At 66.2% G+C, this 54523-nt stretch carries 60 protein-coding genes and 1 tRNA gene (1 of these 61 only partly in view); 24 read left to right on the forward strand and 37 right to left on the reverse strand.

What is annotated here, in order from left to right:
- Window positions 1–191 carry the 3' end of a hypothetical protein gene (locus tag ASE13_RS02900; protein WP_056611177.1) on the forward strand. The gene continues 211 nt to the left of window position 1, outside the view, so 191 of the gene's 402 nt are visible here — the last part of the coding sequence; its start codon lies off the left edge, out of view; its stop codon occupies window positions 189–191.
- Here the strand turns inward: ASE13_RS02900 and ASE13_RS02905 are convergent.
- The 14 genes from ASE13_RS02905 to ASE13_RS02970 all read right to left on the reverse strand — a co-directional run bounded on the left by ASE13_RS02905 (window position 185) and on the right by ASE13_RS02970 (window position 10059).
- A complete protein-coding gene (locus tag ASE13_RS02905; protein ID WP_056611181.1) occupies window positions 185–541 on the reverse strand; it encodes a hypothetical protein in 357 nt (118 codons plus the stop codon). The genes ASE13_RS02900 and ASE13_RS02905 overlap by 7 nt on opposite strands.
- A 38-nt stretch (window positions 542–579) precedes the next feature.
- Window positions 580–1914, reverse strand: a complete 1335-nt coding sequence (locus tag ASE13_RS02910) for a phage tail tip lysozyme (RefSeq protein WP_056611184.1) — start codon at window positions 1912–1914, stop codon at window positions 580–582.
- A gap of 75 nt (window positions 1915–1989) precedes the next feature.
- A complete protein-coding gene (locus ASE13_RS02915; RefSeq protein WP_156404704.1) occupies window positions 1990–2844 on the reverse strand; it encodes a hypothetical protein in 855 nt (284 codons plus the stop codon).
- A 64-nt stretch (window positions 2845–2908) separates the two neighbouring features.
- Window positions 2909–3418 (reverse strand): hypothetical protein, encoded by a 510-nt coding sequence (locus ASE13_RS02920; RefSeq protein ID WP_156404705.1) that lies wholly within the window; start codon window positions 3416–3418, stop codon window positions 2909–2911.
- Between the two features lie 40 nt (window positions 3419–3458).
- Window positions 3459–3686, reverse strand: coding sequence for a hypothetical protein (locus ASE13_RS02925; protein WP_056611191.1), 228 nt, complete (start codon window positions 3684–3686; stop codon window positions 3459–3461).
- A gap of 63 nt (window positions 3687–3749) precedes the next feature.
- Window positions 3750–4673, reverse strand: coding sequence for a DUF6683 family protein (locus tag ASE13_RS02930; protein ID WP_056611194.1), 924 nt, complete (start codon window positions 4671–4673; stop codon window positions 3750–3752).
- Window positions 4674–4747: 74 nt separating this feature from the next.
- Window positions 4748–5356, reverse strand: coding sequence for a hypothetical protein (locus tag ASE13_RS02935; RefSeq protein ID WP_156404706.1), 609 nt, complete (start codon window positions 5354–5356; stop codon window positions 4748–4750).
- Between the two features lie 142 nt (window positions 5357–5498).
- Window positions 5499–5837, reverse strand: coding sequence for a helix-turn-helix domain-containing protein (locus ASE13_RS02940; protein WP_029727311.1), 339 nt, complete (start codon window positions 5835–5837; stop codon window positions 5499–5501).
- A 29-nt stretch (window positions 5838–5866) separates the two neighbouring features.
- Window positions 5867–6643, reverse strand: a complete 777-nt coding sequence (sctT, locus tag ASE13_RS02945; protein ID WP_235536819.1) for a type III secretion system export apparatus subunit SctT — start codon at window positions 6641–6643, stop codon at window positions 5867–5869.
- Window positions 6640–6909, reverse strand: a complete 270-nt coding sequence (sctS, locus tag ASE13_RS02950; protein WP_056611199.1) for a type III secretion system export apparatus subunit SctS — start codon at window positions 6907–6909, stop codon at window positions 6640–6642. Before sctS ends, sctT begins: the two co-directional genes overlap by 4 nt.
- 9 nt (window positions 6910–6918) lie before the next feature.
- Window positions 6919–7581, reverse strand: a complete 663-nt coding sequence (gene sctR / locus ASE13_RS02955; RefSeq protein ID WP_056611202.1) for a type III secretion system export apparatus subunit SctR — start codon at window positions 7579–7581, stop codon at window positions 6919–6921.
- The gene (locus ASE13_RS02960) at window positions 7581–8573 is read right to left on the reverse strand and encodes a FliM/FliN family flagellar motor switch protein (RefSeq protein WP_056611205.1); all 993 of its coding nucleotides are present in this window, start codon (window positions 8571–8573) and stop codon (window positions 7581–7583) included. Before ASE13_RS02960 ends, sctR begins: the two co-directional genes overlap by 1 nt.
- On the reverse strand, window positions 8570–8899 hold the full coding sequence (gene fliO / locus ASE13_RS02965; protein WP_056611207.1) for a flagellar biosynthetic protein FliO: 330 nt from the start codon (window positions 8897–8899) through the stop codon (window positions 8570–8572). Before fliO ends, ASE13_RS02960 begins: the two co-directional genes overlap by 4 nt.
- Entirely contained in the window at window positions 8899–10059 is a 1161-nt protein-coding gene (locus ASE13_RS02970) for a flagellar biosynthesis protein FlhB (RefSeq protein ID WP_056611210.1), read from the reverse strand. The genes fliO and ASE13_RS02970 overlap by 1 nt, the downstream gene beginning before the upstream one ends.
- Before the next feature lie 487 nt (window positions 10060–10546).
- Between ASE13_RS02970 and ASE13_RS02975 the strand changes: the two genes are divergently transcribed.
- Genes ASE13_RS02975 through ASE13_RS03030 form a run of 12 tightly spaced genes read left to right on the forward strand, consistent with a single transcriptional unit; the run spans window position 10547 to window position 21275 of the window.
- A complete protein-coding gene (locus ASE13_RS02975; protein ID WP_056611213.1) occupies window positions 10547–11245 on the forward strand; it encodes a lytic transglycosylase domain-containing protein in 699 nt (232 codons plus the stop codon).
- Window positions 11246–11249: 4 nt separating this feature from the next.
- The gene (locus ASE13_RS02980; protein WP_056611216.1) at window positions 11250–13238 is read left to right on the forward strand and encodes a flagellar biosynthesis protein FlhA; all 1989 of its coding nucleotides are present in this window, start codon (window positions 11250–11252) and stop codon (window positions 13236–13238) included.
- A 14-nt stretch (window positions 13239–13252) separates the two neighbouring features.
- Entirely contained in the window at window positions 13253–15115 is a 1863-nt protein-coding gene (gene sctC, locus ASE13_RS02985; protein WP_162254661.1) for a type III secretion system outer membrane ring subunit SctC, read from the forward strand.
- The gene (locus ASE13_RS02990) at window positions 15112–16230 is read left to right on the forward strand and encodes a hypothetical protein (protein ID WP_056611224.1); all 1119 of its coding nucleotides are present in this window, start codon (window positions 15112–15114) and stop codon (window positions 16228–16230) included. The genes sctC and ASE13_RS02990 overlap by 4 nt, the downstream gene beginning before the upstream one ends.
- Before the next feature lie 27 nt (window positions 16231–16257).
- Window positions 16258–16569 carry a hypothetical protein gene (locus ASE13_RS02995; protein ID WP_056611226.1) on the forward strand — a complete coding sequence of 104 codons (312 nt, stop codon included), beginning with the start codon at window positions 16258–16260 and terminating at the stop codon, window positions 16567–16569.
- Between the two features lie 11 nt (window positions 16570–16580).
- On the forward strand, window positions 16581–16976 hold the full coding sequence (locus tag ASE13_RS03000) for a hypothetical protein (protein WP_235536820.1): 396 nt from the start codon (window positions 16581–16583) through the stop codon (window positions 16974–16976).
- A 57-nt stretch (window positions 16977–17033) separates the two neighbouring features.
- Entirely contained in the window at window positions 17034–17762 is a 729-nt protein-coding gene (sctJ, locus tag ASE13_RS03005) for a type III secretion system inner membrane ring lipoprotein SctJ (protein ID WP_056611231.1), read from the forward strand.
- On the forward strand, window positions 17759–18277 hold the full coding sequence (locus tag ASE13_RS03010) for a hypothetical protein (RefSeq protein WP_056611235.1): 519 nt from the start codon (window positions 17759–17761) through the stop codon (window positions 18275–18277). The genes sctJ and ASE13_RS03010 overlap by 4 nt, the downstream gene beginning before the upstream one ends.
- Window positions 18274–18870, forward strand: a complete 597-nt coding sequence (locus ASE13_RS03015) for a FliH/SctL family protein (protein WP_056611238.1) — start codon at window positions 18274–18276, stop codon at window positions 18868–18870. The genes ASE13_RS03010 and ASE13_RS03015 overlap by 4 nt, the downstream gene beginning before the upstream one ends.
- Window positions 18863–20188, forward strand: a complete 1326-nt coding sequence (locus tag ASE13_RS03020) for a FliI/YscN family ATPase (RefSeq protein WP_056611241.1) — start codon at window positions 18863–18865, stop codon at window positions 20186–20188. The genes ASE13_RS03015 and ASE13_RS03020 overlap by 8 nt, the downstream gene beginning before the upstream one ends.
- The gene (locus ASE13_RS03025; RefSeq protein ID WP_056611244.1) at window positions 20188–20646 is read left to right on the forward strand and encodes a hypothetical protein; all 459 of its coding nucleotides are present in this window, start codon (window positions 20188–20190) and stop codon (window positions 20644–20646) included. Before ASE13_RS03020 ends, ASE13_RS03025 begins: the two co-directional genes overlap by 1 nt.
- Entirely contained in the window at window positions 20643–21275 is a 633-nt protein-coding gene (locus tag ASE13_RS03030; protein ID WP_056611247.1) for a hypothetical protein, read from the forward strand. Before ASE13_RS03025 ends, ASE13_RS03030 begins: the two co-directional genes overlap by 4 nt.
- 117 nt (window positions 21276–21392) lie before the next feature.
- On the opposite strand, the gene ASE13_RS03035 is transcribed toward ASE13_RS03030, so the two are convergent.
- Entirely contained in the window at window positions 21393–22277 is an 885-nt protein-coding gene (locus ASE13_RS03035; protein ID WP_156404708.1) for an ankyrin repeat domain-containing protein, read from the reverse strand.
- Between the two features lie 41 nt (window positions 22278–22318).
- Window positions 22319–23515 carry a hypothetical protein gene (locus ASE13_RS03040; RefSeq protein WP_235536821.1) on the reverse strand — a complete coding sequence of 399 codons (1197 nt, stop codon included), beginning with the start codon at window positions 23513–23515 and terminating at the stop codon, window positions 22319–22321.
- A 28-nt stretch (window positions 23516–23543) separates the two neighbouring features.
- Here ASE13_RS03040 and ASE13_RS03045 point away from each other — a divergent pair, with 28 nt between their 5' ends.
- Entirely contained in the window at window positions 23544–24497 is a 954-nt protein-coding gene (locus ASE13_RS03045) for a C2 family cysteine protease (RefSeq protein ID WP_056611257.1), read from the forward strand.
- 50 nt (window positions 24498–24547) lie between these two features.
- Complete coding sequence (locus ASE13_RS19665) at window positions 24548–24958, forward strand: hypothetical protein (RefSeq protein ID WP_156404710.1); 411 nt, start codon at window positions 24548–24550, stop codon at window positions 24956–24958.
- Between the two features lie 139 nt (window positions 24959–25097).
- On the opposite strand, the gene ASE13_RS03055 is transcribed toward ASE13_RS19665, so the two are convergent.
- The 6 genes from ASE13_RS03055 to ASE13_RS19675 all read right to left on the reverse strand — a co-directional run bounded on the left by ASE13_RS03055 (window position 25098) and on the right by ASE13_RS19675 (window position 28179).
- Window positions 25098–25172, reverse strand: a tRNA-Glu gene (locus tag ASE13_RS03055).
- A 54-nt stretch (window positions 25173–25226) separates the two neighbouring features.
- A complete protein-coding gene (gene recJ / locus ASE13_RS03060; RefSeq protein WP_056611263.1) occupies window positions 25227–26993 on the reverse strand; it encodes a single-stranded-DNA-specific exonuclease RecJ in 1767 nt (588 codons plus the stop codon).
- Window positions 26994–27048: 55 nt separating this feature from the next.
- Window positions 27049–27198, reverse strand: a complete 150-nt coding sequence (locus ASE13_RS19670; RefSeq protein WP_156404711.1) for a hypothetical protein — start codon at window positions 27196–27198, stop codon at window positions 27049–27051.
- Window positions 27199–27330: 132 nt separating this feature from the next.
- Entirely contained in the window at window positions 27331–27543 is a 213-nt protein-coding gene (locus ASE13_RS03065) for a hypothetical protein (protein WP_056611266.1), read from the reverse strand.
- Between the two features lie 73 nt (window positions 27544–27616).
- Window positions 27617–27829 (reverse strand): cold-shock protein, encoded by a 213-nt coding sequence (locus tag ASE13_RS03070; RefSeq protein ID WP_029728753.1) that lies wholly within the window; start codon window positions 27827–27829, stop codon window positions 27617–27619.
- A gap of 197 nt (window positions 27830–28026) precedes the next feature.
- Window positions 28027–28179, reverse strand: a complete 153-nt coding sequence (locus tag ASE13_RS19675; protein WP_156404712.1) for a hypothetical protein — start codon at window positions 28177–28179, stop codon at window positions 28027–28029.
- Here ASE13_RS19675 and ASE13_RS19680 point away from each other — a divergent pair.
- Window positions 28166–28357 (forward strand): hypothetical protein, encoded by a 192-nt coding sequence (locus ASE13_RS19680; RefSeq protein ID WP_156404713.1) that lies wholly within the window; start codon window positions 28166–28168, stop codon window positions 28355–28357. The two genes, ASE13_RS19675 and ASE13_RS19680, sit on opposite strands and share 14 nt — an antisense overlap.
- Window positions 28358–28659: 302 nt before the next feature.
- Here ASE13_RS19680 and ASE13_RS20400 read toward each other — a convergent pair whose 3' ends face one another.
- The 4 genes from ASE13_RS20400 to uvrA form a co-directional block, all read right to left on the reverse strand.
- Complete coding sequence (locus ASE13_RS20400) at window positions 28660–30237, reverse strand: DUF3597 domain-containing protein (RefSeq protein WP_321164327.1); 1578 nt, start codon at window positions 30235–30237, stop codon at window positions 28660–28662.
- Between the two features lie 485 nt (window positions 30238–30722).
- A complete protein-coding gene (locus tag ASE13_RS19685; RefSeq protein ID WP_156404714.1) occupies window positions 30723–31868 on the reverse strand; it encodes a hypothetical protein in 1146 nt (381 codons plus the stop codon).
- On the reverse strand, window positions 31868–33418 hold the full coding sequence (locus ASE13_RS19135) for an AAA family ATPase (protein WP_082596335.1): 1551 nt from the start codon (window positions 33416–33418) through the stop codon (window positions 31868–31870). The genes ASE13_RS19685 and ASE13_RS19135 overlap by 1 nt, the downstream gene beginning before the upstream one ends.
- A gap of 40 nt (window positions 33419–33458) precedes the next feature.
- Complete coding sequence (uvrA, locus tag ASE13_RS03080) at window positions 33459–36386, reverse strand: excinuclease ABC subunit UvrA (RefSeq protein WP_056611269.1); 2928 nt, start codon at window positions 36384–36386, stop codon at window positions 33459–33461.
- 217 nt (window positions 36387–36603) lie between these two features.
- Between uvrA and ASE13_RS03085 the strand changes: the two genes are divergently transcribed.
- The gene (locus tag ASE13_RS03085) at window positions 36604–37986 is read left to right on the forward strand and encodes a hypothetical protein (RefSeq protein WP_056611272.1); all 1383 of its coding nucleotides are present in this window, start codon (window positions 36604–36606) and stop codon (window positions 37984–37986) included.
- A 9-nt stretch (window positions 37987–37995) separates the two neighbouring features.
- Here the strand turns inward: ASE13_RS03085 and ASE13_RS03090 are convergent, their stop codons facing one another.
- From ASE13_RS03090 to ASE13_RS03120, 7 genes are all read right to left on the reverse strand, one after another.
- Window positions 37996–38454 (reverse strand): hypothetical protein, encoded by a 459-nt coding sequence (locus ASE13_RS03090; protein WP_056611276.1) that lies wholly within the window; start codon window positions 38452–38454, stop codon window positions 37996–37998.
- A 222-nt stretch (window positions 38455–38676) separates the two neighbouring features.
- Window positions 38677–39231: a DUF3617 domain-containing protein gene (locus ASE13_RS03095; protein WP_056611280.1), complete on the reverse strand. Its 555-nt coding sequence runs from the start codon at window positions 39229–39231 to the stop codon at window positions 38677–38679.
- 73 nt (window positions 39232–39304) lie between these two features.
- Window positions 39305–40006, reverse strand: a complete 702-nt coding sequence (locus ASE13_RS03100) for an NTP transferase domain-containing protein (protein WP_056611283.1) — start codon at window positions 40004–40006, stop codon at window positions 39305–39307.
- Window positions 40007–40009: 3 nt separating this feature from the next.
- Entirely contained in the window at window positions 40010–41101 is a 1092-nt protein-coding gene (locus tag ASE13_RS03105) for an inositol-3-phosphate synthase (RefSeq protein WP_056611286.1), read from the reverse strand.
- Window positions 41102–41107: 6 nt separating this feature from the next.
- Window positions 41108–41968 (reverse strand): CDP-alcohol phosphatidyltransferase family protein, encoded by an 861-nt coding sequence (locus tag ASE13_RS03110; RefSeq protein ID WP_056611290.1) that lies wholly within the window; start codon window positions 41966–41968, stop codon window positions 41108–41110.
- 191 nt (window positions 41969–42159) lie between these two features.
- Window positions 42160–42702: a PH domain-containing protein gene (locus ASE13_RS03115; protein ID WP_056611293.1), complete on the reverse strand. Its 543-nt coding sequence runs from the start codon at window positions 42700–42702 to the stop codon at window positions 42160–42162.
- A gap of 88 nt (window positions 42703–42790) precedes the next feature.
- Entirely contained in the window at window positions 42791–43228 is a 438-nt protein-coding gene (locus ASE13_RS03120; protein WP_056611295.1) for a copper chaperone PCu(A)C, read from the reverse strand.
- 190 nt (window positions 43229–43418) lie between these two features.
- Here ASE13_RS03120 and dnaK point away from each other — a divergent pair, with 190 nt between their 5' ends.
- Together dnaK and dnaJ are read left to right on the forward strand one after the other, a co-directional pair.
- The gene (dnaK, locus tag ASE13_RS03125; RefSeq protein ID WP_056611300.1) at window positions 43419–45332 is read left to right on the forward strand and encodes a molecular chaperone DnaK; all 1914 of its coding nucleotides are present in this window, start codon (window positions 43419–43421) and stop codon (window positions 45330–45332) included.
- Between the two features lie 107 nt (window positions 45333–45439).
- Window positions 45440–46558: a molecular chaperone DnaJ gene (dnaJ, locus tag ASE13_RS03130; protein ID WP_056611303.1), complete on the forward strand. Its 1119-nt coding sequence runs from the start codon at window positions 45440–45442 to the stop codon at window positions 46556–46558.
- 139 nt (window positions 46559–46697) lie between these two features.
- Here the strand turns inward: dnaJ and ASE13_RS03135 are convergent, their stop codons facing one another.
- Window positions 46698–47075 carry a hypothetical protein gene (locus ASE13_RS03135; protein WP_056611306.1) on the reverse strand — a complete coding sequence of 126 codons (378 nt, stop codon included), beginning with the start codon at window positions 47073–47075 and terminating at the stop codon, window positions 46698–46700.
- A 123-nt stretch (window positions 47076–47198) separates the two neighbouring features.
- On the opposite strand from ASE13_RS03135, the gene ASE13_RS03140 reads away from it, so the two are divergent.
- Both ASE13_RS03140 and ASE13_RS03145 read left to right on the forward strand, forming a co-directional pair.
- Window positions 47199–47981 carry a helix-turn-helix domain-containing protein gene (locus ASE13_RS03140; RefSeq protein ID WP_056611308.1) on the forward strand — a complete coding sequence of 261 codons (783 nt, stop codon included), beginning with the start codon at window positions 47199–47201 and terminating at the stop codon, window positions 47979–47981.
- Between the two features lie 201 nt (window positions 47982–48182).
- Complete coding sequence (locus ASE13_RS03145; RefSeq protein WP_056611311.1) at window positions 48183–49193, forward strand: tail fiber protein; 1011 nt, start codon at window positions 48183–48185, stop codon at window positions 49191–49193.
- Window positions 49194–49203: 10 nt separating this feature from the next.
- Here the strand turns inward: ASE13_RS03145 and ASE13_RS20120 are convergent, their stop codons facing one another.
- A complete protein-coding gene (locus tag ASE13_RS20120; protein WP_200955553.1) occupies window positions 49204–50034 on the reverse strand; it encodes a peptidoglycan-binding domain-containing protein in 831 nt (276 codons plus the stop codon).
- Window positions 50035–50098: 64 nt separating this feature from the next.
- Entirely contained in the window at window positions 50099–51409 is a 1311-nt protein-coding gene (gene purB / locus ASE13_RS03155; protein WP_056611314.1) for an adenylosuccinate lyase, read from the reverse strand.
- A gap of 314 nt (window positions 51410–51723) precedes the next feature.
- Between purB and ASE13_RS03160 the strand changes: the two genes are divergently transcribed.
- A complete protein-coding gene (locus ASE13_RS03160) occupies window positions 51724–52254 on the forward strand; it encodes a hypothetical protein (protein WP_235536822.1) in 531 nt (176 codons plus the stop codon).
- 226 nt (window positions 52255–52480) lie between these two features.
- On the opposite strand, the gene radC is transcribed toward ASE13_RS03160, so the two are convergent.
- The gene (gene radC / locus ASE13_RS03165; protein WP_056611320.1) at window positions 52481–53164 is read right to left on the reverse strand and encodes a RadC family protein; all 684 of its coding nucleotides are present in this window, start codon (window positions 53162–53164) and stop codon (window positions 52481–52483) included.
- Window positions 53165–53331: 167 nt separating this feature from the next.
- Between radC and ASE13_RS03170 the strand changes: the two genes are divergently transcribed.
- Complete coding sequence (locus ASE13_RS03170) at window positions 53332–53649, forward strand: AtpZ/AtpI family protein (protein WP_056611323.1); 318 nt, start codon at window positions 53332–53334, stop codon at window positions 53647–53649.
- Between the two features lie 39 nt (window positions 53650–53688).
- On the forward strand, window positions 53689–54471 hold the full coding sequence (locus ASE13_RS03175) for a F0F1 ATP synthase subunit A (RefSeq protein WP_056611326.1): 783 nt from the start codon (window positions 53689–53691) through the stop codon (window positions 54469–54471).
- Window positions 54472–54523 lie beyond the last annotated feature (52 nt).

Below are 54523 nucleotides of genomic sequence, written 5' to 3' on the forward strand. Positions count from 1 at the left end.
CTTTCGATTATCATGGAACGCCGCTGGCCGACGCCGCCCAACAGGGCATGGTCTCGCGCACCTACGCCGCATTGCTGCGCCACGATGCGCGCGGCTGGCAGGTCGTGGCCAAGGCAATCGGGCCGAGCGACGTCGCGTGGGAAGACTGGTCGAAGCGCTATGGCGCGCCCGCCAAACTCTTCGCTCAATAGCTCCCGTGCGCGTTCCGCGCGTACCACCAGGCGAAGCGCGTGCCGAGATCGGTGGTGCTGAACACGGTGTTGCCGCGGTTGCGCTCGAACCCCATTGCCGGTTTGCCGTTGAGCTGGCCGGACCACCAGCCGCTGTTCGCGCGGCCGACGAAGGTCACGCGGATCCCGGGGCCGGTGAAGGTCATGCGGTGGGCGCCGTTTCGGCTTGCCTGGTCGGTGAAGACGCAGGCGCGCTCGGGCCCGTCGTTGAACGAGCAGCGCACGGTTTCGCGTGACGCCGCACCCTGCGCGCCCACCGAACCGGGAAGGAGAGTCGCGGCGGCGAGCGCGATCGGGGTGATGATTCGCATGGCCCGTCGAACGCGGCGCGACGCCGACCGTTCCCGGATCAGCGCGCCATCGCGGCGGCGCGATCGCCGCGGCGTGCCGCCTCGCCTGCGGTGTCCGCAGGCCGCTCGTAGAGCCGCGTGACGATCTCCGCGGCCGAACGCGCATCGGTGGCGCCGCGCAGCGCCCGGCCCGCGCCGGCTTCGCTGTGAGTCAACTCGTACTGCACGAAGCGGAGTTGCTCGGCGAACGAGGTGCCGTGGATGTCGTGGCCGGCCCAGGCGGCGAAATCGCGCTGGCGCGGCCCTTCCCATTGCGCGAGGCCGTAGCCTGGCCCGCCGCCGATCTGGCGGATGCCGGGCTCCATGTTGCTCTCGGCGTCGAGATTGGCGACGATGCCGATCGCCTGTGCGCGGCTCCAGCCCTGGCTCTCGAAATAGCTGATCGCCTGATCGATCCGCGCCTGCTGGCCGCCCTGACCGGTGGGAACGACCGAGCCGGTGCTCTGCGTGCCCGTGGTCGCGCCGCCATCATTGCCGCCTGGCGCGCGCAGGATCACGCCGCCATGGCTCAGCGCCCAGCTGAGATTGTTGTGCGAGATCTTCTGGCTGCCGTCGGCGTTGACGTTGTTCGATCCGATCATCTGGCCGGGGCCCGAGACGATCTCGGTATGCGAGACGCCGCCGCCCTGGATGATCACCACGTCGCCCGGCTTCGCCTCGGATGCGGGGACCGGCGTCCAGCCGCGACTGCGCAAGGTGGTGTTGAGCTGGGCAACCGAATCGGTGTGGAGATTGGCCGGGAGCTTGCCCGCCTCGGTCAGCACCGCCGACACGAAGTTGGCGCAGCATACGTCCGAGGGCACGCCGGCGTTCATCGGCAGATTGTCGTTGCGGTTGACCTTGAGCGAAGAGGCGTTCTGGCCGAGATATTTCTCGGCGATCGCCGCGACGTCGCTCGATCCGCTGCCGGTGGTCCCGCCGACCGGGGATCCGCCCTCGACCGCGCCGGTGCCGCCGGTGCCGTTCGGGATGGTCAGCATCCGATCGGGGAAGATCAGGTTCGGATTGGCGATGTTGTTGGCCTGCGCCAGCGCCTGCCACGTCGTGCCGAAGCGTTCGGCGATGGCGGAGAGTGTGTCGCCGGGCTGGATCGTGTATTCGCGCGGTGCCTCGCTCGCGCCGCCGCCGGCCGGGATGTTCACATGCTGGCCGGGGCGGATCAGATCGGGATGGAGGATCTGCGGATTGGCGCGGATCAGTGCGTCGAGCGAGACGCCTTTGTCGCGCGCGATCGCGCTCAGCGTGTCGCCCGTCTTGACGAAATAGCTGCTGTCACCGCCGCTACCGGTGGAGGAATTCGTCTGAGTCTGCTGAACCGAAGAGACGCCCGTCATGGCCTTGCTCCGCCAGAACCGATTGAGTTTCAGCCTGATAGCCGAGCGAATCCGGCAGGTCGCTAATCGGAACGCTTAGAGCAGCGGAGGATCGAGCGCGACGCGGTAGCGCATCTCGGCGGAGAAGCTGCGCGCCACTGCCTTCAGGTTGGCGTCGGCATTGGGATCGCGCTGGATCGATTCGAGCGCGGCAAAGGCTGCGGCGCGATGCTGCCTGCTGCGGAACAACGGGGTCGCGAGCTCGGGCACGCGGCGCTCGCCGGCCGGCCAACTCGCCATGCAGGCGAGATCGGTGGTCAGCCGCCGCATCTCGCCTTGGCCGAACGTGACCTTCTTGAGTGATCCCGTGCGGCGATACGCCTTTGGCCAGTCACGCTCGAATGCGTCGAGCGCAGCCGCCTGGTCCGCCGCGTTTACGGAATTGGCCGACCTGCATGCTGAGGTCGTTGCCGGGGTCGCAGGACCGATCTTGCCCGCGCCCTGGGTGAGCGCGGCGACGGGACGGTGCATGCGGCCATTGGCGTAGCGGAACTGGACGAGCGGGCCGCCCGCTGCGGTGGCGGGCATGGCAACGGTGAACACGCCGCGCCGCAGCTGGGGCTTCGCGGCCGTGCTGCAGGTCCCGAAGGCTTCGGTGACCAAAGGCTCCTGGCCGGCGCGCGTCACGATCACGGCGTAGCGCGCTGGGCATTCCGCGCCGGCTTTTCCCCGGATCAGGTGCAGTTGGGCGCCTTGCACCGTGTAGCTGCCGACGACGGCCAGATGGTCGACCAGCTCGGCGCCGAACGGGCGAGAGATCACGGTCTTGCCGAGCTTGACCGCCTGCTCGCTGCCGGCGGAGACGACCACTGCCTTCTGGTCGGCGGCATGCGCCGCCCCGCCCGCCGGCAACAACAAGGGAGCGGCGAGCAGCATCAACGGCCTGGGCATCGAGGACCTCTCAAGGGCGGGAGTGTACGGCGCTAGCACGCGCGAAACCGCGTCGGGTTCCGCCTCAACTGCGGTTTTGCGCGGAGAGATCGGCGGTAGCCGCTTCGAAGCGTGCGATCACGCCGTCGAGACCGCCGGGCGCGTCGGCGTGCGAAGCGCTGTCGAGTGCCGCACGGACGCCGCCGATCTGCTGGTCGCCGCTCGCGCCGGACAGGCCGGCGATCTGGACCACTGCCTGACGCGTGAAGTCGTCGAGCGCGCGGCGCAGTTCGCCTTCCTGCGCGGGGCTGCCGCCGAAGTGCGCCGAGAGATCGCGGGTGAGGTCGCCCAAACCGTAAACGTCCCCGCGCCGGGCGAGCTCGCCCATGTCGGGCGCGAAGCCGCTGCGGTTGCCGGCGGTCTGGCTCCACGCCTGCGCGCCGCTACCGTTGCCGCGGCTGGCGGCGTCGACCCAGGCGAGGACGCGGTGGCCGATCTCCCCCATCGTCTCGATCGCCGCACCGCGGGCGTCGGTGGACGCGTTGCCGGCGGGGGAGAGGGGCGAGAGCCCGGAGATACGGTCGATGCTGGTCATGTTCCTGTTCCCATGTGCGTCCGGCCGGGCCGGCGGCATGTCACTTCCTCGCCTCCGAAAGCCGGTCGAGCGGGGAGGGCGTGTCGAGCAATCGTTCGAGCGGGCCGGCCTGGGCCAGCGGCGAGGTGCGGTTCGCATCGCGCACTACGTCGCCAGCTTCGTGCTGGCTCTCCACCGCCATGTCGTTCTTCTGCTGCGAACGCGAAGCCAGCGTCACGTCGATACCGACATTGGTCCCCGGAATTCGCGCGCCGATCTCGATCGACATAATTGCCTCCATCTTCCCTGCTCATGTGGTCTGCGGAGGTGCCGCGCGCCATAATCGCAACGACTATCCCTGCCGGTCGACATCGGGCCGCCGTCCCCGCGTCAGCCAGACGCCGCCGATCAGTCCCGCGGCTGCGGCAGCGCCGACGGCGTAAACGATCGTGTCGTTGCCGCCCTTCTCACGCGCCGCCGCCAGCTGCGGCTTGTCTTTCGGGGTACTCGCGACCTGCTTGTCCGATTCGTCTTCGACAGCGCCGACGCCGCCCGGCACGAAACCGTCATCGGTGAGCTCCATCGCGTCGAGGTTGAGCCCCGAAGCACGCGCGCCCTTGCGGACCGCTGCGGCGACCTGACGAAACAGCGCCGGATTGCCCTTGGCATGCTCCATATAGGCGCCGATCAGCGCCGCCTGGACCAAATTGGCCTCAGCCATCTCCTGTTTCACCGCGTCGCTGGCGTTGGCCATTTCGGGTACCGACTTCATCGCCCGCGCGGCCTGTTCGCGAACCGCTGCGATCTGTCGGGCGGACGGCGTATCGGTACGCTGGCGCGACGCGAGCCAGGCATTGAGCCACCACGCCGCATAGGCGTCGCCGACATTGTCGGTGCGCATCCCGAAGGCGGAGAGCTCGCGGCCCATCTTGGCGATCACGTCGGAGGAGGCGAGCTCCTTTTCGAGCATCGCCGCGCCCTTCGGATCCTTCTTGCGCGACTTGGCGACGAACTGAGCGAAATTGGCGCGTCGCCGCTCCATCGACGGCGTGTAGGTCAGTCGGACCGCCGGCGCCGGCACAACCTGTCGCGCATGACCGCGCCGGTTGTTCGATACGCTTTCCCCGGCCGCATCCATCACGCTGTCTTCCATCGCGTAGATGCCCATTCCGGTCATATCCATCGCGCTGAATTCTTGTGCCGCGGCCGGGGCGGCGAGCCCGGTGAGCAGCAGGACAAGCGCGGCGAGGCGGCTTTGGCGGTTCCGGAATCGCATCGACAATCTCCCAAAACAGATACTCACCCCGGGGCTCGGAACCCCGGGGTGAGAGAGTGTGATGAGTGCGCGGATTACTGCTTGCGCGCACCCTGCGAAAGCGCTTCGCCCAGCGTCTTGATCACGGTGTTGGCCGAGCTGAAGAACTGGCTGAACTCCTGCGACTTGGCGCCGAACTTGAGGTTCTGCGACGACTTGTTCTCGCCTTCGCCGAGGGTCTTGCTCATGTCGTCCATTTCCTTGGCGAGCTTGTCCGAAGTGCGGCCGAGCGCTTCGGCGATCGCCATCAGCCAGCTCTTGCCGCCGCCGCTCGCACGGGCTTCCTTGGCTTCGCGGCTCTCGGCGAGGCTGGTCGACATCTTATCCATGATGTCGCCGAGTTCGCGTTCCGCCGAGGCGGCCTCGAACGGGCTGGCCCCCGTGCGATCTGCGATGCCCGAGACCACTTCGCCGATATTGCGCGTCGCGCCGCGGGTGTCGCCCATCGAGGCGCAGAAGGCGCCCTGCGCGAGGTCGATCGTCGACTGGGGCAGGCCCAGCTTTTCGCCGAGCTGCTGGATGACCTGCTGGCCGACGGCCGACATCAGCGTGCGCGCTGCCATCGCCGCCCAGCCGCCCGGGCCCATCGCCAGCATCGCCAGGTTGGTCGGGTTCACAACGCTGCTCATAATGCCACCAAACATCGCATTACTCCTTCACGAGGGCGGCGTGGCCGCCGGATGGTCAGGTGCCGATGCTCCTGATCGACCATCACCTTTCAGCATTTTTCCTCGGGCGTTGCTCTCCGCGAAACGACTAGGGACGGCTAGTCGATCCGATTAGGGTTCAGTCCGAAGGGTAGAAAAGCAGGCCCGCCAGCGCCGCCAGTTCGCGCATTCCGTCGAGCTCGAGCTTGCGTGCGACGTTCGACAAGTGAACGCGCACGGTATTCTCTGCCATCAGCAGCAGCGTGGCGATGTCGCCGTTCGAGCGGCCCCAGCCGAGGAAGCGGATGCAGGTGATCTCGGTGGGAGTGAGCCGCAACAAAGCTTCGCGGTGGCGCTTCGGCACGCGCGCCGCCTCGATCATGTGCTCGCCCAGCGCGACGCGTTCGGGCGCGCCGGGCATCGCATCGGCCTTGCGCAGCAATTCGGCGATCGCGGCTAGGCGCTCGTCCTCGGTCATCGGGGCGGGGGCGGGGGCGGGGGCGGCGTTCAATGGACCAGCCCGCGCAGGATGTTGAGGATCAGGTCCGGGCGGCTGAGGATGTCGCGGGTGATCGCCTCGATGAACGAGCCGATCAGCAGCAGGATGATCGCAGTGGCGGCGAATGCCTTGATCGACATCGACAAAGTGAAGACGTTGAGCTGTTGGGCGAAGCGGTTGATCAGTCCCAGTCCGACATCGATCAGGAACAGGACGGTCAGGACCGGCGCCGCGAACAGGGTGGCGAGGACCATCAGCCGGCCGAACTCGGCTTCGAACAGTCCCAGTCCGCGCGCGTCGAGCGTCGGCATCGGCGCTGCGACCGGCCACAATGCATAGCTCTCCATCAGCACATGGACGAGCAGCGACAGGCCGCCCGAGAAGATGAAGACGATCCCGGCGAGCCGGCCGAGGAACGCGCCGTTGAGTGAGGTCTGGTGGCCCGAGAGCGGATCGACGATCTGCGCCATGGTCGCGCCGACCTTGGTGTCGATGATCTGTCCGGCGGCCTCCAGCGCCCAGAGCACCGAGCCGAAGAAGAAGCCGATGACCAGGCCGACGAACACTTCCTTGGCGAACATCGCGCCCCATTGGCCCGGGCCCATCATCGACACGTCGAGCGTCGGCTGGAGCGTCAGCGAAACGATGCCCAGCGAGACGAGGATCGAATTGCGCACCATCGCCGGGATCAGATCGGGCGAGAAGATCGGCATCAGCATGAAGGCGACCGCGATCCGCGCGGTCGCCACGCCGAGCAGGAGCATCGGATCGCTCCAGCCGGTCACCGCCGGATCATCGCCGGGAATTCGCTGAAGATGCGGTCGCTATAGCGATAGAGCGACGCGCCGATCAGCGACGCGGTCACGAACAGGGTCAGCACGATCGCGAAGAACTTGGCGGTATATTGCAGCGTCTGTTCCTGGATCTGCGTCGCCGCCTGGATGATCGCAACGAGCAGCCCCGCGACCGAGGCGACGATGATCGGCGGCGCCGACAGGATCAGCACGAGCCACAGCGCGTCGTTGGTGAGGCTGATGAAGTCGCCGTTCATGGGGCTTCCTCAGGCATAGGACAGCACCAGCCCGTGGCTGAGCTTCACCCAGCCGTCGACCAGCACGAACAGCAAGAGCTTGAACGGCAGGGATATCGTGGTGGGCGAGAGCATCATCATCCCCATCGCGAGCAGGATGTTCGAGATTACGAGATCGATGACGAGGAAGGGCAGGAAGATCAGGAAGCCGATCTGGAACGCCAGGCTCAGCTCTTTCACCACGAAGGCAGGGATGACGATGATCAGGTCGCGATCGGTCATCTCCTTCGCGTGCTCGGGATTGCCGACGCGCTGTGCGGTGCGCAGGAAGAAGGTGCGTTCGTTGGGGTCGCTGTGCTTGATCAGGAACTCGCGCAGCGGCTCCTTGCCGGCGTCGATCGCAGTCGAGATCGATGCGGTGGACTGCATCACGCTGCCCTGGACCTGCCGCGCGGCAATGGCGTCCTGCATCTGCTGGCCGACCGGATACATGACGTAGAGCGTCAGGATCAGCGCGAGGCCATTGAGGACGATGTTGGGCGGCACCTGCTGGAGGCCCAGCGCGTTGCGGAGCAGGCTCAGCGTGACGACGATCTTGGTGAAGGACGTCACCATCACCGCGAAGAAGGGCGCCAGCGCCAGCGCGACGACGACGACGAGCGCCGAGCCGGGCGTGAAGCTCGAGAGTTCCATCACGCTTCCCCGTCGGCAGTGACTCCGGTGATCAGTACGCCGAAGCCTTCACCGACCGCGACCAGTTCGCCCTCGGCGACGCATTGTTCGCCCGCGATCACGCGCACCGGCAGCGTTCCGCCATTGGCAGGTAAGGGGAGCACGCTGCCCTTGCCGAGCGTCGCCAGCTCGGCGGCGGTCATGCCCGAGCCGATGATCTCGATCGTGGTCGGGATCCGGACATCGGCCCAGCCGGTTTCGCCGTCCGCCGGAGCAAGCGTGGACGCCTCCTGCGATCCGTCCATTGCGGCATCATCCTGCAAAACCAGCACCCCGTTATTGAAAGCAATGCGTGCGCGTGGCGCATCGTTGCGGCCCGGCAATGACAACTTCGCGACCGGTGCACCGGTTCCGAGCAGCAGCAGATCGCCGGGTGCGATCGCCGCCACGCGCGCGGCGGGGACGGCGGGACCGTCGAACCGCGCAGTCCAGCGCAGCCTGAGCCCGCCGATCGCCGTGGCGGCGAGCTCGATCTCGGCGAGCGGTTCGACCGCCATCTCGGGCGGGACCGCGAGCAGCAGGCGATGCTGGATGGCGCCGCTGCCGGTCGTCGCGTCGAGCCGCAGCAAGACCGGATCGCCGGCATAGCTCTTGTGCAGCCCCGCGGGCTGGAGTTCGCAGCCGAGCACCAGCTCCAGCGCACCGACCAGCGGCTCGATGCGCCCGAGAGTCGCGGCGGCGGCGGCGGCATCGACGCTGCCTTGCGCGCCCGAAACACGAGCGAGCGCGCCGTCGACCAGCAAGGGCGCGATCTGGACGAGATGCTCGCCGCTGCGGAACTGGATCCATGCGATCGCCGCGCGCCGGTCGCGCTCGGTGGCGATGCGGGCACCGGTCTGGAGTTCGTCGATGAGCCGGCGGTTGAGCGCGCCGATCAGCGTGGTTTGCAACTGCGCGCGATTCTGGTCGATCGCGCGCAGATTATTGCGGAGCGGTTCGGGCTGCGCGTTCACTGGATCGTCTCCGACGCGGGCGACGGCACAGCTTCGGCGCCCTTCGTCGCGCCCCAGTTGCGCAACAGCGAGATCGATCCCGACGTGACTCCGACCAGCATCAGTTCGCCCTCGGCCTCGACCAGCACCAGCCGTTCGCGCTGGCCGACGGGAAGCGCGCGGACGAAGCGGATCTGGCGCTCGGCCGTGCCGTCGCGGCCGCCGAGCCCGCGGTCCTGCCAGCGCCGGAGCGCGCGCAGGCTGACCCATGCCAGCCCGAGCACCACCGCAAGCGCGATGATCGTGCCGAGAAGTCCGGAAAGCGCAGCGCCGATCGTCGAATCCATCAATGCGACCCCATCGGTTCGTGTTTTGTCAGTTCGGGTTCGGTGAGATCGGGGGCGGGCTGGCCCTCGCGGACGCGCTTCGCCCACAGGATGATCTGGGCAATCGCGTCGAACATGTCGCGCGGGATGAGATCGTCCGGCGCGCCGTCCTCATAGAGTTTCCGCGCGACCTGGACGTGGCGGATGATCGGGATGCCGGCTTCCTCCGCAGCGGCGCGCATCGCCGCGGCGAGCGGGCCTTCGCCCTTGGCGGTCATCATCGGGACCGGGCAGGTCGCTTCGTCATAGGCAAGCGCGATGGCGATGTGGGTCGGATTGACGACGAGGACATTGGCGTCGCGCGTCGCGCCGACGGCGTTCTGGTTGGCCCATTCCTCGTGGAGCTGGCGTCGGCTCGACTTGATCAGCGGGTTGCCTTCATTCTCCTTCGACTCCTCGCGGATGTCGCGCATGCTCATGCGGAGCTTCTTGATGTAGCTGTGCTTCTGCCATGCCATGTCGAGCACCGCGACGAGCAGGAAGACGCCGAAGGTCCAGAGGAGGGCGGTGCGCACCAGCGAGCCGGTGAAGACCAGGATCGAAGCGGCCGCGGCGCGCCCGTCGGTGTCGGCCACCGGCAGCAAGGTCGGGCCGGTGCGCTCGATGATCTCGGCGAGCGAGCCGCGCAGCACCAGCCAGACGACGAACACGATCAGCGCGGCCTTGGCGAGCGTCTTGGCCAGCTCGACGAGATTGTCGACGCTGAACATCCGTTTGAAACCCTCGACCGGGTTCATCTTGTCGAGGGTGGGCTTCATCTTCTCGGTGGTGAACACGCCGCCGGCCTGGAGGAATTCGCTCATCACGCCGGTGACTGCGGCAGGAATCAGCGCGACGGCGGTGATACCGAGCAATGCCCAGATCGCGCCCCAGCCAAGCTGCGACAAAGCGGTGTGGAAGGGCGTGTTGCCGCCGATCAGCACGAAGCCTTCGTCGAACAATGCGATGACCTGGTTTCCGGCATAGCCTGCGCCGAACAGCAGGACGAGCAGCCAGACGAACAGAGTCGCGGTCGCGGTGATGTCGCGCGACTTGGCGATGTCGCCTTTCTTGCGCGCGTCGGCCAGCCGCTTGGGCGTCGGCTTTTCGGTCTTGTCGCCGCCTTCGTTCTTCTCGGCCAATCGCGCCTCCAGCCATACTCGAGCCCCGCCCGAACGACGGACGAGAGGAGAGCGCCGGATGCGTTCGCAGACCACGCCGGAAGAGGCGCGGCAGCTATGCTTCATGGTTGGAGCGCAGGACCCTGTTGCGTGCCAAACTAACGCCTGTTTCCCAAAAGCGGGCGCGAGGGTCAACTGGTGCGCTATGTGCAGAGTCGTCACTAAAGCGAAGTAAAGTGGTAATTAAACCGCCTCGAATCACTTAGATTAGGACGGCATTCTGCCGACCGTTTCGCAGTCGATACGAACGGTGAGGACGCGATGAAGCGCCATTTGTCCGGGATGGATCGGGCAAAATCCGCGATGACTTGACGAAACCGGGGGCTGTCCGGGACCAACTGATCGGCGTAGCCTTTACTAGCCGGATCAAGGTCCGGATCGCAGGACCCAAATGCGAGCCAAACGATCGTCAGCAAAGCCCCTCATGGGCTTGCAGGGAGGATCGTGTATGCGCTTTTCAGGCTTTGCCTCGTCGCTCGGCTTCGCGTTGAAGCTCGTCGCGTTCGGGGGTGCGGCCGTGGCGGCAATTCCCGCACAAGCGGGCACTTGCGACGCTGCGGCGATCGGCACGCGATATACCGAAGCACTGCGTTTCTGCGGCCAGACGGCTGCCGAGGCTCCGCCTGCCCAGCCCGAAACGGTCGTTCTTCCGGAACGCAGTTCGGTGAGCGTGAGCATGCCGGGGTTCCAGAAGCGGCTCGCTTTGGCGACGCGCGCGGTGCGTACTCGCGGCGGCGGCGCCAACGACGCGCTGATCACCTCGGTCGCTTATCGCTATCGCATCAATCCGCATCTGCTCGCCTCGATGGTCAACGCCGAGTCCGCCGGCCGCCAGCGCGCAGTGTCGAACAAGGGGGCGCTGGGGCTGATGCAAGTGATGCCGGCCACTGCACGCGGCCTCGGCGTCCGCAACCCGAATGCGCTGCTCGACGATCCTGTGCTGGCGATGCACACCGGCGCGAAGTATCTCAAGCAGCTGCAAGGCCAGCTCGGCAACAACGTGCCTTTGGTGGTCGCCGCCTACAACGCCGGGCCCGGCGCGGTGATCAAGGCGGGCCGCAAGGTGCCGCGCTATCGCGAAACGCAGGCCTATGTGAAAAAGGTCGTGGGCCGGTATCAGGCCGCGCAGTTCGGCAGGGCGCGCTGAGACCGTGAGCGTCGAGCGGTATCTCGCCAGCAGCAACGCAGCCAAGCCGCTGCCGCTCTCGGCGCGCATCGCGGACCTGTTCCTGATCGTCGGCGTGGTGGCGATCGTGGGGCTGATGATCCTGCCGCTGCCGACACTGATGATCGACATGCTGGTGGGCGTGAACATCACCTTCGGCGTGATGCTGCTGCTGACCACCCTATACATCCGCGGGCCGCTCGACTTCTCGTCCTTCCCTTCGATCCTGCTGATCTCGACGTTGTTCCGGCTGGCGCTGTCGATCGCGACGACGCGGATGATCCTCGTCGAGGGACATGCCGGGCACATCATCCAGACCTTCGGCACGATGGTGGCGGGCGGTAACATCGTCGTCGGACTCGTCGTGTTTCTGATCATCACGATCGTCCAGTTCATCGTCATCGCCAAGGGCGCCGAGCGCGTCGCCGAAGTCGCGGCACGGTTCAGCCTTGATTCGATGCCGGGCAAGCAATTGTCGATCGACAGCGACCTTCGCTCCGGGCTGATCGACAAGGACGAGGCGCGCCGCCGCCGCCGCACGCTCGAGCTCGAGAGCAAGCTCCACGGCAGCCTCGATGGTGCGATGAAGTTCGTGAAGGGCGACGCGATCGCCTCGGTCGTCATCGTCATCGTCAACCTGATCGGCGGCCTCGCCATCGGCGTGATGCAGCAGGGCATGGAGATCGGCGCGGCGACCTCAAAATATTCGATCCTGACGATCGGCGAGGGGCTGGTCGCGCAGATCCCGGCTTTGCTCGGCGCGATGGCGGCGGGCCTGATGGTCACCCGCTCGACCGACGAGGAGACCGATTCCAACCTCGGCCAGGCGATGCACCGCCAGCTCGTCGCCAATCCGCGCGTGCTGCTCGCGGTCGGCGGGATCTGCTTCCTGATGGCGCTGATCCCCGGCTTCCCCGCCGCGGTGTTCATTGGTCTCGGCTTCCTGTCGATGTTCTCGGGTGCGGCGATGCACCCGCGCTTGAAGCCGCATATGGTTCGCCACTCGGGGCCGATGCGCAAACTGCTCACCGGCGGGCGTGAGGCGCCGCGGCCGGTGACGTTGCTCGCCGAGCCCGAGGCGCCCAAGGCCGTGGTGCCGCTGCTGCTCCAAATCTCGGGGCCGCAGCCGCCGGTCGACGAGGAGGCGGCGCTTTCCGCCGGCCTCACTGCGATGCTCGAACGGCTGCAATATCGCAGCGGCGTGCCTTTGCCGCGGCTGGCGATCCATTTTCTCGCGCCGGAAGGTCCGCGCGCGTGGCGATTGCTCGCTTTCGAGCTTTCGGTCGGTGCCGGCGAGGGAAGCGACGTCGAGACACTGGTCCGCGAAGTCGAGGCACTGATCCGCCGCAACCTGCCGCGCTTCCTCGGCGTGCAGGAGGCGGTGGGGCTGCTCAACCGCGTCGGCGACGATTATCCCGAAGTGGTCAAGGAAGCGGTGCGCGCCGTCCCTGCCGCACGCATCGCCGATGTGTTGCGCCGGCTGGCGGAGGAAGAGGTGCCGCTGCGCAACATGCGCGATGTGCTCGAAGGCCTCACCGACGCGGCCAATCAGGAACGCGAGATCGCGCGGATCGCCGATCTCACGCGCATCTCGCTCAAGCGCTATCTGCTCGACGCGGTCGCGCAGGGTGCGGGCATCCGCGCACTCGTAGTGACGCCGGAGCTCGAGACTTTGGTGCGCGAGGCCACGCGCATGGTCGACGGCGTCGAGCGGCTTGCAGTGAAACCCGAGGTGGCACGCGAATTGGTGGCGACGATCGGCCGCACCGCGGCGGAAACCGGCGCCAATGCGCTGGTCACATCTTTCGAGGTGCGGCGTTCGATCCGCAAGCTGATCGAACCCGATCTGTTCGAGCTGCCGGTGCTCGCCTTCAATGAACTCTCGCCGACCATTTCCGTCGAAATGGTCGGTCAGATCGGTCTTCCGCCAGGGGCTTTGGCGGAAGAGACGCAGGCCGCGCTGGCGGCGGAATGACAACGGAGGGCTGTTTGAAGCTTTATAAGAACCCGTCGATGCTGTTGGCCTTTGCTGCCGCTCTGCCGGTGCCGCTGGCGGCCAATGCACAGACGCCGCCGGCGCAGACTCGCAACCAGGTTTCGATCGTCGCGCGCGACCAGCCGATCGCTGCGTTCCTGCGCGATCTGTTCGGGAAGGTGGGGCGCCCGGTGGTGCCTAGCGCAAAGCTGACCGGCACGGTCAACGGCGTGTTCCAGGGGAGCGTCGAGAAGATCTATGGCGACATCGCCAAGGCCTTCAATCTGATCTCTTATTATGACGGCGCGGCGATCTATGTGTACGCGCCCACCGAGCTCGGCGTGCAGAATCTGCCGCTCGACCGCGCCTCCGCCGAACGCGTCGCGCGCCAGGCGCGGGCGCAGCGGCTGCCCGACCAGCGCAATCTGCTGCGCATCACCACCGACGGCCTCGTCGTCAGCGGAACGCCGCGCTTCATCGAGCAGGTTGCCGGAATGGCGCGGGGCGACGGGGCGCTTACCGACGGCGCGCCGGCCGCACCCGGCGGCGCTTATGGCGGCGGACGCGGCGGCTATTACGACGCGCCGCGCGGGCCGATCAGCCAGCCGATCGAGTTCCGCGTCTTCTATCTGCGCTACGCCCGCGCCGAGGATACGCTGATCACTGCCGGCGGTCGCGAGACCCGGGTGCCCGGGCTGGCTTCGATCCTCCAGAACCTCGTGCTCGATCAGAAGCCCGGCGGCAGTGCGATCGTGCCGTCGCTCGGGGCGCGCCTCGTCCGGCAGAGCCAGCCGCGGCTCAAGGGACAGGGGCTCGACGCAGTTCCGCCCGATGCGTCGCAAACGCCGATCGGCGGCGGCAATTATGCCGCGACCGAAGTGCTGGGCGGTGGCGACGGCATGGGCCTCGCCGCGCCGCTCTCGCAGGACGTCGTCCGGATCGAGCCGAGCGCCTATCTCAACGCGATCGTCGTGCGCGATGTGCCCGAGCGGATGGCGGCCTATGACTCGCTGATCCGCGCGCTCGACGTCGAGCCGCAGATCGTCGAACTCGAGGCGACGATCATCGACATCAATGTCGACAAGCTGCGCAGGCTCGGCATCAACTGGCGCTTCGGCAGCGGTGGGTTCGGCGCCCTGTTCGGCAGCGGCAATGCCGATAGCGACAACCGGTTGCAGCGGATTCCGGGCATGAGCCGGCGCGACAATGTCAGCAATATCACGCCGGTGGGGCAGGGCGGGACGATCTCGACGATCATCGGCAGCCAGCGCGAGTTCCTCGGCCGCGTGACTGCGCTCGAGAACAAGGGCGCGGCGCGGATCGTCTCGCGACCGCAGGTGATGACGTTGTCCAATGTCGAGGCGGTGTTCGACCGCACGCGCACTTTCTACGTCAAGGTTGCCGGGCGCGAGGAAGTCGACCTCTTCAACGTGACCGCCGGCACCGTGTTGCGGGTCAACCCACATGTCTTCCGCGATCACGACCAGACGCGGATCCGCATGCTGGTCAATATCGAGGACGGCAGCATCAGCCCCGATTCGGCGGTGGAAGGGATTCCGGTGGTCGACCGCGCCAGCGTCGCGACGCAGGGCATGGTGCTCGACGGCGAGAGCCTGTTGCTCGGCGGCATGACCATCGACGCCGACATCAACGACGAGACCAAGGTGCCGCTGCTCGGCGACATCCCGCTGCTGGGCGAATTGTTCAAGTTCCGCACCAAGCAGCGCGGGCATACCGAGCGGCTGTTCCTGATCACACCGCGGCTCGTGCCGCTCGCCTCGCGCGCGACTGCGATGGCGCCCGGCGCGCCGCCGCCCGCGGCCAACCAGCCGCCGGCGAAGATCCCGGTCCCGTCCAGCGGAAACCTGACGCAATGACCGACGCTTCCGTTCTTCGCGTGCTCAACGGCCGGCTCGCCGGTACCGAGAAGCAGCTGCCGGCGAGCGGAACCGTGTCGATCGGCCATCAGTTCTGGCAGGATGTCGTCATCCGCGATCCTGCGACCAAGGGCATTGCCGTCGACCTGCAGGTCGATGGCGAGGGCGGAGCGCAGATCACGGTGCTGACCGGGGAGGCGCTGCTGCTCGGCTCGCATGTGGGCGAGGGGCAGACTGCGATCCTCCCGGCTTACGTCCCCTTCTCGATCGGCGGAGTCGCGCTGGCGTGGGGCGATCCCGAAAGCGTGCGCTGGGCGGAAGCGAGCGGCATTGCGGGTAGCACGCCCGCGCCGCCGCTGCCGCCGCCTTCGGCGCAGGACGAGGCGATGGCGCTGCTGGGCAAGGCGGGCGAGCAGGTCAGCGGCTGGTTCACGCGGCGACGGGCGATGGCGGTGGGCGCGGTGGCGACGCTGGCGGCCGGCGCGGCGCTCGCGGTGCCGACGATGGACGCGCTGGGCCTGCGCGGCGATTCGGCGGCGCGTGCCGATCATGTCCTCGATTCTGCAGGCCTCGCACCGCTGACCACGGCGACTGACGCTGCGACCGGTGGCGTGATCGTCAGCGGCGTGGTTGCGAACGATGCCGAGCGGCTGAAGGCGCAGGAGGCGCTGCGCGATCACGGGATCGAGGCCGCGGTCAACGTCCAGACCAGCGCCGAACTCGCCCAGGCGGCGGCGGACGTCGCACGGATTCACGGGCTTCAGGCAACCGGCCGTCCGATCTCGCGCACCGGTGTCGAGCTGCGAATCACCCGGCTCAACGGCGATCAGCGGCTCAAGCTTGCGCAGGCGATCCGTACCGACGTCAAGCAACTGGGCCGGCTGGTTTTCCGCGACGACTTGCCGCCGCTCGACGACACGCCGATCCGGACGATCGCCGACGCGACGAAGAGGGTTTCGACCGTGGTCGCGGGCGACCCGGCGTACATCCAGACCATCGACGGCGCGCGCTATTTCTCCGGCGCGATCATGCCGAGCGGGCATCGCCTGATCACCATCCAGGGAGACACGGTGTTCTTCGAGAAGAACGGCCGGGAGACGCAATTGAAGTTCTGACCATCTGTAGCGTGAAGGAGTAGGATCATGTCGAATACGATCACCACCGGGCTTACGAACATCTCGATCTCGCCGTTGACCGGCAACCGGATGAACAAGGGCTCGGCGCCCGGCACCTGGTTCGAAGCACTGGCGGATTCTTGGGGCCAGACGCTCGACAAGCAGGCGACGCGGATCGAGGCGATGTCGAACGAAGTCGGCAATAACGGCAGCGACAATCCCTCGCAGATCACCAAGCTGACCGCCGAATCGATGCGGATGTCGTTCATGGCGAACAGTTCGTCGAGCTCGATCGACAGCGTCGGCAAGGCGCTCGAGACGATGGCCCGCAAGAACTGACGGGGGCCGCGATGTCCATCGAAGCCATTGCGGGGGCCATGGCGAGTTCCGCCTTCGCCCCCACGCCGCCCGACATCATCCAGGCGGGGCCGAATGCGTCGGTCGCTGACATCACCAGCTTCCAGGGATCGCTGTCGGCGATGGGAAATGGTGGCGTCGGCGGCGCTGACGCGCTCGGGCCGGCGATGCAGGCGATGTTCAGCCAGATCGAGCGTGTGAACGGCGAAGCCAAGAGCGTGTCCGAATATGCCAAGTCGGCACAGGCCAGCGGTTCGGAAATGACTCCGGGCGAAGTGGTCGACCTGACCATGAAGTGCCACGAGTTCATGTTCCACTGCCAGCTGACCTCGAACATCGCCAACCGCACCTCGGACGGCATCCAGCAGCTGTTCCGGCAGCAATCGTGAGGTCCGATCTGTTTCGGCCGCACGCGGAGAACTGACATGGGCATTTTTGCCCGAAAAATGCGCCCGGCTCTGATCGGGCTCTGCCTGCTGCTCGCCGCGTGCGGGCGGGCAGAGCTCTATTCGAAGCTCACCGAGACGCAGGCCAACGAGATGATCGCGGTGCTCCATAGCGCCGGGATCGAGGCGACCAAGAAGGAGGCTGGCGAAAACGGCTGGACGCTGCAGACCGAGAAGGGCGATTTCAGCCGCGCGGTCGAAGTGCTCCATTCGCAGGGCTATCCCCGCGAGGAATTCGCCTCGCTGGGGACGGTGTTCAAGCGCGAGGGGCTGGTCTCCTCGCCCACCGAGGAGAAGGCTCGGCTGGTCTATGGCATGAGCCAGGAGCTGTCGCACACCATCTCGGAGATCGACGGCGTGGTGCAGGCGCGCGTCCATCTCGTGCTGCCCGACAATCAGCCGCTCGCCGAAACGGGGCAGCCCGCATCGGCATCGGTTTTCATCAAATACCGCCCCGGCACCAACATCGACACTCAGATCGGCAAGGTGAAGGCGCTGGTCGTCAATTCGGTGCAAGGGCTGAAGTACGAAAATGTGTCGGTCGAGACGTTCCCGGCGCAACCCCTGCCGACCATCGCGCGCAAGGACGGTGGGGAAATGCTCAACGCCAATCTGATCGGTGTCGGGATCGCCGAGCTCCTGCTGCTGATCGCCGCGCTGGGCTATCCGAGCCTGCGGCGCTGGCAGCAGCGTCGTGCTGCGGTGGCGCGGCGGGAGGGCGGCGCATGAGGGCCTTCGAGCAACGCGCCACCCTCGCGGCGATCGGCAACGATCTCGTCGCGGTCGAAGGCGGGCCGGGATATCGTCGGGGGGCCTTGCTGCTGAAGCATCTGAGCGGCTGCGACGATCCGGTAGCGTGCTTCACCGATTTGCCAAACGCCCCCGATTGGCTGCGGCTGCCGGCAGCGGCGCAGCACAAGCTCGCGCTGCGGGTGGCTTTGCTGTGGATGGGCGATGCGCTGGCGGGCTCGATCGACGGCGCGTGGCTGGGCGGGCTGGCCGAAGTCGCCGGCGAGGACCTGCTCGACTGGGCGATCGAGACAATTCCTGCAATGCCGTCCGCGCCTGCGCGGCGGCTGGAGCCCGGCGAGCTCGAGATTTACGGCTTCTCGTTGCTGCGCGAGCAATTGCCGATGGCGCTGCGCGGCTATCTGCCGTGGCGCGCCGACCATCTAGCGCTGTCCTGTCCGCGCGATGCGCTCGACGCCTTCGTCACTGCCGCGGTGGAGGCGGCACGCGCATGAGCTTCCTCGTGCTGCACGCCGACCGGCTGGCGACTGCGCTCACCGACGATCCCCTGGTGCCCGCCGCCGATGTCGGCCGGGTACAGGACGCGCTTGCCTTGCTCGCCGAAGCCGGTGATTTGCGGCAGGACGCGGAAGAAGCGATCGATGTCGCGCGTGCGGCGGCGCATGCCGAGGGCTTCGCTGCGGGCCGCGAGGAGGGGCTTGCTGCGGGGGAGATTGAACGACAGGCTGAACTTGTCCGCCTCGCGATGCGCGACAGCGAGCGGCAGAAGGACATTGCGCGGCTCGCGCTCGAAGTGGTCCGGCGGATCGCCGGCGAATTGGACGACGGCGTGATGGTGGCTGGCCTCGCCGAGCGCGCGGCGGCCCAGCTCGTGCCGGACAGCGGGGCGGTGGTGCGCGTCGCCCCGGCCGCGGCGGAGGTGGTGCGCGCCCGGCTGAACGGACGCGCCGGGCTCAGCGTCGAGGCCGATCCGCTGCTCGGGGACCAGGATTGCGTGATCGAGACCGCGCTCGGCCGTACGCATGCCGGGCTCGACACGCAGCTCGCGCAGATCGAGCGGATGTGGGGCGAGGCACTCCATGGCTGACGGTCCTCTCGCCACCGTCGATCAATTGCTCGCCGGGCTCCAGCGCAGCCCGACGGTCGAGCGGCGCGGGCGGCTGGTCGAAGTGCTCGGCACGACGCTCAAGGTGACCGGAATCGCGCCGCGCGTCGGCGATTTCTGCGAAGTGATCGAGCCTTCGACCGGCCGGGTGGTGCCCGTCGAGGTGGTCGGGATCGCGGGGCAGGCGACGATCCTGACGCCGCTCGGCGATGTGCGCGGCCTTTCGGTAGATGCCGAAGTGATCGTGCGCAGCGGCGCGGATCTCGTGCCGTGGGGTGAGGAGCTGCTCGGCCGGGTGCTCGACGGTCGCGGCCGCCCGATCGACGGCAGGGGCGAGCTTCCCGCCGATCTCAAGCGCCGCCCGCTGCATGCGCCCGCGCCGCAGCCGATGGAGCGCGCGCTGATCGACGCGCCGCTGCCGACCGGGGTCCGCGCAATCGATACGCTGCTGACGCTGGGCCGTGGCCAGCGCCTCGGCGTGTTCGCGGCGGCGGGCGGCGGCAAGTCGACCTTGCTCGGCATGCTCGCGCGTTTTGCCGAGGCCGATGTGATCGTCATCGCGCTGATCGGCGAGCGCGGCCGCGAAGTGCGCGAGTTCATCGAGGATGCGCTGGGCGAGGCGGGGCTGGCGCGTTCGGTGATCGTCTGCGCGACGTCGGATCGTGCGGCGATGGAGCGGGTGCGCGCGGCGCATCACGCGACCGCAGTTGCCGAAGGCTTCCGCAGCGAAGGGCGCAGCGTGCTGTTGCTGATGGATTCGGTCACGCGCTTCGCCCGCGCGCTCCGCGAGATCGGACTGGCGGCGGGCGAGCCGCCGGTGCGCCGCGGTTTTCCGCCTTCGGTCTTCGCCGAATTGCCGCGGCTGTTCGAGCGTGCCGGCAACGACGCGACCGGATCGATCACGGGGATCTACACCGTGTTGCTCGAGGACGAGGAAGGCGACGATCCGATCGGCGAGGAAGTGCGCTCCATCCTCGACGGGCATGTGATCCTGTCGCGGAAACTCGGCGCGGCGGGGCATTATCCGGCGATCGACGTGCTCGCTAGCCTCAGCCGCCTGTTCCCCCGGCTAGCGACGCCGGCGCATCGCGAAGCGGCGACGCGGGTGCGGGCGTTGCTGGCGAAGCATGCGGAGATCGAATTCCTCGTTCAGGTCGGCGAGTATCGCGCCGGCGCCGATCCGCTTGCCGATCGCGCGATCGCGGCCAGGCCGGAGATCGATACGCTGCTGCGACAGGACACCGATCGGCCGGAAGACTTCCAGACCTCGCTGATGCTGCTGCGCGGAGTCGCCGGCTGATGCGCAGCGGTGATCAGCGGCGGCAGGCGCAGGTCCTGGTCCGGTTGCGCGAGGTACGGATGCAGAGCGCCGCGGCAGCGCTGGCCGAGGCCCGTGCAGCGACCGCCGCAGCCGAACGCGAGCGCGCCGAAGCCGACGCGGCCGCCGACGTGGCGGACGCCGCGATGGCGCAGGCGCGGGCGGATCTGACGACCGATCCGGCCGAGGCCGAGCGGCTGCTCGCGGTGGTTGACCGCAGCCAGTTCCGGCGCTCGGTGGCGCGCAGCGCGCTCAACGACGCGCGCGAGGCCGAGCGGCTTTCCGTCGAGGCCGAGGCCGAGCGACGCAAGGCGATGATCCTCGCCCGCGCCCGGCACGACCTGCTGGCCGAGCATGCCGGGCAGGCGGTGCGGCGCTGGGCCCGAAGGCAGGAAGAGCGCACTGCGCTCGACAATATGGAAGCACGGAGGCGATCATGACCCGCGTCAGCTCCCCGAACACGCAGCCGGTGCGCCAGCCGGCACAGGGGTCGGTGCCGGCCCGCGCCCAGCCCGCGCCCGCCGATATCCGGGCGATGAAAGAGGCGCTGGCCAAGGCACGATTGCCGGAAAAGGAGCAGCCGGCCGGCACCGTCCAGCATAAATCCCTGAAGGGGCTGGTGCAGCCCGAACGCCGGGGCGAGACGATCGTCCAGCAACGCGAGGCGTTCGGCGATTCGCGTGACACGGCGCTGCGTCAGGAGCGCGAGGCGCACGACCGGCAGGACGGTCTGTTCGGCTTTGCCGGCCATGCCCAGCCGCAGCCGCTGGCGATGCCGGCGGTGGCCGCCGCGCATGTCGATCCCGGCGCATTCGCGCAGATGCTCGCCGATCTCTGGACGCGCGAGAACGGCAAGGGCGCGAAGGAAGTCCTGGTGACATTCGGCGATCGGGCCTGGCCGGTCACCGGGGCTCGGCTGGTGCGCAACGCCGCGGGCACGCTCGACGTGGCGCTGCTGCTCGGCGATCGCGCGCCACCTTATGACGGCACCTTGCGCGAGCTGGAGGCGCAGTTCGAAGGCGCGGGGATCGCGCTGGGCAGCCTCTCGACCGAGGCGACTTTCGCCTGAGGCACTAACCAGCCCGTTCGCCCTGAGCCTGTCGAAGGGCGGTCCTTCTCTCGCTGACGGCCCGCAAAAGCAGGGATGGTGCTTCGACAAGCTCAGCACGAACGGGGATTTTGGGACTTAGCGCGCGACCGCGGCGTTTGATTTGATCAGCGCCAACACCGCGGGCGGCACCTGCTGCGCGCCTGCAGCCCGCGCCGCCGCCGGTGGCCAGTTGCCGCCGGCCGCCGCTTCGCGCACTTCGCGGGGTGAAGGAGCGGGCTCCGGCCAGCCGAGCTTCTTCAGCCGCGCCGCCAATCGACGCCGCGCCTCGGCCTCTTCCGCGGATTCGGTGAGCATCCGCGTCGTTGCCGCGCTGCCGAGATTGCCGCCGCCGCTGTCGATCGCCCAAGGGTCAGCACCGCGATCGAGCAGCAATTCGGCGATGCGAAAATGCTCCATGTCGAGCGCGGTATGGAGCGGGCGGTTGCCGGTCGCTTCCATCGCGTTCGGGTCGGCGCGGAAATCGAGCAGCATCCGTACCGCGCCGAGCGAGTTTAGCGTGATCGCGGTGCGGAGGGGGCCGGCCGGGTTGCCCGCCGGACCTGGACTCGCCCCCGCTTCGAGCAGGCGATGTGCAAATGTCGGGTCTTTCGCTCGTAGTGCGATGCGCAGCGGCAGCCCCTTGTCCTCGACTCCGTTGAGCGGCGCGCCGCCGCGGATGACGAGATCGACGACATCCACCCGGCATGTCGCGAGCGCGACTGAGAGCATGTCGTAATGTGTTCCCACGCGGCGACGCGCGAGCCCCGGATCGCCGCGCAGCAATTGTTCTGCACGCTCGAGATCGCCGTCGAACAACGCCTCGCCGAAGTCGCGCGCCGCGGCGCCTAGACGCTGGTCGGTCAGCGTGTCGCGGCGCGTGGGCAGTTCGGTGCCCTGCGCGAAGCAATCGGCGCGGGCGTCGCTTTCGCAGCCCATCGTCATGAGCGCGAGCGCGGGGCTGAACGGGAGGAATCTGTGCACACGCCGCACCCTCTGCCTATTGCGAGCAGTGCGTCAACCGCTCAGCGGCCGGCTTGTGCCGCGGTTCCGGCGAGCACCCAGTCCATGCTGTGGCGATCGACCGGATTGATCGAATCCCACCAATGCGCGCCTTCGGGGCGTACATTGGGCAGATCGTGCTGCGCGCCATAGGCTTCAGGCAGATCGACCACCGCCGCGCCGACGATCGCGCCACCACCACCGATCAGGCCGCCGAGCCCGGCGCCGATCGCCCGATCGCCGCCTTCCTGCAGCGTGGTCAGGATCTCGCCGGGAACGCGGTAATTGTTGATCGACGAGAGGCCGCGGCTGTTCGCCTGCGCGACGGACCGTGCTTTCTCGATCGTATTCTGGTGCAGGCCGGCGGCATTGAAAGTGTCGGCGGGACGGCCCGAGGCGATCGCCGCCTCCGCCGCGAGACCGCCGCCGAGCGAATGCCCGACCAGGGTCACGTCGGCGTCGGTGCGCGCGAGCTTCTTCCCGATTTCGAGCGCATTGGCATAATGCGTCGAATTGAAGCCTAGGCCCTGCTGGGCGTTGCTCTTCCAGTCGTCGCCGGCCTGGCTGCCGCGGAAGACGACGGTGTAGCGTTCCTGCCCGGCCTCGCCGCTGACATAGACGCGCGCGCGGAAGCTGCTTTCGCCGGGTTGCTCGAGCATCTCCGACGTGAGCCCGAGGCGCGCCAGATCTGCGTCGCTGGCGGCGCGATAGCCCGCGGGCGGATTGGGCACGTCGTTATAGACGTCCTTGGCGAGCAGTGCGTTGGTGTGGACCTGTGCGAGATCGGGCGCATCGTTCGCCGCGAGGCGCGGCTCGGAGGGAGCGGTAGCGCCGGTGACCGGGGACAGCGCCGCGAGATGCACCGGCTGGGCGTCGGAAGCGTTGCGCGCGCCGGGCGCGAACGGGACGACGGCGCCCCGATCGTTCGCGACGCGCTGCTGGAGGGAGTCGACGCCATCGGCCCGGGGGGAGGTGGATGCCGATGGCGTCGTGTGCAGGGCCGGCGTGACACTCGGCGACTGCCAATCCGAACGATAGGTCTCGGCGCCGCGCGACGCCGATGGCGGCGTCGACGGGGAGGTCGACGCGCTGGAAACGGGGGCTGCTCTGTTTACCTGCATCGCGCGCCGTCCTTCGATCGGATGTGCCGGAGATGCCGCGCGGGGGCGGCGCACGCCATAATCGATCCGATTATCGCGGCGCGCGTGCACGCGAGGCATAGCTCCGTGCAAGAATGGGAGAGTCGGCATGATCGAGGCCGCGGGCGCCGCTACAGGCGTTGCAAACCGCTTCAATCTGGATTCGCTGCTCGCGGGCAGCTCGGTCTCGATACCGGGGATGCGGATATCGATCGACGGGGCGAGCGCGGCGGGCAAGGCCGCCGAGGTCCGCTTCGACGCTGCCGATCTCTACGGCGCCAAGGGCCCGCAGGCGGCGGACATCCGCCAGGACGCGCTCGGCGACTGCTATTTCGTCGCGACGCTGGGCGCGGTGGCGCGGCAGCAGCCCGATGCGATCCGCAACATGATCAGCTTCGATGCGAAGACCGGCAATTTCACGGTCACGCTGCACGATGGCGACGGCAATCCCCAGTCGGTGCAGGTCACCCAGGCCGAGCTGGAGGACAATCTCGCGCGGCAGGGCGGCTCCACCGTCGACAATAGCGGACTCGACGGTCCGATCTGGCCGGCGGTCGCCGAGACCGCCTATGCGAAGGTCCATGACAGCAATCCGGCGGACGGCCTGACCGAGGGCTATAACGCCATCGCCAATGGCGGCTGGCCGCAGGACGCGATGCAGGCGATCACCGGCGATCGCGGCGACGAGATCCGCTATTCAGAAGGCTTCTTCGAAAGCGAGAATTCGGCGCTCGACCGGATGGCGGGGCAGGTCGACGCGGCGCTCTCCAACGGTCGCCCGGTGACATTATGGACCGTTCCCGAGAATCGCAGCCTGTGGGACAAGATCCGCGGGAATGAAGGCACGCAGGACGGCCTCGTCGACAACCATGTCTATACGGTCGAGGGCGTCCACAAGAATGCCGACGGCGAGTGGATGGTGACGGTGCGCAATCCGTGGAGCACCAACATGAACGTAGGGGAGGGGCACGATACCGCGTCCCCGACGATGGAAGTGCCGTTGCGCACGCTGGCCGATACCGGCGGGGCCGAGGCCTTCACGGTGGGGCCTGCGTCACGCTAAAGGGTTGAGCCGCCCGCGATATGCGGGCACGCTGGGCTTTGAGGAAACCGTTGCTGAAAGCGCTGCTCTTGAGTCTGTTAGCCTTTCTGGGCCTCGCTCCCGGGTTCGACATCGCGTCATTGCCCGCCCCGGCGGGCTCACGAGCGGGAGCAAGCGCGGCGGAGCGGCAGGCATTGCACGCGCTGGCCCAAGATGTGTCCGGAGGCGGCGCCATCATGGAGAGCGAGCGCCTGTTTCAGGTGGGGAAGGACGTTCCCTGGGCGGCGATCGCCAAGCGCATCGACAATCTGGCACGCCAGCGCGGCGCAAGTCCCGTAGCATTACCCGGCGCCGATCCCGGCAAGAAGCTCGCCCAGGCGTGGCGCGGGCGCGATGGGCGCGGTGTGCTGGTGGCGATGCTGGGTTCTTCGCGTACGGGCGGAGCGGTGGCGTATTTCGCGGTTCGATTCAAGGATGGTTGATCGGAGGTCGAACGTACCGAATCGCCGCAGGCGGAAGACGCGCGGCGACGAGGCTCGTCTTCGAGCGCGGTCGTCTGCAACGATATTTGATAGATATCTGATACGTGCGTACCAGATCCAGCTAACTCACTGAAAATAGTGGTGACCCCTACGGGAATCGAACCCGTGCTTCAGCCGTGAAAGGGCCGCGTCCTAACCGCTAGACGAAGGGGCCATGCCGGAGCGTGGAACGGCCGGTTAGGCAAGGATGCGGCGCGGGTCAAGCACCTCAATCGACCCAGGCCGCATCTTCTATGTGAAGTTCGGCCGCGGGCCGGGCGCTCCAATCGTCGATCCTGGCACGCCCGGCGAGCCATAATTTGCGGTGACGGGGTGCGGAGAGCAAGGCGGCGCCCAGCTCTGTCTCGGCCTGGCGGAAGGCGACCGCCTTGAGGCTGCGGCCATCATCGCCGGCGACGATGACGCGGACATGCCCACCCGTGCCGACGACATCGGCCTTGAGCACGGTGATCGGCCCGGCGACGACGCGCGGCGCGGGCCAGCCCATGCCATAAGGACCGCCGGCGTCCATCGCGTTGACCAGCTCCGGATTGACTCCGCCGGGGGCCAGCACGGCATCGAGCAGCAAAGCGCGTTCGCCCATCGCCGCGGTGACTCGCTCCGACAATCGTTCCTCGAGAAAGTCGGTAAAGGCCTCGATCCGCTCTTCGGCGATCGTGACGCCGCATGCCATGGCGTGGCCGCCACCGGCATGGAGCAGGCCCATGTCCTTGGCGGCGAGCACTGCCGCGCCGAGATCGACGCCGGAAATCGAGCGCCCCGATCCCTTGCCGATACCGTCCTCGCCCAGTGCGATGACGATTGCCGGACGACCCAGCTTCTCCTTCAACCGGCCGGCGACGATGCCGATCACGCCGGGATGCCATCCGCGGCCCGCGACGACCACCACTGCGCGATTGCCCTTCGTCAGGCAGAGATCTTCGGCGGCGGCCTGGACCTGCGATTCGATTGCGCGGCGTTCCTCGTTGAGGATGTTCAGTTCCTCGGCGATGGTGCGTGCCTCGTCGGGATCGCGTGTGGTCAGCAGGCGAACGCCCAGGTCCGAACGGCCGACGCGGCCGCCGGCATTGATTCGCGGTCCCAGTGCGAAGCCGAGATCGGTGCAACTAGGCGCGCGCGTCAGCCGCGCCGCCTCGATCAGTGCGTTCAGGCCGATGTTGCGGCGCTGCGCCATTACTTTCAGCCCTTGCGCGACGAAGGCGCGGTTCAGACCCTTCAGCGCCGCGACATCGGCGACGGTCCCGAGCGCGACGAGGTCGAGCAGGTCCAGTAGGCGGGGCTCCGGACGCTCCTTGAAATAGCTTCGCGCGCGCAGGGTGCGGATCAACGCGGCGCCGAGCACGAACGCCACTCCCACCGCCGCAAGATGCCCGTGCGCTGCGCCTTCGGTCTCGTCGAGCCGGTTCGGATTGATCACGGCATAAGCGACAGGGAGTTCGGCGGCGCATTTGTGATGATCGCAGACGATCACATCGGCACCCGCATCGCGCGCCATTGCCAGGGCCTCGAAGGCCTGTGCGCCGCAATCGACCGTTACGATCAATCGCGCGCCCTCGCCGTGCAACCGCACCAGCGCCTCGCCCGACGGGCCATAGCCCTCCATCAGCCGATCGGGAATATAAGGCCGCGCCTCGAGCCCGAGATCGCGGAGCAACAGGACGAGCAATGCCGCGGACGTGGCGCCGTCGACGTCATAGTCGCCGAAGATAGCCACTTGCTCACGTGCCTCGACTGCGTCGGCGAGGCGTTCGGCGGCCTTGTCCATGTCTCGGAAGATCGAGGGATCGGGCATGAATGCACGGATGCTGGGGGCACGGTGGTCGTCTATCGCTTCGCGGGGGCAGCCGCGCGTCAACAGTAACTGGGTCACCAGATCGTCAGGCGCGAAATTCGGGTCGCGTGCGTCCGCCGCCAGCCCGCGCCAGCGCCAGGGCTGGCCGAGGATCGAGCGATGGATGTTGAGGACCGGGGACATGCGGCCGTTCTGGTCGCCGCGATGCCGCTTGTCGAGAGCCGGTCCCCCGGCAAGCCTATTCGGGCGGCGGGCGTTTCTCCGCGGCGATGCGTTCGGCGTAGCTGCGCGCCATGCGCTGATGGGCGATACGGGCCGGCGCCGAAGTGGCGGCGGCGGCGCGGGCAGTGGCATCTGCTTGGCGGCGACTCAGATAGTCGAGGTCCATGGCAAAGCTCCTGGGTGCTGGTAAGCGGGAGCGCAGTCCTGTCTCTCAGCCATCGGCGCTTACGAAAGTGAGCGTGCCGATGGTGAGTCGCACCCTAGCATGAGCGCCGGGTTTTGCCGAGTCGGTAAGAAGCTATTCCACGCCGAGGGCGGCAACGGCGCGGGCCTGGGCGGCGCCTTCACGGACGGCGCGGCCGCGCTCGGTGCGCTCCTGGCGCTCGGCCATCTGGGTCCAGGCCTGGGCGGCGCGCAGATTGCGCTCGCGGACATTGTCGAGCGTCGCGCTGTCGGCGTCGGCCTGCGCCTTTTCGGCCTGGGCGCGATAGGTATTTACGAGATCGGCCATCGAAAGCTCCGGAAACGAGAAAAGAGAAAGCGCGGCGCCCCGGGCCCGAACGGGCGGGGCGCCGCGACGTTCCTTATTCGCCGGCCTGGAGGTTGACCGCGGCCATCTTGCCCTTCTTGTCGGGCTCGAGATCGTAGGTCACGCGCTGGTTCTGGTTGAGCGTGCGCAGGCCTGCGCGCTCGACGGCGGTGATGTGGACGAACGCGTCCGGGCCGCCATTGTCGCTGGCGATGAAGCCATAGCCCTTGTCGGCGTTGAAGAATTTGACGGTGCCCTGCTGGGTCATAACTTATTCCTTCTATTGTCGGCGCGCCCCGTACGGGCGGACCTCGTGCTGCGGAGGCGAGGAGAAGGAAAAAAGGAGCCGCAAAGCGCCAAGTGACCGTCTGATTGCGACTGTAGCAGCGGCTATATGGGCGCTTTGGCCCGAAATTACAAATCTGGTGCCCGGGGCACGGCCACAGCCACGCCCCGGAGGCTTGCTCAGCCGAGCACTTCGCGAACGGCGGCGCGGGCGACTTCGCGCGGGCACGGCTCGATCGGGAAGAGGCGACGGTGAGCGGGGATGAACGCGTCGAACGCCTTGCGCGCGCCGCGGGTAATCTGGGTGTCTTCGATATTCGTGAAAAAGTTCATTCTGGTTCCTGTTGGGGTTTTCGAAATCGTCCCGATCGCAGCGACCGGTGGGATGCCGGATGCGGAGATGCGACGCGGCCATTGGCCTGCTGCATCCCATGCTGCGGAAAAGGACGAAGGGCGCCGCGGTTCCGTCCGGATTTCCGGGGAGAACAGCCGCAATGCGGCGGGCGCCTGAGGGTAATATAGGATAGCGTGTGTGGTTTAACAAGCGCGGGGTCTGATAAAGAAGAAGACAGGGGTTCACGCGAAGGCGCGAAGGCGCGAAGAAGATTGCCGGTCGGCACGGTTCGCCGCCGCGCCAGCGGCAGGAAGACGGCGAGGGTGTTTCATGCGCCGCGCGGCGATTAGTTTTCGCTCCATTCTTTCTTCGCGTCTTAGCGCCTTCGCGTGAACCATTTCTTTTCTTCATCATCCCGCAGCGAGGAGACTGCCCCTCTCCCCGGCCCTCTCCCCTGAAGGGGAGAGGGAGAAGGGGGGTCAGTCCTTCAGGCTGGCGGGGACGTTGCCGCCGTTCTTGGCGAGCTCCTGCATCACGGCCTTGTGGAGCCAGATGTTCATTTCCGCCGACCCGTCCTTGGCGCCGGTATAGCCGAGCTCGGTGGCGAGCTCCTTGCGGTTGTCGAGGCTCGAATCGAGCCCGAGCAGCTTCATCAGGTCGACGATCGAGGTGCGCCAGTTGAGGTCCGCGGTGCCGCGCTCGGTTTCGAAGACCATCAGGACGGCCTCGACATCGACCGGAGCCGCGGGGGCGGGCTGCGGCGCGGGCTGCCCCATCTGCGGCATTGCGGAGGTCTGGGTGGGCGCCTGGGCGGCGGGAGCCTGTGCGGGGGCCGCGGCCTTGTGGCCGAAAATGGCGTCCTTGATCTTTCCGAAGATGCTCATGGGGGATCCTCCCGTATCGGCGCGGAGTTGCGCGGACGGGGGCTCAACGCACGAACCCGTAACAATATGCCCGTCCTCGGCATCGGAGGGTTCGGCGGGCGTGTCGACCGGCGTTTCGTCCGCGGGATCGACGAGGAAGCCGAAATACAGGTCGCGCTGGCGGGCCTCCACGGCCTCACGCGCGGCGAGCTCGGCCTCGTCGTCGGCGTCGTAGACGGCTTGTTCGGCCGGGCTCAGCGCGCGCGAATAATCCTCGTCGCCATAATAGCCGTGCTCCAGGCCGTCGAAATCCGCGGGCGGCGGGAAACGGGTGCGCCATTCCTCGAGGTCCTCGTCCCACCAGACGGGCTCGTCCTCGAACACCGCCGCCGGTTGACACGGTTGACACGAATCGCGGTTGTCACGCGTGTCAGGGTCGCAATTGTCACGCTTGTCAGGCGCAAGGGCGACCAGCCCGATGGCCTCGGCGCGGATCCATTGCTCGGCGGTCCAGTGCGCGCGCTCGGCGGGATCGAGATCGGCGGTGTCGAGCGGTTCGGCGATGTCGGTGTGGGTGCGCAGCCACCGGTCGGCGCGGGCGAGCGCGCGGATCGGGGCGAGATCGTCCTCGCCGGCGGGCTCGATCCGCGCGGCGAGGAACGCGCCGGCGCGCGCCGGCCCGCCATCGCGGCCGATCAGGTCGAGATATTGGGCGAAATCGGCGGCGATCAGCCGCGCGGCGGCGGCGATGCCCGGCCCCTTGGCGGCATCGGCCATGCGATCGAGCCGGTTGAGCATCGCCATGCCGTGGCGATTGTCGTGGCGGTGGCGGGTGATGATGCTGCCGTCGTCGCGGGTGACGGTGTCGCGGACGCCGTTGAAGGCGCGGTCCATCAGATCGTCGGTGAGCGCATCGCGCGCCTTGAGCACCGCCGCGTCCCAGCCGAGCGCGAAGCTCTGCCCGCGCGGTGAACTGCGCAGCGCATAGGCCGATTGCCGCGACAGCCCGACGATCGCGCAGGCCCGGATGACGTTGAGGCCCTCCGACAGCGCCTCGAGGAAGCAGCGCTGCTTGTCCGGCGTCCAGCCTTCGTGGCGGGTGGCGCCGGGGGGCGGGGAGAAGCCGTGAAAGGCGGCGTGATCGAAGGTGGAGGGATCGTAGGCGTAAGGCGGGATCTCGGTCTGGGCGTTCATGGGCGTGTCCTTCGTGCGTTCGACTCGGAGGACTCGCCAGATATGCCGGGGCGGGGTTTGTAGGAAAGTTGTTTGTTCGCTGTTTGTTCTTTTTCGGGAGGGCTGTGTCTTTTGCGCCGCATCGTCCCGTGTCGTCATCCCGGCCTTGTGCCGGGATCCACTGTGCGGCTGGGCGGGAAGCTGGAGGCGCTTGTCTGTCGATCGCGGCGCAGTGGGCCCCGGAACAAGTCCGGGGTGACGGAAGAAGAAGGTGGATTCACGCGAAGGCGCAAAGACGCGAAGAAGAAGGTGGATTCACGCGAAGGCGCAAAGACGCGAAGAAGAAGAGTGGGTTCGCGCGGAGGCGCGGAGGACGCGGAGGTGCGCCGGGTGAAGGCGTTGCGCCTTTGTTGGGCCGATCCGGTGTGGCAGGTTGAGAACAGCGCGGGTGTGGCGACGGCTCAGAGTATAGACGCGCAGCGAACTAAGTACGGTGTCCTCTGAATTCACGCCGCATGTAATGCGAGCAATTCTGCTCCGGGAACCCGCCGCCCGCCCATTCCATAAGCGATGACTTCCCCTATTACATTCTGAAACGCCCGATCCGAATCATTTTCTACGTGACTGCGAAACTGCTTTTCAAAAGCTGATTCGTCTTTTACAATGAGAGCTATAGTCTTCTCCAAAGATTTCACCGCACATTTTGCTACTACGAGAACATCGTCTTGACTCGCGTCGTTATCGGCAGCCAAGTTACATTGTCCTCCGCAGGCTTCTACATATGCAACCAAGCGTGCCCGGAAGGGCGGAGGGCAAGTGCGAATATCTCCAAATTTCACGCCTTTTTTTAAAGATATAAATCGCACTAGCGATTCTGCTAAGATGATCCCGTTTGCATGATCATATTGAAGTATTTGCTCGATTATATCGATGCGAGCAACTGCGATGGGGTCATCCGCAAGAGCACTTTTCAAAATCGATAGAGGGATGAGATTTTCTACAGCTCTAGCGCTAGTAACTATCAAGTGTATCAAGGGATCGGTTACATTAGCCATTGCGGTCACCGCGCGTGTTGCAGTCCCACCGAGGGGGCCGCCCGGGCGACGCTGGTCGCTATCGACTACGGCTAATCTAGGTGGGCATGCGCCGGCGTCACGCACCAATTCATCCGCCAAGGTATCGCCGCCTCCATTTTGAGTGCGAAACTGCAGGGGTAGTTTAGAGGAGCCAATGGCGCCCCAAATCCTCGCCATGGTTGTGTAGAAGACGCCATCCCTAGTGGCGTTCTCTACAAGCAGCTCCGACTTGAGGCAGCACTCCAAATTATCGAAGCGATCTAAACAGGTGGGGATAATGCATTCATCCAGTTCTAACTCCGGCTCATTCCGAGGGAGGCAGCACACATACTTTTTTACGGTGCGGAGCTGACCCATTAAGTCGGCGTGGCGGCCCTGAATGTAATGAGTAAGCACAGCACGCTGAATATCAGATAAGGGAATATCAGATATTATTCTGCCTATTGTGACTCTATCGGGCACAAACAGATGCCACCCTTGTGCGTGCGCGGAGATGAGATTCTGTATTGCGGAAGAGTAACTGACTAGTTCCTCCGCGCTCATATCTGAAAAATGCTCGGAAAGGGTTACTATCATTATGCGAAAGAGGTAAAAAAGCCCAAGGGCCAATTGATGAGTGATCCACTAGAGTCAAAGTGAGATCTAATTATGTTCGTAGCTTCACTCGTGCTATCCCGCTGAAAAATGTATATTGCAACCATTTCGGGCGAGATTATCTGATTGTATATCAATTCACCTAGGCGGTTAATTAGCGCTTCACTGTGGGTTTCAACAACGAAATTTGCGCGCCGAGCGGATCTTTCTGTCCGACTGTCGTTAACAGCTTGACATAAAATATCGGCGATTCGACTTTGGTAGGCCGGATGGAGGTGTAGCTCGGGTTGCTCAATGGCGATAAATGGACTTGGTGCCTCACGGTTAGAGATATTTTGCCAAGACCAAATCTGAGCCAATACCGGCAATATTTGGGAAAACCCATATCCCATATCAGCGAGATTGTGAAATTTACTCTCGGAACTCTCGCGAAGTTCGATCTGCAAGTGTCCGCCGGTTCGAGTTACTTTTAAAGCATAGCCGAGCGACTGACTCAACCATTCCGAAAAGCTCTCGCGCTGCGATTCCGGTAAAGAGTACAGGAACATGGGAAGGTTTCTTCCCTGTGCATCAATTTGGTCAACGGCAAGTTCTTGGTGGCGATAGTATCGCTCTCCGGTGGCCCTCGCTGGACCAATGTAAGCACTAGATAAAAAAGAGGCTTGCACACTCTGCCCAAATGAAGACAGTATGGACGACATTTCAGCTAATAGCGTGAGCCTTCGTATCTCTTCTAGTTCGCGTGATTTAAATGCTTCGCCCAATTCGTGAGCATATTTTTTCCACGTAGAAAGTTTGGAATATATCCCTTCAATCTTGCTATGAAATTGATCGGCAGGAGCATATTCCATTCTCCTAGCGAGATTCGCTACCGTTCCGGCGGAAATGCGACCGTGTAGATTGGCTTGGAAGATGGAAACAATTTCCCTAAATCCGGGAGCAACTGTCTTTAGTCCACCATAATAATATCCAGCTTCGCGCTGAGCCTGTCGGCCAATAAGGCTGAACTGTGGGATAACAGAAGCCGTATTGAACCTATAGCGTTCGCTCGACATTAATCGAAGGTAATCGATACCATTGATCGTAATTTCTCGAACGGCTTGTTTGGAGTCTAATTCAATATGAATTTTGTCGGAACCAACCGATAGATCAAATCCCCTGACCCGAGTTGCCTCATCTCTTTCATAAAGATCAAGGCTCAGGCGCACATCGGTTAGGTAACGGGTTTCGCTAGTAAAAGGGTGAAAAGCAGTTAGTCTCAGCTGATCAGCAACCAGTTCAATTTGTACATTCCCCGAAATCTCGAGTGTACTTTTGACATCTTTGATAGAGCCAAAATCTACAAAGTCACCGTACCATAGTATTGGAGCACTGGAGCGGGTGCGTAAACTCTGCTTAAGAAGCGGAATCATGCGCAATACGGAGCTTTTTCCGCTACTATTTTGCCCCAACAAAAGCGTGATGGGCCTAAACTCGACGACGCCAGAATCCACCAACGAGCGAAAATTGCGCAGACGGAGGCCGCTGATCATCCCGTAACTGAGCTTGGGATTGTAATAGTGTCAAGCATGATTACTCCGCCGCCACCGTCTCCCGAACCTTCCCCCGCTCTAGCAACGGCGCGAGATACCGCCCGGTGAAGCTCCGCGGCTCCTTCGCAACTGCCTCCGGAGTGCCTTCGGCGACCACTTCGCCGCCCTTGACGCCACCCTCCGGCCCCAGGTCGAGGATCCAGTCGGCGGTCTTGATGACGTCGAGATTGTGCTCGATCACCACCACGGTGTTGCCCTGCTCGACGAGGGCGTGGAGGACTTCGAGGAGTTTGCGGACGTCCTCGAAATGGAGGCCGGTGGTGGGCTCGTCGAGGATGTAGAGCGTCTGGCCGGTGGCGCGGCGGGCGAGTTCCTTGGCGAGCTTGACGCGCTGGGCCTCGCCGCCGCTGAGCGTGGTCGCCTGCTGGCCGACCTTGACGTAACCGAGGCCGACTTCGGCGAGCATCGCCATCTTGTCGCGGATCGGGGGGACGGCCTTGAAGAATTCGTGGGCGTCCTCGACGGTCATGTCGAGCACGTCGGCGATGCTGCGGCCCTTGAACTTCACTTCGAGGGTCTCGCGATTGTAGCGCTGGCCGTGGCAGACGTCGCAGGTGACGTAGACGTCGGGGAGGAAGTGCATCTCGATCTTGAGCAGGCCGTCGCCGGTGCACGCCTCGCAGCGGCCGCCTTTGACGTTGAAGCTGAAGCGGCCGGGCTTGTAGCCGCGCGCCTGCGCCTCGGGCAGGCCGGCGAACCAGTCGCGGATCTGGGTGAAGGCGCCGGTATAGGTGGCGGGGTTCGACCGGGGCGTGCGGCCGATGGGGGACTGATCGATGTCGATCACCTTGTCGAGATGCTCGAGCCCGGTGATGCGGTCGTGCTTGCCGGCGAGGATGCGGGCGCCGTTCAGCTGGCGCGCGGCGGCGGCGTAGAGCGTGTCGATCGTGAAGCTCGACTTGCCCGAGCCCGAGACGCCGGTGATGCAGGTGAACGTGCCGAGCGGGATGCTCGCGGTGACGCCGGTGAGGTTGTTCGCGGTGGCGTTGTGGACGGTGAGCTTCTTGCCCGATCCCTTGCGGCGCTTCGCGGGGAGCGGGACCTCGCGGCGGCCGGTGAGATAGTCGGCGGTGATGCTGTCCTTGCAGGCGAGCACGTCCTCGAGGCTGCCGTGCGCGACGATCTCGCCGCCATGGACGCCGGCGCCGGGGCCCATGTCGATGACGTAATCGGCGGTGCGGATCGCGTCCTCGTCATGCTCGACGACGAGCACGGTGTTGCCGAGGTCGCGCAGGCGCTTCAGCGTGACGAGCAGCATGTCGTTGTCGCGCTGGTGGAGGCCGATGCTCGGCTCGTCGAGGACGTAGAGCACGCCCGAGAGGCCGGAGCCGATCTGGCTGGCGAGGCGGATGCGCTGGGACTCGCCGCCCGAGAGCGTGCCGCTGGTGCGGTCGAGGTTGAGATAGTCGAGGCCGACATTGTTGAGGAAGCCGAGCCGCTCGTCGATTTCCTTGAGGATCGCGCGGGCGATCTCGTTCTGCTGGTCGGTGAGCTGCGCGGGGAGGGTGGCGAAGAAGGCGAGCGCGTCGACCACCGAGAGGCGGGTGACGCTGGAGATGTCGCGCATCGCGACCTTGACCGCGAGCGCCTCGGGCTTGAGGCGGGCGCCGTGGCAGGTCTCGCAGGGGTGGCTCGCCTGATATTTGGAGAGCTCCTCGCGCATCCACGCGCTTTCGGTCTGGAGCATGCGGCGGTTGAGGTTGCCGATCACGCCTTCGAAGGGCTTGCGGACGTCGTAGGACTTGCGGCCGTCGACGAAGGTGAGCGTGACGGGCTTGCCCTTGGTGCCATAGAGGATCGCGTCGCGATGCTCCTCGGGCAGGTCGCTCCACTTGGTGTCGAGGCTGAAGCCGAACTCGCGGGCGAGGGAGCCCAGGACCTGCATGTAATAAGGCGACGGCGGGTTGGACTTGGCCCAGGGGACGATCGCGCCCTTCTTGATCGTGAGATCGTGATTGGGGACGACGAGATCCTCGTCGAACACGAGCTTCTCGCCGAGGCCGTCGCAGGCGGGGCAGGCGCCCTGGGGGGCGTTGAACGAGAACAAGCGGGGCTCGATCTCGGCGATGGTGAAGCCGCTGACCGGGCAGGCGAACTTCTCGGAGAAGACGATGCGGTTGGCGGGGATGCCGGCATTCTTCATCGCGCCCGCGTCCTGCGTCTCGTTCTCGCGGCCGGGGGCGACGGCGTCGACCAGGTCGACATAGGCCAGGCCCTCGGCGAGCTTGAGCGCCTGTTCGAAGGATTCCGCCAGGCGCGTGGCGATTTCGCCGCCCACCACCAGGCGGTCGACCACCACCTCGATGTCGTGCTTGTACTTCTTGTCGAGCGCGGGGGCTTCCTCGATCAGATAGGTCTCGCCGTCGATGCGGACGCGCTGGAAGCCCGCCTTCTGCCACTCGGCAAGCTCTTTCCGGTACTCGCCCTTGCGGCCGCGGACGACGGGGGCGAGGAGGAGCAGGCGGGTGCCTTCGGGGAGCGTCAGGACGCGATCGACCATCTGGCTGACGGTCTGCGCGGCGATCGGCAGGCCGGTCTCGGGCGAATAGGGAATGCCGACGCGCGCCCAGAGCAGGCGCATGTAATCGTAGATCTCGGTGACCGTCGCGACGGTCGAGCGCGGATTGCGCGACGTGGTCTTCTGCTCGATCGAGATCGCGGGGCTGAGGCCCTCGATATGATCGACATCGGGCTTCTGCATCAGCTCGAGGAACTGGCGCGCATAAGCCGAAAGCGACTCGACATAGCGGCGCTGGCCCTCGGCATAGATGGTGTCGAAGGCGAGGCTCGACTTGCCCGAGCCGGACAGGCCGGTGATCACCGTCAGCGTATCGCGCGGGATGTCGATGTCCACGCCCTTGAGATTGTGCTCGCGTGCGCCGCGGACGGAGATGGTAGTAAGTGCCATGCCGGTGGTTCTAGCTTTGTTCTGTTCGGGATTCCAGAGGGAGAGATAGGAACGCATCGCTTTGTGCGCCAGTTTCCGATCGTTCAAAGCGTGTGCCCATTCCTCCGCGGCGCAGGACAGGATGCAGCTTCGCCGCCTTTCTCCTTGAAACCATAGTCACCTTTCGTTCAGCGATCGGGGCAGATGTTGTTCGCGAGAAGGACAGGGGAGGCAGGCCATGCAAGGGAAGCGCGCGACGCGGCTGGGCATTTTGAGCAGCGCGCTGGCGCTTTCGGCGTGCATGATGCCCTATGACGGCGGGCCGTACGAGGCGCCGCCGCCGCCCGTCTACAGCCCGGACGAGAGCCCCGACGCTTATTCCTATATCGATCGCGCGGATTCGCTGTGGGACGCGATCGGCAACGCGCCGCCCGATTATGCCTTTGCCTTCGAAGACGCCGAGCCCTGGGCTTGGGAGCTGCAGAGCGGGGATTCGATCATCGTCGAAGAGACGCCCGAGGGCATCCAGACCTATTATTTCGACCCCGAAGCGGAGGGGCCGTTCCTCGCGGTGCGGCCGGGGATGAGCTTCGGCTTTTCCGGCGAGACGGTCGCGGTGGTCTATGGCCCCGATGGTGGCGCGATGCCGCGCGCGGACGGGGCGGCGCATCTGGAGGAGGGCGTCGCGCTCTATGCGCGCGGGCGCCAGCTGCGGCGGGCGATGCTGCAGCGGCAACGGCGCGAGGTCGACAGCCAGGCGTGGATCGACACGGGCCCGCTGCTCTGGGGCAGCGTGCAGATCTGGGACGAGGGCCGCCGGCGCCATCCGGGCTGGCACCGGCACCACGAGGCATGGGAGAGCGCGCAATGGCGCCGCCGGCTCGAAGCCGAGCGGCTGCGGCGCAGCGCGCTCGCCGAACAGTTCCGGCGCTGGCGCGAAGGCGGCTTCCAGGGACCGCCGCCGGGCCATTTCCATCGGCCGGGCGCGCATGGCCCGGGTACAGGGCGGCCCGGCCGACCCGGCGAGCCGGGCACGAGACCGCCGCGCCAGCCGGGGCAATGGGGGAGGCCGGGCGGACCCGGTGCCGGGCGTCCACCGCGGCCGGATGCGGGGCAGATTGGAACGCCGCCCCGGCGCGGGTGGCGCTGGCGCGATCGGACGGCGGTGCCCGGTTCCCCGGTAGTGCGGCCCGGCGATGCGGAAACGCTTCCGCTCCCCGCTCCGGGCGCGGCGCCGACGCGTCGGCCCAATTGGGGCGGGCGCCCGCGTCCGACCGGCGGCGAGGGCGGGGCCGACAGCCCGGCACAGCGCCCGGAAGGCGCCAGTCCGCGCCCGCCGCGCCCTGATGGCGGGCGGCCCGGATGGTTCCGCCAGCGTCCGGATGCCGGGGCGGGAACGCCGGATGCGCCTTCGACACCGCGGGCGCCGCGGGGAGGTGGAATGTGGAATGGACCGCGGCCATCGCGGGACTCGAGCGCGCCACGGCCCCAGCCGCAGCGTCCCTCCAGCGAACCCCGCGCCTCTCAACCGCCGGCACCGCGCGCTGCGCCCCCACCGCGCGAGCCAAGGACTCCGATCTCGGTACAGACTGGAAAGCGGCAAGCGCCCGATCCCGAGTGAGTCCTCCGCTCAGGCCGACTTGAACGGAAGCAGTGTCTCATATTGCGCGAGCGCCGGCGCCGCGGCGATGACGCAGCGGTGGCGCAGCAGGAAGGCGTGGCGGACAATCTCGGCCTGCTGCTCGAGCCCGTATTTCTCGAAGCTCTGCCCCGGCTTGAGCGCGTAATCGTAGCGGCAGAAGGGATGGCGCTTGAGCGGCAGGAAGATACCCTTCTGATGCTGCCAGATGTGCGTCATCTCGTGGATGAAGAGGCCCTGCACGCCGATCGGCGCAGTGCTGAAATCTGGTGTGTAGATGCCGCTCTTCGGGTGGAAGTGGATCGTCCCGCGCGGCGCCATCGTGGTGTTCGCGGGCTGGAAGAAAATCCACTTGCTGTTGGCGACGCGCGCCTTCGCATAGTCGACGGCGTCGCCGAAGACCGAAGCGCACATGCGGATTTCACCTTCGGTGAGCGGGCGGACGGTCATTCCGGCAGCATGGACACCAGTAGTGCGTTTGTCACCGGAGTTTTGCCGGAAGGATGGGAAGGGTGGAGGCGGTACCTTCTTAGCCCCTCCCCTTCAGGGGAGGGGTTGGGGTGGGGCAGTGCCTCAAGCGAAAGTCTCGGTGAGACGGCCAGGCCCCACCCCCAACCCCTCCCCTGAAGGGGAGGGGCTTAAGGGTCGAAAGCTGCAGTTACGTCCTACGCGTCAGCTGTCTTCCTTGCCGGTGCATTCGCCGACGCGCTTCGATTCCATCTTCATCGACATCGTCATGTTCGTCATCGGCTGGCCCGGCGTCCCCGCGGTCTTGCTGGTCATGGCGAGCTGCAGGCTGTCGCTCGAGAAATTGCCCTTCATCGTCGCGTTCATCGTTCCGCCCGGGCCCTGCCCCTTGCAGGTCATCGCGGCGTCGATCTGTCCGTTGGCCATGCTGAAACGATCATAGACGCAGCTGTTGTTGCCGCCCGTGAGGAAATCGGCGGCGGGCTTGTTGGCTTCCTCGGGCGTGAGGCAGTTGGTGAAGCTGTGGCCTTTGGTCATCTGGGCCTTCATCTTCTCGCCCATCTCGGCGGGCATGCCGGGGAGCTGCATGTCGGTGATCGTGATGGTGCCTTCCCAGCGTCCCGGGGACATGCGCGGGGCGGCGCCGGCTGCGGCCACTTTTTCCGCGACTTGCTTGGCGGTGGCATTGGTCGCTTCGACGGAAGGACCCGAATTGCACGCGGCGAGCGCCATCGGCGCGATCAGCAGCAGGTATTTCATCGCTGTTCCCCTGTTGACGCGCAGCGGCTGCGCGTGCCGGGGGCCACCATATCGGCTCGGAGCGGCGATGCAATCAGGCGGCGCGGAGCCAGACCTCCGCCTTGTCGAGCGCCGCGGGATCGTCGACGTCGATCCAGTCGAGGTCGCTGCAGTCGACGGTCAATGCCCCGCCATAGGCGGCGAGCACCCGCATGCCTTCGGTGAGCGACGGCGCGGGGAGGCTGTTCAGCGCGGCGAACAGCGCGGGGCCGATCGCGAAGACGCCGGTGTCGAACGCGTCGTAATCTGCGAGGTGCTTGCCGATCGCGGCGATTGCCTCGCCTTCGGTGCGCACGCACGTGACGTCGTCGAGATCGACGAGGTCGCTGGTGATGCGGCGATCGATCGCGAGGCGCGCGCCGCCGCCCGCACCCGCCTGGGCGACGCGGGCGTAGAGCGCGGGCTCGACGAGATGGTCGCACATCGCGAGCACGGCGTCTTCGCCCGCGAGCGCCTGCTCGGCCGCGAGGACCGAGACGCCGTTGGGCAGGCGGTGATCGCGGGTGCGAACGGTCTCGACTGCGATCGGCCAGTGCCGCGCGGCGAGATGCGTCTCGATCCGATCGGCCTCATAGCCGAGCACCACCACCACCCGCATTAGCCCGGCCTCGGCGAGACCCGCGATCGCATGATCGATCAGCGCGCGCCCGCCGACATGGCAGAGCGGCTTGGATGGCGCCGCGGAACGAAGGCGGCTGCCTTCGCCCGCGGCGAGCAGGATGGCGGTGGTGATCATACGTCAGGCAGCGGCGATGAACGCCTCGACCGCGGTCTGGGCGAGGTCGTCGGTCATCTGCGTGCGCGGATGCTTGCAGAAATAGGCCGAAGCCGCGTCGATCGGGCCGCCCAGGCCGCGATCCTTGGCGAGCTTTGCGCAACGGATCATGTCGATCGCGACGCCGGCGCTGTTCGGCGAATCCTCGACCGAGAGACGCAGCTCGAGGTTCATCGGCACGCCGCCGAACATCGAGCCTTCCATGCGCAGGAAGCAGACCTTGTTGTCGTTCTGCCACGGCACATAGTCCGACGGGCCGATATGGACGTTCTCGTCGTCGAGCCGCTCCGCGGCGACCGACTGGACGGCTTCGGTCTTGGAGATCTTCTTCGAAGCTAGGCGGCGATGGTTCGACATGTTGAGGAAGTCGGTGTTGCCGCCGGTATTGAGCTGATAGGTGCGATCGAGCTTGACGCCGCGCTTGGCGAACAGATCGGTCAGCACACGGTGGACGATCGTCGCGCCGAGCTGCGCCTTGATGTCGTCGCCGATGATCGGGACGCCCGCCGCGGTGAAGCGATCGGCCCATTCGGGGTTGCTGGCGATGAACACCGGGATGTTGTTGACGAACGCCACGCCGGCCTCGAGCGCGCATTCGGCATAGAATTCGCTGGCTTCCTGGCTGCCGACGGGGAGGTAGTTCATCAGCACGTCGGTCTTGGTCTCGCGCAGGACGCGGATGACTTCTTCCTTGGTGGTCTCGCGGTCCTTGGCGACGACGAAGGTGCGATCGTCGTTAAAGTCGGCCATGTGCTCGGCGACGCCGTCGAGAATGCGGCCCATCTGGACCGTGGTGCCGGTCGGCTCGATGCTCTCGCAGAACACCGCGGTGCAATTGGGCTTGGCGAAGATCGCCTCGGCCACGTCCTTGCCGACCTTGCGCGCATCGACGTCCCACGCGGCCACGACATGGATGTCGCTGGGGCGGTAGCCGCCGAGGTCCCAGTGCATCAGGCCGATCGTGTCGTTGGCGCCGTCGCGATAATGCGAAAGCCCCTGGACGAGCGAGCTGGCGCAGTTGCCGATGCCTACGATCGCGATGTTGATGCTCTTCATTGGAGTTCAGGTCCTCTGGATATGTGATTGCGACGAATGTTCTGATGCCGACTCCGCGTTGCGGAGAAGGCGGGACTCGACAGTGCGGTGCCAGGTGAGGCCGACGACGAGGATCGCGGTCAGCGGGATGAGTTCGAACCAGAAAAAATAGCGCGGATTGCCGGCGAGGCAGGCGAAGAAGATCGCGTAGACGCGGACGTTCGCACTGAGCAGCGACATCAGCCGCATCGGCTTCGCGGCCCGCGCGCCATAGGCCTGGCCGAGCGCGGCCGGATCGGCCTCGCGCTGGAGCGCCGCGTCGAACAAGAAGGCGACGCGATCGACGCTGCCGGCGACCCAGTCGTAGAGCCGTACCAGCGGGTTGCGACTCGGCGCGGGCGGCGCGGAGACCAGTCCCTTGCAGCGGCGATGGAAGCGGGCGCGCTCGCCTTCGTACAGGCTCGACTGCACGGCATGGAGCACGCCGGCGGCGACCGCGAGGGCCCAGATTTCGAGCGTGCCGATCGAGGCGGCGATGAGGATGTAGATCAAGGCGAACACGCCGTGATCGCAGATGCCGTCGAGCGTGCGGCCCAGCGCGCTGGCGGTCCCGGTCGCGCGTGCGACCATGCCGTCCAGCCCATCGGCGATCAGCCAGCCGACCGAGAAGAGGAGGCCCAGAAATGCGAAGGGCCAGGCGTGCCAGCTCGCATAAGCGAGCGCGGCGAATCCGCCGAGCAGCAGCCCGATCACCGACACCGCGTTCGCAGAGATTCCGCGCGCGACGAACCAGGGAAGCAGGGCTCGCCCTGCCGGGTGAATGATCCAGAGGTTGGTCGGATCCTCGATCCGGCGATCCCGCGATCCGTCCGGGGGAGGAGATGTCATCGGCCCGTCACATACAGCGCGGGGAATACAATCATCAAGTCATTTGCGCCGAAACCGCCAGGGATTCGGAACCGTGGGAGGGAAAATGCGTTGTTCGGCGCCTCTCCCGCGCCGGTTGGCGGCGAGATTTCGCGCCTAAACCGTTAAGCCGCCAGCAATTATGACACTGCGATTCGCGGGACTGGACGCCGTTACCCGACCGGTCCTGCGATGTCGCCCAGATCCTCATGGACCATGTCGATCTCGCGGACGCCGCGGCTGCGGCGGGCGGCGTTGACGAGCGTGCGCAGTTGCTCGCGCCGGGCGCGGGCGCGCTGGACGTCGCGGATGATCAGCGGCCCATCGCGCGTCGTCTCGTCCGACGAGGTGATGCTGATCGTGCCGAGATCGGCGGTCTGGTTGATGATCGTGAAATCGATGCGCACGTCCTTGACCCGGTAGAGCTCGATGTCGTCGATCGACTTCACGATTATGCCCTTGTGGAGGATCAGCCGATCCTCGGTCACTTCATAGGTGGTCGCGAGATTCTCGAACCAGCGGGCGAGCAGGAGCAGCAGCCCCGCAGCGAGCATGATCGGGAACAGCCACGCCCAGCCGCCCACCGGCCGCTGCGCGAGCGCCCAGATCGAGCCGATCAGCCCGACGAGCATCAGCAGGATCGTCCCCCAGCCCGCAAGCGTGCCGCGAAGCCAGCCGAGAGTGGACGAACGGAAACGATCGACGGCTTCAACCATGCAGGGCCTCCCTTTGAGGGGAGGATAGCGGATGCGTGAGGGCGGGGAAGGCCAAAAATCCTCCCCCGCTGCGCGAGGGAGGATTTGATTAGTTCGGCGGAGGATCGCCGGCGCCGACGACCTGGGCCTGCAGTTCCAGCTTCTTGCCGCTGGCGAAGGCGAGGGCGAGCGGGATGCGCGTGCCGGGCTTCACGCCCGGGCCGAGATCGAACAGCATGACGTGGCGACCGCCGGGGGCGAATTCGACCTCCCCTTTTGCCGGGACGGGGAGGTCGTGGGTGGGCTGCATCGACTTCACGCCCTGATGATCCATCGTTTCGTGGAGCTCCGAACGCAGCGCCGCGGGTGTCGACACCGCCAGCAAGGTATCCGCCTGTGCCCCGCCGCGGATCGTGAAATAGGCGGCGCCGGGGCGTCCGGCGACTGCGGGCAAGCGGACCCAGGCCTTGTCCGCGCCGAGTTCGGCGGGCTTGCCGCATCCGGCGAGCAGCAATGCCGCCGCAACGATCCCTGAAATTCCACGCATCCGCTCAACTCCCGTTTCGGGAAAGTTCCTAGAATTCCACCCTTCTTGCGGCAAGCGGAAGCGCACCTATATCGCTTTCGGACGCGGTTCCCACGCCGCCTGATTTCGGGGCGAGGGGAGCCAAGTTTTTGATTTTCAACACTGAGCAATTGAACATGCATCAATTGAACACTGGGGGCCACGAGGGACCATGGCAAAAGTAATCGGTATCGATCTGGGCACGACCAATAGCTGCGTTGCCGTAATGGAAGGCGGCAAGCCCAAGGTCATCGAGAATGCGGAAGGCGCACGTACCACGCCTTCGATCGTCGCCTTCGCCAAGGACGGCGAGCGACTGGTCGGCCAGCCGGCGAAGCGCCAGGCGGTGACCAATGGCGACAACACCATCTTCGCAGTCAAGCGCCTGATCGGCCGCCGCTTCGACGACCCGATCACCAAGAAGGACACCGAACTGGTGCCCTACACTATCGTGCGCGGCGGCAATGGCGACGCATGGGTGCAGGCGGGCGGCGAGGATTATTCGCCGTCGCAGATCTCGGCGTTCATTCTGCAGAAGATGAAGGAAACCGCCGAATCGTATCTCGGCGAGACCGTGACGCAGGCAGTGATCACTGTTCCCGCCTATTTCAACGACGCCCAGCGTCAGGCGACCAAGGACGCCGGCAAGATCGCCGGCCTCGAAGTGCTGCGCATCATCAACGAGCCGACCGCGGCGGCTTTGGCTTACGGCCTCGAGAAGAACGAGAACAAGACGATCGCGGTCTATGACCTTGGCGGCGGCACGTTCGACATCTCGGTGCTCGAAGTGGGCGACGGCGTGTTCGAGGTTAAGGCGACCAACGGCGACACGTTCCTGGGCGGCGAGGACTTCGACTCGAAGATCGTCCAGTTCCTCGCGGACGAATTCCGCAAGGCCGAGGGCATCGACCTCACCAAGGACAAGCTCGCACTTCAGCGGCTGAAGGAAGCCGCCGAAAAGGCCAAGATCGAACTGAGTTCGGCGCAGACCACCGAAGTGAACCTGCCCTTCATCACCGCCGACGCCAACGGGCCGAAGCACCTGGTGAAGTCGATCAGCCGCGCCGATCTGGAGCGCCTGGTCGACGACCTGATCCAGCGCACGCTGGAGCCGTGCCGCAAGGCGCTGGCCGATGCGGGCCTGAAGGCCAATGCGATCGACGAAGTCGTGATGGTTGGCGGCATGACCCGCATGCCCAAGGTCCGCGAGATCGTGAAGCAGTTCTTCGGCAAGGAGCCGCACACCGGCGTGAACCCCGACGAAGTCGTGGCGATCGGCGCGGCGATCCAGGCAGGCGTGCTGCAGGGCGACGTCAAGGACGTGCTGCTGCTCGACGTGACTCCGCTGAGCCTCGGCATCGAGACGCTGGGTGGCGTGTTCACCCGGATGATCGACCGCAACACGACGATCCCGACCAAGAAGAGCCAAGTCTATTCGACTGCCGACGACAATCAGCAGGCCGTGACGATCCGCGTCTTCCAGGGCGAGCGCGAAATGGCGGCGGACAACAAGATGCTCGGCCAGTTCGATCTGGTCGGAATCCCGCCGGCGCCGCGCGGCGTGCCGCAGATCGAAGTCACCTTCGACATCGACGCCAACGGCATCGTCAACGTCAGTGCGCGCGACAAGGGCACCGGCAAGGAGCAGCAGATCCGCATCCAGGCCTCGGGCGGGCTCAGCGACGCCGACATCGAGCAGATGGTCCGCGACGCCGAGAACTTCGCCGAAGAGGACAAGAAGCGGCGTGCCGCGGCCGAGGCGAAGAACAACGCCGAGAGCCTCGTCCACACGACCGAGCGTCAGCTCCAGGAGAATGGCGACAAGGTCGATGCTTCGCTGAAGGGCGAGATCGAGGCGGCGATCGCCGAGACCAAGACCGCGATCGAAGGCGGCGACGCCGACGACATGCAGGCCAAGGCGCAGAACCTCGCCCAGGTGGCGATGAAGCTGGGCCAGGCGATCTACGAGAAGCAGGCTGCCGAGAACGCGTCGCCGAGCGCGGACGGTGCGGCTGCCGGAAACGAGGCGGGCGGCGAGGAAGTCGTCGATGCCGAGTTCTCGGAAGTGGACGACAACAAGGCGTAAGTGCTTGTGAAATGGTTCTCGACTTCGCTCGAACCGAACGGATTTAGGGCTGTCCCTTCCCCGTTCGTTTCGAGCGTCGTCGAGAAACATGTTTCTTTGGGGCGGGCATGACCACCGAAGTCGATTATTACGAGCTGCTCGAATGCGAGCGCAATGCGGACGAGGCGACGCTGAAATCGGCGTATCGCAAGCTCGCGATGAAGTATCATCCGGACAAGAATGGCGGGTGCAAGGATCACGAGGCCAAGTTCAAGGCGATCAGCGAAGCCTATGAATGCCTGAAGGATCCGCAGAAGCGCGCGGCCTATGATCGCTTCGGCCATGCCGCGTTCAAGAACGGCATGGGCGGCGGCGGACCCGGCCACGGCGCGCAGGATTTCGGCGCGTTCAGCGACATCTTCGAAAGCGTGTTCGGCGAGTTCATGGGCGGCCGCGGCGGGCGCCCGAACCTGCGCGGCGCGGACTTGCGCTACGACATGGAGATCAGCCTCGAGGATGCCTGGCACGGCAAGACCACCGAGATCACCGTCGACGTGTCCGGCCTGTGCGACAGCTGCTCGGGCACCGGCGCGCGGCCGGGGACGCAGGCCCATCAGTGCAAGCAGTGCAACGGCCACGGCAAGGTCCGCGCGCAGCAGGGCTTCTTCATGGTCGAGCGGACCTGCCCGGTCTGCCATGGCGCCGGCGAAGTGATCGCCGATCCCTGCCGCGACTGCCGCGGCGAGGGCCGCACCGACAAGACCAAGACGCTCAAGATCAACGTGCCGCCGGGCGTCGACGAAGGCACCCGGATCCGGCTCTCGGGCGAAGGCGAAGCGGGCGCGCGCGGCGCACCGGCGGGCGACCTCTACATTTTCCTCCACGTTGCCAAGCATCCGATCTTCGAGCGGCAGGGCACGACCTTGTTCGCCAATGCGCCGATCAGCTTCACCACCGCGGCGCTGGGCGGGGAGATCACCCTCCCCGGACTCGACGGCGAGAAGCACGTCATCAAGATCGCGCCGGGCACCCAGCCGGGCCGCGAAGTCCGCCATCGCGGCGCCGGCATGCCGGTGCTGCAAGGGCGCGGACGCGGCGACCTGGTCGTGCGGCTCGAAGTCGAGATGCCGACGCGGCTGACTGCGAAGCAGCGTGAGTTGCTCGAGGAATTCCGCTGCACCGAGACGGGCGACGAATGCCCGCAGACGAGCGGGTTCTTCGCCAAGATCAAATCGGCTTTGGGGTAAGCCTTTAGTTCGTCACCCCGGCCTTGGGCCGGGGTCCACCGTGCAGCAAACGAAACGCTCTGGCTTCCTGCTTCTCGCTATCGGCCTGGTGGACCCCGGAACAAGTCCGGGGTGACGTTTATGTGGTGGGTATTCGCTCTCACACGCTAACGCGCGTGCCGCCGAGCGCATGGAACTGCAGCGCCGCAATCGCCCCGACCGCCAGCGCCTGCACGGCGACGAACGCCATACCCAGCCCATTGGGCTGCACCAGTGCGATCACTCCGAAGCTCGCCGCGACCCATGCGAGGTTGAGCCCCGCCACGAGCTGCACCGGCCAGCCGCCGCCCTGCCGCGCCGCCCACAGCACGAACAAGGCGAACGGGAACAGCAGGATCCCGGCCTCGCGGAGCAGCGGCACCGGCAATTCGGTGAGCCCGGCGGTGGGGCCGGCCGCGGCGACGAGCAGGCCGCCCATCGCGAGGCAGGTGGCGGCATCGAACAGCAACACCGGGCGGAGCAACTGGTTGCGAGTCATGATCGTATCTCCCTTGCTTGAGGTGCTCCCAAGCATGGCGATCGGCGGACGCAGGTCGATTACCCGACAGGTAATGGAATGCGTGCGCGCCCCGCGATACCACCGATGCGAGGGAGAAATGCGATGAACACGCAGCAGGTTCGGCCCCTGGGCGAGCAGATCAAGCATTGGCGCCAGCGGCGGCGGCTGAGCCAGATGGAGCTCGCGCTCGACGCCGAGATCTCGACCAGGCATCTGAGCTTCATCGAAACGGGGCGCGCGCAGCCGAGCCGCGAGATGGTGCTGCTGCTCGCCGAACAGCTCGAAGTGCCGCTGCGCGAGCGCAACGCGATGCTGCTCGGCGCGGGCTATGCGCCGGTCTATTCGGAGCGGCCGCTCGACGATCCGCAACTGGCCCCGGCCCGGCGCGCAGTCGAGCTGGTGCTCAAGGGGCACGAGCCGTTCCCGGCGCTTGCGGTCGATCGGCACTGGCACATGGTCGCAGCCAATGCGGCGGTGGCGCCGCTGCTCGCGGGCGTGGCGGAGCATCTGCTCGAAGGCCGCGTCAATGTGCTGCGATTGAGCCTGCATCCCGAGGGGCTGGCGCCGCGGATCCTCAATCTGGGCGAATGGCGGGCGCATCTGCTCGAGCGGCTGCGGCGCCAGGCGTGGCTGACCAGCGATCCCGTACTGGCAACGTTGCTCGACGAGCTTTGCGGCTATCCCTCGGCGGAGGGGAGCGGCGATGTGGACGGGTTCGGCGAGGTCGTGGTGCCGCTCAGGCTGGACTCGCCGCTGGGCGAATTGCGTTTCTTCAGCACCACCACGGTGTTCGGCACGCCGCGCGACGTGACGCTCGACGAACTGGCGATCGAGGCGTTCTTTCCCGCCGACGGAGCGACGCTGGAGCGCCTTACCGTAAAGTGATCAAGACGGTTCATAGTCAAGCGGCTGTCGTGGAAAGATAAAATCTGCATCCGCGCGGGGTGACCAATCTCAACCACGGCGTACGCCGAGATTGTCCTCCGAAATGGTTGCATCCTGTCTTCAGCAATATTGGACGGATAGTGCGCGGCGGCGTATATCGACTCCCCGGGGGCGGCCGACGCCTCCGGGGGGACATCGTCCATGCTGGCACGACTCATCGACGCGCTGCGGCGCCTGCTCCGCATATTCGGCTTCGGCGCTCCTGCACAGCGAGACGATTCTCCGCAGCCCGAACCGCGTTTGGCCCAGCCGGCGCCCGAGCCCGCGCCCGTCGATCCTGCGGTAGCGCCGCCGGTGCAGCCGGCGCTGGCGCTTTTCCAGCTCGTTGCGACCAGCGGCGAGGTTCCGATGCGCGCGGGCGACGATCCCGCCGGCTTCACGCTTGGCATGATCCAGAGCTTCGCGGGCACAAGCGGAGCCTTTGGCGCGCCAGCCGCGGACGGGCGAATGGTGCCGGTCGCGACCAACCAGCCGCTGATGGCGGTGTTCGGCTTCAGCTTTGGCGGCGACGGCATGCATCTGGGCTTGCCCAATCTGACCGGGCGCACCCCGGTGGGCGGGGCGCAGCCCGGCATGTTCGGCCCGCAGACGCTGACGCTGACCTATCTGATCGCAGCCGAGGCGGGCAGCGGGGCGCCGCTGCTGGGAATGATCGCGGCCTTTGGCGGCAATTACGCCCCGCCGGGCTGGATGCCGGCCAGCGGACAGATGCTGCCGATCTCGGCCAATGTGCCGCTCTACCAGCTGATCGGCCAGACCTATGGCGGCAACCCCGTCGGGTTCACCCTGCCGGACCTCGACGGATTCGCGGCGATCGGCGCGGGTGCGGCGCCGGGATTGCCCGCAGTGGCGCTCGGCGGGCGCGTGGCGACGCCGGTGCCGGCGATCGGGCTCAACTATCTGATCTGCGTGACGGGGGCGGCACCGCCCGCCGGCGGGACCGGGGCCTTCCCGCAGTCCGAGGGGTTCCTGGGCCAGGTGATCGCCTATGCCGGGCCGGAGGCACCCGCAGACTGGATGCTGTGCGATGGATCGCTGCTCGATGCGGGGCTATATCCGGCGCTCTTCGCAGTGATCGGCACGCGGTTCGGCGGCTCGGGGCAGAGCTTCGCATTGCCCGATCTGCGCGGAAGGATCCTGACCGGGGCCTGACGGCCCGCGATCAATGGCCGTTGTCGCTCCAGTGCGGCGGATCCGACGCCAGCTTGATCACGCCATAGGTCTTGCCGATCGCGTGCAGGTCCTTGTTGGTGTTGCCTGAACGCGGCGTCGAGACCGTGCGCGGGCTGCCGGACTTGTCGCGGACCTTGATCGTCCCAGTCCAGCCGATCGTCATGTCGATCGCCCTGCCCTCGATATGGAGCGAAGTGAGCGAGGGCTGGAAGGCGATGCCGAACAGATCGACCATCTCCTGCGCGCCCTTTTTCGATCTTGCGAGATCGCCATGATCCCATTGGATCGCACAGCCGGCGACGGCGGGGACGTCCTTCGGCGCGACCGATCCGTGGGCGATGCGCCAGCAATAATGCATCAGGTGGGCGCGCGTGGCGTTGCGCAGCGTGGCGGTGACCCTGACGGTCGCGCCCGCGTCTCCGAGCGCGTCGATGAACGCCGCCACCTTCTCGCGAAAGGGCGGGGCGAGGGCGGAAACCGACGCGCTGTTGGGGAATCGCGCCTGATTGGCTTGCCACCAGACCGCACCGCTGAGCGGCGCCGGGGTGCCGCCGGGTTGCGGCGCCGGAGCGGTTCCGCGGGTGGTGAGCGCTTGCCACGTCCTGCCGCCGGGATCGATGCGCCCGTCGGGGCTCGCGGCGCCGAGCACACGTGACTGGAAGGCCTTGATCGCGTCGATCGTGAGCGGTCCGCAGATCCCGGTGGTGGGGACCAGCTCCTGTCCGGTGGCCGTCAGCCAGCCATTGAGCAGATGCTGGACGACGAGCACGTCGGCGAGCTCGTTGATTCCGCCTTTGCCCACCGATGCGCCGATCGCCATGGCATGCCCCCTTGTGCCCGCGCGGAGGATACGCCCGATCGCGTGTGGTGGAAAGCGGCGCGCTTCAGGCGAAGACGCGGGCGAAGATCGTGTCGACCTGTTTGAAGTGATAGCCGAGGTCGAACTTGTCCTCGAGCTCCTCGACCGAAAGCGCCGCGGTGACTTCGGGGTCGGCCTTGAGCAGTTCGAGCAGCGAAAGTTCGCCGTCGCTCTCCCAAACTTTCATCGCGTTGCGTTGGACGAGGCGATAGCTGTCCTCGCGGCTGACCCCGGCCTGCGTCAGCGCGAGCAGCACGCGCTGCGAATGGACGAGGCCGCCCATGCGATCGAGATTCTTCTGCATGCGCGCAGGATAGACGAGCAGTTTGTCAACGACGCCCGTGAGGCGGGCGAGCGCGAAATCGAGCGTGATCGTCGCATCGGGGCCGATATAGCGCTCGACCGAGGAGTGCGAGATGTCGCGCTCGTGCCAGAGGGCGACATTCTCCATCGCCGGGATGGTCGCACTGCGGACCATGCGGGCAAGGCCGGTGAGATTCTCGGTGAGCACCGGGTTGCGCTTGTGCGGCATTGCCGACGAACCCTTCTGGCCGGGCGAGAAATATTCCTCGGCCTCGAGCACTTCGGTGCGCTGCAAGTGGCGGATTTCGACGGCGAGACGCTCGATCGACGAGGCGATCACGCCAAGCGTGGCGAAGAACATCGCGTGGCGATCGCGCGGGATGACCTGCGTCGAGACCGGCTCGACGGCGAGGCCGAGCTTCTCCGCGACATGCGCTTCGACGCGCGGATCGATATTGGCGAAGGTGCCGACCGCTCCCGAGATCGCGCACGTCGCGATGTCCTCGCGCGCGGCGATCAGGCGGGCGCGGTTGCGCTTGAACTCGGCATAGGCCTCGGCGAGCTTGAGGCCGAAGGTCACCGGCTCGGCATGGATGCCGTGGCTGCGGCCGATCGTCGGCGTGAACTTGTGCTCCTTTGCGCGACGCTCGAGCACTTCGAGGAGCTTGTCGAGATCGGCGATCAGGATGTCCGACGCGCGGGCGAGCTGGACCGCGAGGCAGGTGTCGAGCACGTCCGAGCTGGTCATGCCCTGGTGCATGAAGCGGGCTTCCTCACCGACCTGCTCGGCCACCCAGGTGAGGAAGGCGATCACGTCGTGCTTGGTCACTGCCTCGATCGCGTCGATCGCGGCGACGTCGATCGCGGGCTTGGTCGCCCACCAGTCCCACAAGGCCTTGGCCGCCGCCTTGGGCACCACGCCCAGTTCGGCAAGCGCCTCGGTCGCGTGCGCCTCGATCTCGAACCAGATCGCGAAGCGGGTTTCGGGGGACCAGATCGCGGTCATCTCGGGCCGCGAATAACGGGGGACCATGCTTATACTCCGTGGACGGGCGTTGCTCGAACGCCACAGGGCAATCGAAATGCGACGAGGCGCCACCTAGCAGGGGTGAGCCGTGGCCGCAACGGCTGAAATTGGGAACAACAGTCCCAGTTTAGAGGTTCATATCCGCGAATAGCAACAGGTTTCATGCTTTGCCACCACAGGTCCGGTGAAGCAAATAACAGGAGATTAAACAGATGTTGAAGGCAGTTCTTCTAGCGACGTCTATGCTTGTTGCTGCGCCCGCCTTTGCGCAGAATAAGCCCGCGACCGAAACTACGCAGCCGCAGCAGCAAACGCCGTCCGTGGCTCAGTCCAAGCCCGAGACGCCGGCGACGACCGATGACGCCGCGCCGGGCACGCAGGGATCGGGCACGGTTGAGGAAGCCCCACCCGCCACGCCTGCGCCGGCAACCGAAGCCGCCCAGCCTACGCCCACCCAGCCGGCAACCCCGGCGCAGCCTGCGACGCCCGCGGAGCCGGGCACGGCGCCCGCCCAACCTGCAACGCCGGCCACGCCTGCACAGCCGGGTGCCACGCCGCCGAACGGAACCGCCGGTGCCGGCACGGTGCAGCCTGCGGCGACGCCGGATCAGGTCGGACAAGCGGTCGGCCGCGATTTCGGCACCTATGACAAGGACTCGAACGGCGCGCTCAACGATGCCGAGTTCGGCGCGTGGATGAGCACGCTGCGCAAGGGATCGGAGCCTGCGTTCGACCCGGGTTCGCCCGAGGCCGGCGTCTGGCTCGGCCAGGCCTTCGCGCAGGCCGATACCGACAAGAGCAAGTCCGTCGACAAGGCCGAGCTCGCGAAGTTTCTGACGCCGAAGCCGTAAGCTACCCGCGCCCCACGCATGGCGCATCTCCCGAGCGGCCGCCGGATATCTTCCGGCGGCCGTTTTCGCGTGGGCTCGCAAGGGCCGTCCCTCAGCCGTCACCCCCGCGAAAGCGGGGGCCCATCTCCCGCCCTATCCCCCATCGTTCGGGCGCATTTTGCTGCACGCCCGGGAGATGGGTCCCCGCTTTCGCGGGGATGACGGGGTTGTGGCAGTAAGCCCCGCGTCAGATCAGCCCCTGCGCGCGCAGGCTGACATGGCCTTCCGCGCCCATGATGATGTGATCGTGCACTGCGATGCCGAGACGCTTGCCGGCTTCGGCGACTTGCCGGGTGATGTCGATGTCGGCGCGGCTGGGCGAGGGATCGCCCGAGGGATGGTTGTGGACGAGGATGATCGCCGCCGAGCCGAGATCGATCGCGCGGCGGATCACTTCGCGGACATAGACCGGCGCCTCGTCGATCGAGCCTTCGTTCATCAATTCGTCGCGAATCAGCATGTTGCGCGCATTGAGATGGAGCACGCGGACCCGCTCGATCGCGTGGTGCGCCATGTCGGCGCGCAGATAGTCGAGCAGGGCCTGCCAATTGGCGAGGATCGGGCGCTCAGCCACTTCCGCGCGCAGCAGCCGCAGCGCCGCGGCGTGCGCGGCCTTGAGCGCGGCGACGCTGGTCTCGCCCATGCCGGGCACGCGCGCGAGCGCTTCGGCATCGGCGGTTAGCAGCCCGCCGATGCCGCCGAATTCGGTGAGCAAGGCCTTGGCGAGCGGTTTGGTGTCGCGGCGGGGAATGGCGAGGGCGAGCAGATATTCGATCAGCTCGTGATCGAGCAATGCATCGGGCCCGCCTTCGAACAGCCGCCGGCGCAGGCGTGCGCGATGGCCATTATTGTCGGGAGCATCGACGGGCATGGCGCCGGTGTTCCTTAAAAGCCCCTCCCTTTCAAGGGAGAGGCTTGGAGGGCGGGTTCGCAATAGTTGACTCAGCCGCCCCCCCATCCTAATCGGCCCCTGCCTTGGCGGGCTCGCCGCTCGGCACATGCGTCTGGCCTGCCGGAAACGGCTTACAGGAGAGGCAATTGGCCGAGAACGAGCCCGGACTGGACCCCTTGCCCGAGGATGCCCGCCTTAACTCGCTCGACGAGCGACTGAAGCGAGCCAAATCGGAAGAGGCGATCAGGACCGGCGCCGTGGATACCAAGGGCGATGCCAGCTATCGCCTCGGGAACCGCGTGCTGGCCGAACTGATCGGTTCCATGATCGGAGGAGCAGTGATCGGCGGTACGCTCGATTGGCTGCTGGGAACCTCCCCGTGGCTCCTGCTCGTGCTCCTGTTCCTCGGAATAGGCAGTGCTTTCAGGAACATCATCAGGATTTCGAACCAGCGCTCGAAGTAGCTCTTCGGGCGCTTTGGCTAATGAAGCGGATCAACAAGCGTGGCGGCTGAATCAGGCAAGATCGACCCGATGCACCAGTTCGAGGTGCAGACGATCTGGGACGGCTTCAACATTGCCGGGCACCAGATCGCCTTCACGAACTCGGCGCTGTGGATGTGCGTCGCGGCTTTCGTCCTCTGGGCATTCATGCTCGGGGGCATGAAGCGCGCGGTCGTGCCCGGCCGCTGGCAGATGCTGGTCGAGAACTTCACCGGCTTCATCGATTCGATGCTCGCGGCGAACATCGGCAAGGAAGGCCGCAAATACCTCCCTTACGTGTTCTCGCTGTTCATGTTCATCCTGTTCGCCAACGTGCTCGGGCTGCTGCCTTTGGGCCTGGTGGGCATCCACCCGTTCACCTTCACCAGCCACTTCACCGTCACCGGCGTGCTGGCGATCATGAGCTTCTCGATCGTGCTGATCGTCGGCTTCTGGAAGCACGGGTTTCACTTCTTCAAGCTGTTCGTGCCGCACGGCACCCCGCTCTGGCTGATCTGGCTGATCCCCGCGATCGAGTTCGTCTCGTTCATGGTGCGCCCGTTCTCGCTGGGCCTGCGACTGTTCGTCGCGATGATCGCCGGGCACATCCTTCTGAAGGTGCTCGCGGGCTTCGTGATCAACGCCGGTAACGCGGGCCTCATCCCCGGCCTCGGCGTCGGCATCCCCAGCTTCGCTTTGATGGTCGGCATCTCGGCGCTCGAGATCCTCGTCGCCGGCATCCAGGCCTATGTCTTTGCACTGCTCACGTCGCTGTACATCAACGACGCCGAGCATCTGCACTGAGTTTTTTCCGTAAACCGTACCAACCAACAAGTTCGAAGCAGGAGTTTAGAAA

The sequence above is a fragment of the Sphingomonas sp. Root241 genome, from assembly GCF_001428865.1.
Classification (GTDB): Bacteria; Pseudomonadota; Alphaproteobacteria; order Sphingomonadales; family Sphingomonadaceae; genus Sphingomonas.

What these genes read in the sequence shown, in the direction of transcription:
- ASE13_RS03000 (WP_235536820.1), top strand. Translation starts at nt 16,581, where the DNA reads ATGTCCATCGAAGCCATTGCGGGGGCCATGGCGAGTTCCGCCTTCGCC.
- uvrA (WP_056611269.1), bottom strand. Translation starts at nt 36,386, where the DNA reads ATGGCACTTACTACCATCTCCGTCCGCGGCGCACGCGAGCACAATCTC.
- ASE13_RS03145 (WP_056611311.1), top strand. Translation starts at nt 48,183, where the DNA reads ATGCTGGCACGACTCATCGACGCGCTGCGGCGCCTGCTCCGCATATTC.
- ASE13_RS19670 (WP_156404711.1), bottom strand. Translation starts at nt 27,198, where the DNA reads ATGGACCTCGACTATCTGAGTCGCCGCCAAGCAGATGCCACTGCCCGC.
- ASE13_RS02930 (WP_056611194.1), bottom strand. Translation starts at nt 4,673, where the DNA reads ATGCGATTCCGGAACCGCCAAAGCCGCCTCGCCGCGCTTGTCCTGCTG.
- ASE13_RS02995 (WP_056611226.1), top strand. Translation starts at nt 16,258, where the DNA reads ATGTCGAATACGATCACCACCGGGCTTACGAACATCTCGATCTCGCCG.
- ASE13_RS19685 (WP_156404714.1), bottom strand. Translation starts at nt 31,868, where the DNA reads ATGATAGTAACCCTTTCCGAGCATTTTTCAGATATGAGCGCGGAGGAA.
- ASE13_RS03010 (WP_056611235.1), top strand. Translation starts at nt 17,759, where the DNA reads ATGAGGGCCTTCGAGCAACGCGCCACCCTCGCGGCGATCGGCAACGAT.
- ASE13_RS03120 (WP_056611295.1), bottom strand. Translation starts at nt 43,228, where the DNA reads ATGCGTGGAATTTCAGGGATCGTTGCGGCGGCATTGCTGCTCGCCGGA.
- purB (WP_056611314.1), bottom strand. Translation starts at nt 51,409, where the DNA reads ATGGTCCCCCGTTATTCGCGGCCCGAGATGACCGCGATCTGGTCCCCC.
- fliO (WP_056611207.1), bottom strand. Translation starts at nt 8,899, where the DNA reads ATGGATTCGACGATCGGCGCTGCGCTTTCCGGACTTCTCGGCACGATC.
- ASE13_RS03115 (WP_056611293.1), bottom strand. Translation starts at nt 42,702, where the DNA reads ATGGTTGAAGCCGTCGATCGTTTCCGTTCGTCCACTCTCGGCTGGCTT.
- ASE13_RS02910 (WP_056611184.1), bottom strand. Translation starts at nt 1,914, where the DNA reads ATGACGGGCGTCTCTTCGGTTCAGCAGACTCAGACGAATTCCTCCACC.
- ASE13_RS03140 (WP_056611308.1), top strand. Translation starts at nt 47,199, where the DNA reads ATGAACACGCAGCAGGTTCGGCCCCTGGGCGAGCAGATCAAGCATTGG.
- ASE13_RS03030 (WP_056611247.1), top strand. Translation starts at nt 20,643, where the DNA reads ATGACCCGCGTCAGCTCCCCGAACACGCAGCCGGTGCGCCAGCCGGCA.
- ASE13_RS02940 (WP_029727311.1), bottom strand. Translation starts at nt 5,837, where the DNA reads ATGACCGAGGACGAGCGCCTAGCCGCGATCGCCGAATTGCTGCGCAAG.
- dnaJ (WP_056611303.1), top strand. Translation starts at nt 45,440, where the DNA reads ATGACCACCGAAGTCGATTATTACGAGCTGCTCGAATGCGAGCGCAAT.
- ASE13_RS03015 (WP_056611238.1), top strand. Translation starts at nt 18,274, where the DNA reads ATGAGCTTCCTCGTGCTGCACGCCGACCGGCTGGCGACTGCGCTCACC.
- ASE13_RS03045 (WP_056611257.1), top strand. Translation starts at nt 23,544, where the DNA reads ATGATCGAGGCCGCGGGCGCCGCTACAGGCGTTGCAAACCGCTTCAAT.
- dnaK (WP_056611300.1), top strand. Translation starts at nt 43,419, where the DNA reads ATGGCAAAAGTAATCGGTATCGATCTGGGCACGACCAATAGCTGCGTT.
- ASE13_RS02975 (WP_056611213.1), top strand. Translation starts at nt 10,547, where the DNA reads ATGCGCTTTTCAGGCTTTGCCTCGTCGCTCGGCTTCGCGTTGAAGCTC.
- recJ (WP_056611263.1), bottom strand. Translation starts at nt 26,993, where the DNA reads ATGTCCCCGGTCCTCAACATCCATCGCTCGATCCTCGGCCAGCCCTGG.
- ASE13_RS03020 (WP_056611241.1), top strand. Translation starts at nt 18,863, where the DNA reads ATGGCTGACGGTCCTCTCGCCACCGTCGATCAATTGCTCGCCGGGCTC.
- ASE13_RS02905 (WP_056611181.1), bottom strand. Translation starts at nt 541, where the DNA reads ATGCGAATCATCACCCCGATCGCGCTCGCCGCCGCGACTCTCCTTCCC.
- ASE13_RS03100 (WP_056611283.1), bottom strand. Translation starts at nt 40,006, where the DNA reads ATGATCACCACCGCCATCCTGCTCGCCGCGGGCGAAGGCAGCCGCCTT.
- ASE13_RS02915 (WP_156404704.1), bottom strand. Translation starts at nt 2,844, where the DNA reads ATGCCCAGGCCGTTGATGCTGCTCGCCGCTCCCTTGTTGTTGCCGGCG.
- ASE13_RS20120 (WP_200955553.1), bottom strand. Translation starts at nt 50,034, where the DNA reads ATGGCGATCGGCGCATCGGTGGGCAAAGGCGGAATCAACGAGCTCGCC.
- ASE13_RS19135 (WP_082596335.1), bottom strand. Translation starts at nt 33,418, where the DNA reads ATGATCAGCGGCCTCCGTCTGCGCAATTTTCGCTCGTTGGTGGATTCT.
- ASE13_RS02990 (WP_056611224.1), top strand. Translation starts at nt 15,112, where the DNA reads ATGACCGACGCTTCCGTTCTTCGCGTGCTCAACGGCCGGCTCGCCGGT.
- radC (WP_056611320.1), bottom strand. Translation starts at nt 53,164, where the DNA reads ATGCCCGTCGATGCTCCCGACAATAATGGCCATCGCGCACGCCTGCGC.
- sctJ (WP_056611231.1), top strand. Translation starts at nt 17,034, where the DNA reads ATGCGCCCGGCTCTGATCGGGCTCTGCCTGCTGCTCGCCGCGTGCGGG.
- ASE13_RS03090 (WP_056611276.1), bottom strand. Translation starts at nt 38,454, where the DNA reads ATGACCGTCCGCCCGCTCACCGAAGGTGAAATCCGCATGTGCGCTTCG.
- sctS (WP_056611199.1), bottom strand. Translation starts at nt 6,909, where the DNA reads ATGAACGGCGACTTCATCAGCCTCACCAACGACGCGCTGTGGCTCGTG.
- ASE13_RS03095 (WP_056611280.1), bottom strand. Translation starts at nt 39,231, where the DNA reads ATGAAATACCTGCTGCTGATCGCGCCGATGGCGCTCGCCGCGTGCAAT.
- ASE13_RS20400 (WP_321164327.1), bottom strand. Translation starts at nt 30,237, where the DNA reads ATGAACGCCCAGACCGAGATCCCGCCTTACGCCTACGATCCCTCCACC.
- ASE13_RS03025 (WP_056611244.1), top strand. Translation starts at nt 20,188, where the DNA reads ATGCGCAGCGGTGATCAGCGGCGGCAGGCGCAGGTCCTGGTCCGGTTG.
- sctR (WP_056611202.1), bottom strand. Translation starts at nt 7,581, where the DNA reads ATGGAACTCTCGAGCTTCACGCCCGGCTCGGCGCTCGTCGTCGTCGTC.
- ASE13_RS19675 (WP_156404712.1), bottom strand. Translation starts at nt 28,179, where the DNA reads ATGAACTTTTTCACGAATATCGAAGACACCCAGATTACCCGCGGCGCG.
- ASE13_RS03065 (WP_056611266.1), bottom strand. Translation starts at nt 27,543, where the DNA reads ATGGCCGATCTCGTAAATACCTATCGCGCCCAGGCCGAAAAGGCGCAG.
- ASE13_RS03110 (WP_056611290.1), bottom strand. Translation starts at nt 41,968, where the DNA reads ATGACATCTCCTCCCCCGGACGGATCGCGGGATCGCCGGATCGAGGAT.
- ASE13_RS03040 (WP_235536821.1), bottom strand. Translation starts at nt 23,515, where the DNA reads ATGCCTCGCGTGCACGCGCGCCGCGATAATCGGATCGATTATGGCGTG.
- ASE13_RS02935 (WP_156404706.1), bottom strand. Translation starts at nt 5,356, where the DNA reads ATGTTTGGTGGCATTATGAGCAGCGTTGTGAACCCGACCAACCTGGCG.
- ASE13_RS02925 (WP_056611191.1), bottom strand. Translation starts at nt 3,686, where the DNA reads ATGTCGATCGAGATCGGCGCGCGAATTCCGGGGACCAATGTCGGTATC.
- ASE13_RS03085 (WP_056611272.1), top strand. Translation starts at nt 36,604, where the DNA reads ATGCAAGGGAAGCGCGCGACGCGGCTGGGCATTTTGAGCAGCGCGCTG.
- ASE13_RS02920 (WP_156404705.1), bottom strand. Translation starts at nt 3,418, where the DNA reads ATGACCAGCATCGACCGTATCTCCGGGCTCTCGCCCCTCTCCCCCGCC.
- ASE13_RS03070 (WP_029728753.1), bottom strand. Translation starts at nt 27,829, where the DNA reads ATGACCCAGCAGGGCACCGTCAAATTCTTCAACGCCGACAAGGGCTAT.
- ASE13_RS03105 (WP_056611286.1), bottom strand. Translation starts at nt 41,101, where the DNA reads ATGAAGAGCATCAACATCGCGATCGTAGGCATCGGCAACTGCGCCAGC.
- ASE13_RS03135 (WP_056611306.1), bottom strand. Translation starts at nt 47,075, where the DNA reads ATGACTCGCAACCAGTTGCTCCGCCCGGTGTTGCTGTTCGATGCCGCC.